A 57214-nucleotide genomic window follows, 5' to 3' on the forward strand; every position below is an offset into this window, starting at 1 on the left:
TTTTTTGAAATCACATCAACAACAAGTGCTCACACAGATTGTTTGATTAAATTGTTAAAGAGCGTGCCTTGCGGCTAGGCGGCGTATATTACGCGCCTTTCGAACATTGTCAACGTTTTAATTTAACTTGATTTCGAAGCGAACTACGAAGCGTTAATACGTTAAAAACTATTCTCAAACTCGGTGGGTAACTTGCGTTCCGCCCCGTGTCTGTGGATGCGCATTATAGGGATCTTGGAAAGGTAAGCAAGCGTTTTATTGCAATTAAATCATTATTTTTAGTATTTAAAAAAATATGTTCAAATAACAAACAAACGCAGACTTTTTTGCTTAAATATCACTCACACCAGCGCTTACTTGCTTGGTGTTGTATCTTCAAATGATCCATTACTCTCGCGACCATAAAGTCCTGTAGCTCTTCAATCGTTGTTGGTTGATGATAAAAACCAGGCGCTAAAGGCATAACAGTGGCTCCTAGTTCAGAAAGAGTGAGCATATTTTTCAAATGTAAGGTAGAAAAAGGTGTTTCTCTCGGCATTACAATTAACTGCCCCCTCTCTTTAAATACAACATCCGCTGCACGTTCTATTAAATTATTTGATAAACCTTGTGAAATTGAAGCAAGTGTTCCGCAACTACATGGACAAACGACCATTTTTTTAGGCGCAGACGATCCTGACGCTACAGGTGAAAACCAGTCTTTTGACGTTAACGCTGTAATTTGTCCTTGTTTACTATCAAAGCGAGTTATTAAAAATTCATTCAACGCTACAATATCGACTGGCCAATCTTCATCAACTTCTGTTTTTAATACTATTTGTGCCGCTTCAGATAAAATTAAATATACTTTGACGTTTGCATTCACCATTGATTGTAATAAACGCAAAAAATACCCACTGCCTGAAGCCCCAGTTACACCTAAAGTCACGGTATCGTTATATTGCATAGTCATCTATATGTTCATCCTATAATTTATCTAATAATTTTTGGTGAATATTCGCAAAACTACCATTACTCATGATCAAGATATGATCACTAGGTTTAGCGTATTTAACTAATTGTTCCACTAAGTCATCTATATCCGTTTCTACATTCACTGCTTTGCCTTGTTCTGCAAACAACTCTTTCATAGACCATTGAATACTTTTATCTTCAAAACAATAAATACTATCTGCCAAAGCCAATGAGTTAACTAATGCTTCTTTATGTATTCCTAATTTCATTGTATTTGAACGTGGCTCTAACACAGCAATAATTCTTTCATTTCCGACCTTTGCACGTAGACCTGCTAGCGTCGTTTTTACTGCGGTAGGATGATGAGCGAAATCGTCATACACTGTAATATTGTTAACTTTGCCTTTAATTTCCATGCGACGTTTAATACTTTTAAATTCAGCCAATGCTTGAATTGATATTTCAGGAGTCACGCCAACATGCCTCGCAGCCGCAATCGCAGCTAATGCGTTATCAACATTATGGTCGCCCATTAAATTCCAATTAACTTGACCTTTTTTATCTCCGTTTAGGTTTACTTCGAACTGCGTACCATCTTCTTTAACCTTTTGTGCAGACCAATTTTCACCTAAATACTCTACCTCACTCCAACATCCCATATGTTTGACAGACATTAACGCTTCATCTTTATTTGGGATGAAAACACGGCCAGTACTTGGAACTGTTCTCAATAAATGATGGAATTGTTTTTTAATCGCATTTAAATCTTCAAAGATATCTGCATGATCAAACTCTAAGTTATTCAGCACTAAGGTTCTTGGGTGATAATGCACAAACTTAGAACGTTTATCAAAAAAAGCACTATCATATTCATCAGCTTCAATCACAAAAAATGGTGTTTCCCCTAAACGGGCAGATAAACCAAAATTCTCTGGCACACCACCGATGAGGAAACCCGGTTGCATATTGGCATACTCTAAAATCCAAGCGAGCATACTAGAAGTTGATGTTTTGCCATGCGTTCCTGCAACCGCTAATACCCAACGGTCTTTCAAAACATGTTCCAACAACCACTGCGGGCCTGAAATATAAGGTATTTGTTTATCTAGTACGGCTTCTACGCAAGGATTTCCACGGCTCATTGCATTACCAATCACCACAAGATCAGGTTTACAATCTAATTGGCTTGGATCAAAGCCTTGAATAAGTTCAATCCCTTGCTCTTCTAACTGTGTACTCATCGGCGGATAGACATTTTTATCTGAACCTGTGACTTTATAGCCTAAGGATTTAGCAAGAATTGCAACACCGCCCATGAACGTGCCGCAAATACCAAGAATATGAATATGCATGTAACCTCAATATTAGAAATAGGGATAATATAAGGGATGTTATCAAATATTAAACTTAAGTGGTTGTAAGAAAATTAAAAATTGGCAATAAAAAAGGCGAGCCTCATCATAAAGCTCGCCCTTCAGCATTATTTTTAAGAAAGTTTAAACTATATGTTTAACCTTCAAATGCAGCTTGTAAAAAAGGAATAATTTGTTTTTTACGGCTTACAACACCTGGCAATTCAAACGTATGATCAACCACTGTACTGTTTAAAGCTGTTGCGACTTTGTTCGCATCTTTAGAGATAATTAATGCAGTCGTATCTAGTTTATTGATATCAGTTAATAACACTATTGTAGAATGATAGCCTTTATCTGCTTGTAGTTGTCCCATTTCTATCAGCATATCGCCTTTCTTAGAAAAAGCAGTCTCTAAAGATGTTAATTCGAGTTGTCCAATAGCTAGTTTCTCACCCGCCATTTCAAATACTTTTTGGTCACGTAAAATAAGCTCAGCAGCCGAAACAGATTTAATATCTGATTTAGCTTCAAATTGAGCTGTTGCAAATGCTTGAATATCGTCAACACCAGCAATTGCTGCTAATTCGTTTGCAGCAACCACATCCATCTCTGTACAAGTAGGACCTTGGAAGTTAACCGTATCAGATATGATCGCACCCATCATCATTTTTGCTACTGGTGCATCAGGTGTGTGATTATTAAATTTGTACATATTATAAACAATCGTAGCACTACAACCAACAGGCCAGATCCAACATTCCAGAGGAGTAGAAGTAGTGATATCGCCTAATTTATGATGATCAACAATCCCTAAGATCGTTGCTTTCTTCATATCAGCAGTACCTTGTCCCCAATCTGAATAATCTACGATAAAGATTTCTTCACCCGCGACTTCAGTACGGATTTCAGGTTGTGGTAAGCCAGATTGTTCTAATAAGAATAACGCTTCAGGGTTGGGCTCGCCTTGTAGAGCAGGGGTTGCTGTTTTGCCCATTTTATTAAATAAACTTGCAAGGCCGATAGCACTACATAAGCTATCACAATCTGGGTTTTGGTGTCCTAATACAATCATCGATTTATCCAATATGTTATGAGTTAATTTATAGATAGAATACCTTATCCTGCCGGTTATTTTAAGTATAATTCTTTATCTAATTTAACGTTAATAAAGTTTTTAGTTTTCAGATTGCGTTAATTGTCTATATTTATACCTTGTCTCGAGCTCATAACCTGTCTAAAACAAACTCTGAGCAGATCTAAAAAATTAAATCGTTATTTCAAATCACTCACAACCGACCAAAGAATGTTATCTATCCAAAGCTGATTTTTTATTGGTTTTTGTTGCCCTAGATTCATCTGCTTTTTTTCAAAAGGTCAGAACGCATGGGTTAGGATCTTTAACTATTGTTAATTATCCTTCTTTCATAGAAAGTACATTGAACATTAATAACACTATTGTGAATGAAAGCAATTGGTGTGCTCACATTTGAAAAAAACACCAATTAATAGTATTAGATTGAAGCCATATTATAAGATAGTAGCTGATCGCCAGATGATTAATATTAAAACAACTAGAGTGTGTTGTAGCAAAGCCTACAAACAATAAAAAAATAGATATAAAATTCAAATACCATCAGCTAGCTCAGTAGCTTTTGTGGAGCACTACGTGGTAAACAATGTCATTTAAAGTTTTGCGATTCATTTATTAAGAAAGCTAAATGAATAAAACCGTTAGCTATAACGCGATAGGAACCAGAAGCCAGAGAGTTGAAATAATTCGGTCACTCTGGCTTCTGGTATTAGGGTGCAAAGTAAATTAAATCGATTGTTTACTTATTTGACCATTAACTTGTCTCCAGATACCTTTGGAGTTGTCATCACGCAATACATCAGGTAGTAATGCTTGTGGGAAATTTTGATATGAAACAGGACGTAACCAACGATAAATTGCACCTGATCCTACCGAAGTACTATTACTCATTGTTGCTGCAGGGTAAGCTCCCCCATGTACCATGCTGTGGCATACCTCAACCCCCGTTGGCCATCCATTTAATAAGACGCGCCCAACCTTATTATTCAAAATAGTGGTTAAACGTTCAGCTTGGTCAAAATCTTCTTCATTACAATGAATCGTTGCGGTTAAATGCCCTCTTAATTTTTCACTTAACTCTTGTAACTGTTCATTATCTTTACAGCTAATAATAAGTGCTTGAGGGCCAAATATTTCTTCCTCAAAATCTGGATTGTTTAACCAATCTTGAGCTGAAATTTGATACAGCTTAGCTAATACTTTGCCATCTTCAGCGCGATTGGTAACTTTAGTTATGTTGAGCTCCAACTCCCTCTTCTTACACGATGCAAGATAACTCTGTTTAATACCTTGGGTTAGAAGAGTATATGGTTGTTGCGAGGCAAGTAGCAACTGTGACTGTTTAACGAATGTGTCAAGTCCTAGCCCTTCAATTGCAAAAATCAATCCAGGCTTGGTACAAAACTGCCCTGCTCCCATTGTCATCGATAGCACAAACTGTTCAGCTAGTTGTGCTGCATTTTTTTCTAATTGATTTTTAAGTAAATAAACGGGATTAGCTGAACCAAGCTCGCCATAAAACGGAATCGGCTCTGGGCGAGAAGTTGCAATATCCATTAACAGTCGTCCAACGGTGGTAGATCCAGTGAAGCCAACAGCTTTAATATTAGGATGCCGAACTAATTCGCTCCCCAGTTCATTCGTTGTGCCTTGTAACAAAGTGAAAACGCCAGCAGGAAGATGACAAGTAGACAACGCCTTGTTGATGCACTTTTCAACAAGTTCACTAGTACCAGGGTGTGCAGGATGGCCTTTCATTATGACAGGACAACCTGCAGCTAATGCAGAAGCTGTATCACCACCAGCAGTTGAGAAAGCTAGCGGAAAGTTGGACGCACCAAAAACAGCCACAGGCCCGATAGCAACATTATGTGAACGAATATCTGGTTTAGCTACAGGTTGACGACCTGAATCTGCCGTATCTATTACTGCTTGCTGCCAACCTTCATTCAGTAAGTTATTTGCAAACAAGTTTAGCTGACCAATTGTACGACCTAACTCACCGTTCAGACGGGCTTCTGGTAGGCCCGATTCAAGTTGTGCTCTACTTACAATTACAGCTCGATTATCCTCTAGCTGCTGAGCAATCGTTTGTAAAAAAGTAGCGCGCTGTTGACTAGTTGTAGACTTATATTCTAAGAAGCAATCTTGCGCGACTTGTGCAGCATGATTGATGTTAAGCAAAGAATCTTGCTTAAAATCGCCAACCAGTTTAGTGCCATCAACAGGATTAACGGCTTGAAAAGTATCTGTAACACGGTTGTTCGCTTTATTTACATCTATGGTAGAGCTCGACATAACTATTCCTTAACTATATGAATTACTAATTATTGTATTTATTTCACTTCAAAACCAAATGCATACGGATCATCTTCATCTACCCAAATGGTATTGTGACCATACACTTTTGCCCAACCCTCGATACTTGGATTGATCCCTTGATATGAACCAACTTGAGTGGAGGACTCCACTCGGCCTTTAAACATACTTCCAATAATGCTTTCATGAATAAATTCCTCACCAACTTTTAACTTACCTTTGGCATACCACTGTGCCATTCTTGCACTGGTTCCTGTGCCACATGGAGATCTATCAATCGCGCGATCGCCATAAAATACAGCGTTACGAGCTACTGCTTCCGGCTGAGTTGGTTCACCTGTCCATAAAACGTGGCTAACACCATTAACGGTAGGATCTTCTGGGTGAACACATTTAACTGCTTTATCAACGGCTTCACGCACTAATGGGCTAAGTTGTAGAATTTGATCAGGACTGAAATGCTCTAAGCCTTTATAGTTTTTTTGTGGATCGACAATGGCGTAGAAATTACCACCATAGGAGACATCAACGATCAGTTCTCCAAGAGTTGGAATATTTATAACTACATCGGTGTGCGCTAAATAGGAGGAGATATTGTAGATTCTGACCGACTCAACTTTGCCATTGACTTGTTGATATTCGATCCTTATTTGCCCAGCAGGTACATCAAGAATGAGTTGGCCTGGTACTTTTGGAGTAATAATGGCATTTTCTATCGCAGAAGTAACAGTACCAATAGTGCCGTGACCGCACATTGGTAAACAGCCGCTGGTTTCTATAAATAAAATAGAAGCATCAGCATTACTTGAACAAGGAGGTAGCACTATTGATCCTGACATCATAGAGTGACCTCTTGGTTCAAACATCAACGCTTGCCTTATCCAGTCAAACTCTTTTAGAAAATACTGTCTTTTCTCACTCATATTGTTACCAATAAGTGTTGGGTAGCCCCCAGCAACTAATCTAACAGGGTTACCACATGTGTGAGCATCAATACAAAAAAATGTTCCCTTTCTCATTTTTACTTTCTCCTTTAAATCACACCTTTCAAAATGTTAAAGCAATGTTAATATATACTATCGTATATTTTATACAATTATATTTTAGGATAAATGTGATGAAAAATAATACAGAATTAGACATTATTATTATTGGCGGTGGCGTGGTCGGTTTATGTTGCGCATACCGTTTACAAAAGAGTGGTTTGAAAACTCGTATTATCGAGAGTAAAGGTATTGCAGAAGGCTGTTCAAAAGGTAATGCCGGACACTTCGCCACTGAACAAATATTCCCATTATCTTCACCTTCACTGCTTCCTCAATTACCAAAAATGCTATTTGATCCTCAGAGCCCTGTATCAATTCGTTGGCGAGATATTCTACAAACCATCCCTTGGATGTTTCATTTTTTGTTCAATGCGAGGACGGAACAATTTAATAAAGGAACCTCTGCATTAATAGAGCTCAATAAATATTCACTTAATGCATGGCAAGATCTGCTTACGGAAATTGATCAACTCCATATGCTCAAAGATGAAGGTTCTATGTTGGTATTTGAAACAGAGGAAGCCTTTAAAAGTTATCGCCCTGTTCTGGACAAACTACTGCTAAACAAAGTTGATGCGATTGTTATTGACGGTAACGAAGCGCGCCGAAAAGAACCCAATTTAAGTAGTAATGTCAAACACGCGATTCTTTTTCCAAATACAGGGCACACTATTGAACCTCTTGATTTATGCCTTTTAATATCTGAGTCTTACAAAAAAATTGGAGGGGAAATAATCATTGATAAAGTTGAGGACATCTCGGCTTCAGAGTCCGGTTGTAGCATGAAAACATTACGTTTAGGGGAGATAAAATCAAACAAAGTGGTACTTGCAGCAGGAGTATGGTCTGCAAAGTTTGCCAAACAACTCACTAATATTAATCCGCCTCTACTTGCGGAACGAGGTTATCACTTAATGATACCTAAACCGCAACATTCAATATCAATGGCCATAAGCTCAGCAGAAAGAAAGTTTATTATGACACCAATGAATGGTGGATTGCGTTTAGCAGGAACCATTGAATATGCCCATGTTGACGCAGCTGAAAATCCGCACCGCTCCAATATGTTACAGCAACATGCCAACGCGCTTATCCCAAACTTATCAAAACAAAAAGGAACTGCATGGATGGGTTCCAGACCATCATTACCCGACTCATTACCGGTGATCGATTCAGTGTGTGATGGACGAGTGTTGATGGCATTTGGGCATCAACATTTAGGATTAACTCAAGCAGCTTTCACCGCTGATTTAATTTTGTCATTAGAGCAAACGCAACCGACAAAAATAGATCTTAAGCCCTATTCCATTTCACGCTTCATTTAAAAACTCGCCATTTTATATTGTATACAATATAAAATACTGCTAGGTTTGTTATGAGTTTGTTAACGGACGTTAATAAGTCGAAGGAAAAATACGCTTAAATCCTCTTATAAATAAGCGTAAATCAAACAAAATGGAGAAGCTCAATGTTAAATAGTATCAATCTAAAACCTTACATATTACTTCCTATATTTTTAGGTATCTCACTTAACGCCTGCAGTGCGGATAAGTTAACCGTTGTATCTTGGGGCGGCTCATTTACCAAAAGCCAGGTAGAGGCGTACCACAAACCATATATCAAAGAGACGGGGGTTGAGATCGTTTCTGAAGATTTTAATGGTGGATTGGCTGAAATTAAAGCACAAGTAGAATCAGGCAATGTGACGTGGGATCTTGTCTCTTTAGATAAACCAGACATTGTAAGAGGTTGTGCTGAAGGGTTATTAGAGACATTTGACCCATCAATTTTACCAGCAGGTGATGACGGTACTCCGGCTAAAGATGATTTTATTGAAGGTGCAATTCATAAATGTGCCATTAACTCCATTGTTGTTTCGACTATTTTAGCCATAAATGAGAATCAATTTAAAGGTAAAGCAACGCCAACTAAGATGACCGACCTTTTTGATCTTAAAACATTCCCTGGCCGTCGTGGCTTACAAAAAATCCCACAAGGTAACATGGAGTGGGCTCTGTTAGCAGATGGTGTCTCTGCTGAAGATGTCTATGCACAGTTAGAAACACGCGAAGGTCGTGATCGTGCATTTAACAAGCTAAATACGATTAAAGAACACGTGTTTTGGTGGACTACTGGCGCTCAAGCACCGCAGATGTTAGCGGATGGTGAAGTGGTTATTTCGTCTGCATTTAATGGGCGTATTTCGAATGCTAAACGAGATGAAAACCAACCCTTTAAAATTATTTGGGATCGTCAGATGGGTTACATGAACGGTTGGGCTATTCCTAAAGGTAGTAAGAACTTAGAGCGCGCAATTGAGTTTGTTGTGTTCTCTTCTAAAACTAAACCTTTGGCAAAGCAAGCCGCATATGTTTCCTATGGTCCGACGCGTAAGTCATCGACCATTAATATGGATAAAGCGCTGTTAGACACACTTCCGACTGCACCACAAAACTTTGAAACGGCTTTCTTAGTAAATGATGAATGGTGGGGTGATTACGCCGATGAATTGAACGAAGAGTTTAATACTTGGTTAGCTAAGTAATAAAAATAAATTGGTGCGGCTTAGTTCATTTTGAATTACCGCACCTATTTTTTTAGACAATATTTTATATCAAAAAAGGGGTTAACATGAAAGTTAACTGGAAAGACGTATACCCTGCTGTTAGTACACAGTTTAATGCCGACCAATCACTGAACATTAAAGCAAATCAACAAGTGATTGATAATCAAATAAATGATGGTATTGATGGGATTATCTGCCTAGATACTGAGGGTGAAAATTGCTCATTATCACCAGAAGAAAAAAGATTAATTTTAACGGCAACTCAAGAAGTCGTGGCAATTTTTGGTCTTGCATCGCAAGGCCTATACGCTGAAGCATTACAGCTATATCGTTGGTTCCTTCCACTATTGAAACTGGACACGATTCCTACTTTGGTTCAATGCATCAAGTTAGCAGAGCATCTCTGCGGTCGGGGTTCTGAAGTATTTAGCGCCCCTCGTTTGCCATTAGAAGGTGCTGAACGTGAGCTATTATCCAATTAGTTGAAAAATCTATAGCAACACGCCCTGATCTTAATATGTACCGCTAACACTTGGGTGCTATCTGAATGAAATGAGTAAGGCTAAAGGCTACACATTTTATTTTAATAATTTGGAGACAGTAATGAATAGTCAATATGTTAGTTTTAAGAAAGTTCAAAAGACTTATGATGGTGAACAACTGGTAGTAAAAAACTTTAATCTTGATATCGCTGAGGGAGAGTTTGTCACAATGCTTGGGCCGTCAGGTTCAGGTAAAACAACCTGCTTAATGATGTTAGCTGGTTTTGAAACTGCCACTAATGGTGATATCTATATTGACCAAGTAGCAGTAAATAATTTAGCCCCCCATAAACGAGATATAGGCATGGTGTTTCAAAATTATGCACTGTTTCCACATATGACTATTGCAGAAAATTTAGCATTTCCTCTGAAGGCACGAAAAATGCCGACTGATATGATTGAGAAAAAAGTAAAGAATATTTTAGATATGGTCGAGTTAGGCCATGTTGCAACCCGTCGACCAGGCCAACTTTCTGGCGGGCAACAACAACGCATTGCGCTTGCTCGAGCCTTAGTGTTTGAACCAAAATTAGTACTAATGGATGAACCCTTAGGGGCGTTAGACAAACAACTTCGTGAACAGATGCAATATGAAATTAAGCGTCTTCATCAAAAACTGGGTATTACCATATTATATGTCACTCACGATCAGACGGAAGCACTTACGATGTCTGACAGAATTGCAGTTTTTAATGAAGGTGTCGTTCAGCAACTAGCAAGCCCAACCGATCTATATGAAAACCCAGAAAATACCTTTGTAGCACAATTTATTGGTGAAAATAATCAGCTACAAGGATCTGTTGAGGAATTTAACAGTGATCATTGTGTCATTAATATTGGCAAAGAGAAAGTCAAAGCAAGAGCTGTAAAAGTCACTAATATTGGAGAGAATAGCACATTATCTATAAGACCCGAAAATGTGGTATTAGACCCAGAGATTGGAAAATTCGATAATATATTCCAAGCAAAAACCCAAGAAGTTATCTACCACGGAGACCATTTAAGGTTGGTTGTAGAGCTGCTAGGCAATCGTAATTTTGTGGTAAAAGTTCCAAGCACTTCAAGCCATAATTTAATGATTGGCGAAACAATTTCACTCGGGTGGTCAAGTCATGACTGTCACGCATTGAATGCTGTAGCAAGTTAATTTGATTTACCTAATTCAACAGGAAGCAAGGAGATAAGTATGCATCTGGAGCTGACGAGTTTGCCCTCTGTAGTGGATATGCAAGATCCGTTAAATGAAGATCAAGCCAAACTAAAACAAAACTTACAAAAAGCCGAGCGCAAAAAGCGTTTACGTTCTTTAATGTTAACCCTACCATTGCTCGCATTTATTATGATTACTTTTGTAGTGCCGATTGCAGAAATGTTATATCGCAGTATCGATAATCCATTGATTGCAAAAAACCTGCCTAATACGGTGAAATCACTTTCTCAGTGGGAGCAACAAGGCCTTCCTGACAAAGAGGCTTATAATGCACTGGCGGAGGAGCTTATTCGGTTATACCAAAGCAAGTCTTTACCACCATTAGCAAGTCGCTTAAATATTGAAGTCGCAGGGATGCGTAGCTTGATGATGAAAACAGGTAGGAAACTGAGTACTTTTGAGCAAATTAATGACTACAAAACGGCGATGATAAAAATAGATAAACGCTGGAATAATATCGAATATTGGGGTGCTATTAAAAATTTAAGCTCTAAATTTACTATTAGTTACTACTTGGCTGCATTAGATTTTCGTCAAAATGCGCAAGGAGATATTGTTGCTCAACCAGAACACAGACAAGTGTACCTAAACCTTTTTGTGAAAACATTGGGGTTATCAGCACTAATTACAGGTTTATGCTTATTACTAGGTTATCCTTTGGCATATTTGCTAGCAACATTACCAGATAGTAAATCTAACTTATTGCTAATTTTAGTTCTTCTACCCTTTTGGACCTCACTTCTTGTAAGAACAACATCCTGGATTGTTTTGTTACAAATGCAAGGTGTTGTAAATGATCTACTACTTTATGTCGGAGTGATTTCAGAGCGAATACAGTTGGTTCATAATACGTTTGGCACGGTTGTCGCGATGGTACATATACTATTGCCCTTCATGATTTTACCTATTTATAGTGTGATGAAAGGCATCTCACCAGATTATTTCCGTGCCGCTCGTTCACTCGGCGCAACCCCAACCATCGCCTTTATCAAAGCTTACATGCCACTGACTATGTCGGGTGTAGGGGCTGGTGTTTTGTTAACGTTTATCTTGTCTATTGGTTTTTATATTACACCTGCATTAGTTGGTGGTAGAAGTGGGCAGATGATTTCTAATTTCATTGCTTATCATATGCAAAGCTCTCTGAACTGGGGAATGGCCTCGGCTTTAGGTGGGATATTACTATTGACGGTATTAATTATGTTTTATTTGTTTAATCGAATTGTTGGTATCAATAATATTAAGGTGGGTAATTAAGATGGCATTACCAAAATATTGTACTCCGATGGAGAGAGTCGGCTTTGTTGGCTTTAAGGTCTACTGCACTGCCGTACTCTTTTTTCTAGTGGCTCCAATTATAATTATTGTGCCACTCTCATTTAATGCAACACCCTATTTTTCGTTTACTGAAGGTATGCTAACCCTTGATCCTTCGGCCTATTCGTTAAGATGGTATCAAGATATGATTGATAACCCACAATGGTTTAATGCACTGAAAAATAGTGCTTATATTGCGATAGCGGCCACGATTATTTCAACTATATTAGGCACCATTGCAGCGCTAGGTCTGGCCAACAGAAAAATGCCATTTCGTAATGCAGTTATGGCATTATTGATATCTCCAATGATTGTTCCAGTGATTATATCAGCAGCAGGAATGTATTTTTTCTATACACGCTTTGGTTTATCGCAAACGTACCTTGGTATTATCTTGGCACATGCGGCTTTAGGAACTCCGTTTGTGGTGATCACGGTGACCGCAACATTATCCGGTTTTGATCATAGTTTGGTTAGGGCTGGCGCTAGTCTAGGTGCGACACCTGTATATACATTTTTTAACGTGACCCTTCCCCTGATAAGACCCGGTGTTATTTCTGGAGGGCTTTTTGCCTTTGGCACTTCATTTGATGAAGTGGTGGTAGCACTCTTCATTACAGGTGCTGAGCAAAGGACCGTACCTCGACAGATGTGGTCTGGTATACGCGAACAGATCAGCCCTACTATTTTAGCCGTTGCAAGCATTTTGATTCTGATGTCAGTGATGTTACTGCTCACCTTAGAGTTATTAAGACGTCGCAATGCAAAACTAAGAGGCTTGAGCTAATAGAGATTTATTGAGGCTGCATGAGAAACTCATGCAGCTTTAAGATAATAATGCTCTCAGACACTATCTTATCTTTAAGTATTAATGAGTTATCGTCATTAATAATAGAATAATGTTAAGCATGGAAGCCATATTTATCAGGTTAAAAAACTTACAATCATTAGCTCTGTCAGAGTAGAATATTAATATTAACCACAATATGGCCAATATTAATATTTTATAAGATTATTTTTTGTTTGACTCATTTTGTTCAATGAGTAAATTTCTAATCGCGTGGCCAGCTTCAATAATGTGCTTTCTTAATAATGCTTTTGCGCCTTCAACATCACGTTGCTGACATAGCTCAAACAACCCATTATGTTCACTTTCCGCTTTTTTAACACCGGTAGTAAAAAGTAACTGCATACGAATATAGCGATCACTTTTAGTATTTAAGCTGTAGACAATATCCATCGATTCAGGAAGATTAGCTGGTCCATAAAGGGCTTTGTGAAAGTCGTAATTATAAATACTCCACTCTTCTATATTTGTCCCACTTTCAACTGCTTGTTCGAAGTTTAATTTTACTGTTTTTATATGTTCTAAATCGGCATCTGTCATATTAACAATGGCACGCTCTAGTACGTAACATTCAATAAGTGCTCTTAATGCAAATAACTCATCAATTTTTTCTGGAGAGAGCTCTGTAACAGTTGCTCCTTTGTGAGATTCAAATTGAACTAACCCCTGCACCTCAAGTTGCATTAACGCTTCTCTTACCGGTATTCTACTTACATTTAATTCTTTTGCTAAAGCATCTTGTCTTAGTGGCTGTCCCGCTTTATAAACTCCAGAGAGAATTTTATTGCGAATGGATTCTTCGACGATTTGGGTTCGAGTTTTGAAAACTTGTTCTTGCTTTGATGCCATAAAACAGCTCCTTTTATTTTTATATTATATGCAATTCATTATCTATCCATAATAGTAATTGTAAAGCATTTATAAGAGAAACATTAAAACGCATAGCTAGTAAATATTTTTCTTTCTTTTAAAGACTTACTCAATGAGATAATGCCAGTCGGCTAAGTACTAGCCGGTGTAAAACTTTTAAGCTAGCATTTATAGCTTCGCAGTGGGTCCAATCGTGAATTTGGCTTGATTATCAGCAACAAACTTAACTTCCTTAACTAACTCACAGAGTATATCTTCGGGATAAGCTAAGTCATATTTAACGGCTTAAAAATACCGTAAAAAGCGCTTCCTTTATAGTTATCATCACCTGAACTTATTTCTTTCTAAATGCCATAGGCCAGGCCTTTAGAGAAGGCTTCCAGAAAATTATTGATTAACACGTTTCGATGAGTGTAAAGACTACCATATCCGTTATACAAACCATTCGAATTTGTGGGTAAGATGCTTCATTAGATTTATTCGTGGAGCGATAATAGGCGCAGTTTGCTTTTATTGTCAGGTGTAGGCCAAATACCCTCAACTACACCATACAAATTTAGGCGCTCCATTGACAGCGCTCGGCGTAAAAACCTTATGATAAAGGGTATCTTTATTGACATGACAGCCTAGCCTTTTTAGGGCCTTATGTTACAGTATTTATTGACAAATAATGGAATTATTGAGGTAAAAAAATGGAGTTAGTTGATAAGGTAAGGAACAGGTTCTTTGCTAAAAAATAACATGCAGACGACGGCTGAGACCATGTCAAATATGGGGTGTTTTCTTAACCTAATGGCGTTAGATTATAGGTAAAATCAATATCTGGGCTTAAGCTATCTGATAAAGAAGAAAATTCACTAAAACGATTAATCGAAGTGCGAGAGCTCCTCAAAGTTCCATTACAAATCTCACGATCTTTTAGGTGATCGATTTTTACCTCACTTCAGCTAAAGAGCAACTTGTTTTTCTTAACTGAACGCCCTTAAAGCGAAAGTTAGGTTGGTACAATCTCAATCAAAACAAGTTTTAGATGATATCAAAAATCAATATTTACCTAAATCGCTGCTTGGTAACAAAAAAGAATTAAAAAATATATAAAAGTATTTTTCAAATATGGCAGCAAATCCAATTATTAATAAAAGCATTATATCAAAAATTTCATCTCTTTTTTTTCACCACCTTAGGTGCTATATTAAAACATCGCCTACAACATGAACCTAGGCATTCATTAACTTCAATCAATGTAATGAGATAACAAAATTCAGTAAAGTCTGACCTAAAATAGTTATCACCTTGTTAAATGCTCAAAAAGCAATTGCTATTGTTTGATGTGTTATTGAACGAACGTTGAGACCTAAAATATGAAATTATTTTCCAACGATTCACCATTAGAAAACACCAGCTTTCGTGCCATTATTTTTGCCGAAATAATGGCAATCATCCTTCATTTTGTTTTTATTATTGTTTTTTACATCAATGATATAACACCGCTTTATTACTATAATTTTTTCAGTATTGCTTTGTATTTATCAACGATCTATATTGCATTAAACTATTATCACTACCTCCCCTATACAATAATTGCCATTGTATTTGAAGTATTAAGTCACCAATTCCTTGCTATCTATTTACTCGGCTGGGATTATGGTTTTCAATACTTTTTTATTGCTATTGCGGCCTACTTTGCCATTGGCGGTTATGTCAAATTTGCGATTCCGTTAATACTCACTGTAATAAGCTTTATCTGCTTAATAGCAACCTACTTACTCAGTAATTACACCGTTGCAGCCTACAGTATGAGCGTTCAAGCACAAGAGTCGTTTTATTTATTAAATATGATTGTGACTTTTTTGATAACATCAACCACCCCACTGATTTATTCATTTTCAGTAAAACAATATCAATCAATATTATTGTATGAATCTAATACTGATACCTTGACCAAACTAAATAATCGAAAACGAGCAATGGAGTTAATTGAGGAAGAATTTAGTCGCAATAATCGTGAACAATCGGAGTTTGTTTTATCAATTGCAGATATCGATAATTTTAAAAAAATTAATGATACCTATGGCCATGATATTGGCGATACCGTCCTTGTAGAAATTGCCAATGTTCTTCAAAAAGAACTGCGTCAACATGACATTAAAGCAAGGTGGGGAGGGGAAGAGTTTTTATTTATGTTACCTGACACAAATATTGACAATGGGATCATAACGCTGAATAAACTGCGACAAAGCATTTCAAAAATTAAAGTTCCTTTAGCGCAAAGGGAGTTAATGGTCACAATGACATTCGGTATCGCCAGCTCTACATCCTCGCATGCTCCAGAGAATATTATAAAGTATGCAGATAATGCTCTTTATAAAGGAAAAAGAAACGGTAAAGATCAAGTTGTTCAAGCACTTAATGATTTGGCTTAGGCAATAATCGATACGTTGTAACCTATTTATCAACAACAAAAGAAACTCAATCACATTTACTACTACCATTGACAACGTTGGTTCAAGTAATAAAACTTAGCAGAATGGCAACCCATTTCACAAATTAATCGTATTACAACACTTAACAACACTCTGATGGTTTATTATTAATGACTTTACTATAATAGGAGTTTTATATGCCGCGCCTTATTTTCCCCCTTTTATTATGTTCTTTTCTATTTGCCTGTACAGCTACCCCGGTGTCTGACTATGCTCTAGGCCATGACTTCTCACAATATAAAACGTTTACTTTTGTTATCCCACCTGAAAGCGCCGTAGTAAGTATTGATAGCAAGCGAATAGAAGATGAAACCGCTGCACAACTGAAAGTCAAAGGGCTTAGCCAAACACAGCTACAAAGTGCTGACTTACAAATAAACTATCATCTAGAAATGACCACAGAGCTCGAATCTAATGGTGGCACTTTCGGTTTTGGTATTGGTTTAGGTCGAGCAGGCATTGGCATGAGTACCCCCTCTAGTTACAATAAAAACCATTATAATAAGCTAGTACTTGAGTTTATAAACCCTGCTAGTAAATCGATAATATGGCGGTCTATTTCTCAGAATAAGCTAACTGATACAATGTCAGCCCAGCAACGAAATGATTTTATTGCTAAAGAAATTGCGCTTATGCTCAGCGATTATCCACCGCAAACCAAGCAACCTTAGTTCAGGAGAGTTAAAACAATCTCCTATCCAACTTTTTAGGCAGTATTGCGAGTTACCGCAACAACAATACAGTGCAGTCAAATCCCTCAAGCAAAGGTTTAACCTTTAAGAAGTAAGAGAAATTTATACCTAGGTGGTAAGCATAAAACAGGAGGTATAAGTAGCATATTAATATGGGTCCTATAATAAAAAAGAAAACAACCTAACGCGTATCAATTTAAACTTTAAATGAATTGATGCGATCGACATAAAGGAAGTTATTATGGATATTCCAAACTCTATTCACCAATCTAGATATGGCATGCCCGCCGCTGATCAAATATTAGTAAATCGACATTACATCATTGGATATTCATATTATTTTAGGCAAGCAAAATGGGCGCTTGAAATCATCAGCCCTAATAACCCAAGTATCACACGTGTCGATAATTTTCGTCCTGACTTTCGAATTCCGACAATATTCCGCACCGATCTCATTGACTATCGAGGGTCTGGTTATGACCGGGGACACCTCGTTGCAAGTATGAATCAAAAGGACGATGAGCTGCAAAACAGTGAGACTTTCCTATTATCAAATATGTCTCCACAGGTACAACAATTCAATAGAGGGATTTGGAAAAACTTAGAGTCAGATGTACGAAGGCTTAATGAAAAAGCAAAAATTTTTGAAACCTATGTCATTTGTGGCCCCATTTTCTATTTCGACCAACCCGTTCAAAGTATCGGGACCAATGACGACAACAATGTATCGATTCCTATCCCCAATGCTTATTTTAAATCAGTATTAGTTGAAACCAATCGAGGGAGTTTAAATATGTGGTCATTCATAATACCAAACATAGCAACAGATCAACCAACAGACACTTTCAGAGTGCCAACTAGTAAAGTTGAACAATACACTGGCATCAAACTATGGAGTGAGTTGCAAGGACGCAATATTGAAAGGGAAAAGGAAAGAGTACGTAAGATGTGGTAACGATTTATCTCAGCAAAAGGCAGTAGAAACATCCTCGTTGTTTTAAAGACTCGGATTTTCCGATTTTTGCATCTTGAATAATAAAGAGTATAGCGATTTAAGGAAAAGTTAAAAGCAATCAGAAAAGTGCTCTTTGAATAGTTTCTGCATATTACGTTTTTGTTTATAGGATTGAGCGACTTGTTTCACCATCTGATTAAAGGTCTTCAGCTCTGCATTATTTGCTATTAACATTCGCTTTAATTTTAGCAACAAATCCGTGGCTTCTTGATAAGCAGAATTATTAGTTTGCTTAATAATTGAGCCGACAACACGTTGGTATAGACTAATACAATCATTCGGATGTGACGCAATCATTAAATTGGCAATTGTAAGCAGACTATTTGTATTAGCTTGATGTGCTAATGCCCAAGTCCGAGCTTTTTCTACCTCGTTCCTATCTATATAGAAATCTAACAGCGCATCAGCATTCGCCGTGAAACCAGAGCCCATTTCAACATAACAATCTGCAAGTATTTGCTCTACTTTATCAACAAACTGCACATCGATCACACCAGTTTGGTGCTGTAGCTCTTCTAAATTTTTATACCTTATAAAACTGGGCTGACAGCTAAATAACTGCCACGCTAATTGCCATGCTTTTTCATATTCAGCTAATGCAACCCGTACCTTAACCTCGTAGGCTTGGCATTCCCCTTTTTCGCTGGGTGTTTGCACTACCTTATAAGCTTGCTGCAACCAGTACTTTGCCTTTAACGCCTCACTATTATCTAAACAGACATCAGCAATGGCTAAATAATCAGAGAGTCTTATCGCCGTTATTTTCATAAGTTGACATTGCAATTCCCAATCACCAGTATGCTTTGCATCATCGATGAGTGGTGCGGTTAATCGTTGAAGCGACCACCTATGCTCCCAGTCATTAAGATCACCCAATGGTGCTTTCTGTTTAGCCATATTCAGGCATTGTGCTAAAAAAATCTGTTTAACCTCAGGGCTTAAGTCGAAATCTTTAGGCACGCTTGGGAACACATCATATTTATATTCCTCAGTATGGCTAAATATCCACAGCGCTTTCTTTTCATCAGACCAAGGCAGTTGATTAAACAGTGTGACTAACCGTTGATTAAGCTCATCCTCGATATAAAAACGAAAGCCACCTGAGTCATCAATCCGCTCTAACACTTTATTTAAGCGTTGATTAGCCTTCAAGGTTAGTTTCCATTGTTCGGTTACTGTTACTTTATCAATCAACTTAAAAATAATCGTAAACTTCTCATCTGCATGAGTAAAATATTCACTTACTTTATTCCACTCCCACATCTCTTTTGCAGGTAATGCTTTGGTAATCAATTTACTTAGCTCGCTTGCTGTTACATTATTTTCTTCACTACGCATAATTAATTGCCACTTATCTAGTTCATTGATTGAGTCATCAATATAAGTCATTAGGATATCAATGAGTTCATCAACGGGCTTCTGCTTAAACCAGTTTTTCAATTGACTTTGCTTAGCCTCATCATTAACGTGCTCTTTCTCTTGCGGATTTTCAACCAACAAAGCAACGGCAACCGCATGTTTACAAATATCTTGGTATGCACTAGCAGGACAAGTACAGCGAACCTGTAGCGTTTTGCCCTGGATTGAATCGCCTTTTTGTAGAGAGGTATAATAGTCGTCACTTCCTGAGACAATGGCAGTCGCACTATTTTCAGTTACCGATAAACGACTGACCTTACCAGAAGCATACAATATTTGCCCTAATTGATAAGAACGACTGTTAGTGCGCTGTTTTATTTCACTGAGTTCAAACTGTAGTGATACAAACATGATGGGTTAACCTTGGTATTATCAGGTGAAATGTAAAAGCAAATTTATGTAACTATCTAGCGATGAAATTGAATGTACTTTCAATTTAATTTATGTGCTTGACAGAATAAATATTAACAGATGATTTAAAAGATCGACACTAGTGAATATTCGAAGTTATCTTTTCATTTATTATTAATGTCCAAATAATTGATCTGTATATTTATCTCCATTACATAAGTAAGCGCGGCTAACGCAACGAGACATACAATTATAATAAGGGTTATCAGCAAGCGACACTTGCGATTGTCGATATTAGATCATAACAAAAAAATCACCTCCGAACCTATAAAACAGCATAACTAAAAGATTATTTCACTATTAATAACAATTACTTAAATAGTCAACAACACCTATAATAAATAGGAAAATGGCCTTGAATCGATTTATGATTCAATTTGAAGACCGTTTAAAAGGTGTTATTTAAAGCAGATGGTTACAGGAGCTAGTAATCTTAGATCAAACGAGAACTAGTCCACCTAAATACAACCTAGTTTTAACGATTTCCCCCCCGAAATAACAATATCAATTAGATCTTTTATTAGTTGGTGATTTTCTGCTGTAGAACGCCATGTTTTTCTGACGTACCAATCTCTATAATAAGAATATCAAACCACTTGAAGATTTTTATCGGCTGTTTCTAAACAATTATTTTGTGTTATTTCGTCGCCGTACCACTGACCTTCACCACCTTTAGCTTTTATCCTGTTTTTTATAGTTTCAGCACCAGCTTTAACAAAGACAATTACTTCTGGGAGAAGAATCTTTTCGGCAATGTTAAGCGTATCAAAGATACTTTTGACGATATCTTCACCAACCATAATGGCCTGGTATGCCAAGGTTGAAAAGAGATACCTGTCTAGTATCAGCTCTCAAGACTTTAATGTATTCGTTACTCTTCAAAAAATTAAACCCTGCTAGTAAATCGATAATATGGCGGTCTATTTCTCAGAATAAGCTAACTGATACAATGTCAGCCCAGCAACGAAATGATTTTATTGTTAAAGAAATTGCGCTTATGCTCAGCGATTATCCACCGCAAACCAAGCAACCTTAGCTCAGGAAAGTTAAAACAATCTCCTATCAAATTTTTTAGGCAGTATTGCAAGTTACTGTAACAACAATACAGCCCCTCCAAATTTCTTGACCAAAGGTTTTAGGGCTTAAGGTTCAATAAGTAATAGCAACTTTCTCCCACTTATCCGTTTAAATAAGACATTAAGTTTCCTATAACATCATTTCTATTCATCATTTGGTTTAATCAACGATTTAAAAATAAGTTAACCGTTAATATTGCAATTAGTAGTAATTATCATTACCATTTGTTTTTTTGTAAAAGAACGACAATTGATAAAATTAAAGACGGCATCGATCAACACGACACTTAGCAGAAATAACTAACAAGTATTTCGCTGCAGATTGAACACAATTTAAATGCCAAAGATCAGCAGTCTCAATCAGTCAATGAATAAACAGTGAGTGGACGTTTTGGTAGATAATACGCATTTCACAAGAATAGAGCGCATTCTTGACTATATACATAATAATATCGACTCTCCTTTAAGCGTTGAATCTCTCGCTAAAAAAAGTTGTTGGTCTCGCTGGCAGCTACAACGTATTTTCCTTCAAGAAACAAATCAAACCGTCGCACAATATGTACGAGAGATAAAGTTAAGTCGCGCAGCTGAACAACTTCTTTTAAATACCAATAGAATTATGGATATTGCCTTAAATTGTGGGTTTAACTCTGAAATAAGCTTCAACCGATCATTTAAACAACTTTTCCAGTGCAGCCCAAGTGCCTATAGAAAACGTGGTCAGCACATCGGATTAAAAACACCTTTAATATCGTCAATGCCTAATCATCAGGCTTATGAAGTCAAAAAAAGATTATTACAAATACGCTTTGATTACCAAGCTGACTTTTACTTCTATGGTGTTAGCGGTCTAATCCAAGGAATTTTTGCTAAGCAACCTAATTATAGCAAGACAATACCGCTTATTTGGCAAAAAATGGTCGACACAACCGGCATTAAGCCACCTTTTAAGAAACCAGTGATGGGTGTGATTGATACAAGAGAAAACCAAGATCATGCATCAAGCACTTATTGGGCAGGGTATAAAGTAAACAACAAAGAAACCAGCAATTTAGCGTCTGAACATTTATTACATGTCCCAGCACAAACCTATGCGGTCATTCCACATACAGGTTTAGTTAAACACCTGGATTTAACGATACAGTGGTTTCTTTCTACTTGGTTACCTCAATCAGACTATCAATCAGTTGAAGGCTTTGACTTGGAAATTTATCAAGAAGGTTTTGATATTCACAGTAACGAATCAACCATGGAATGCTTTATTCCTATTCAACTTAAACCTTGTTAAGCACCGCTTATTTTTATAAAAACCACTTTATTGAAATAAATATCAATCATGCCCCAAATTGTTAAGTTTATTGTTAAGTAGTGCTTTAGAATCAAAACATGATAATGATTCCCATTTAGAAATGGATTTATGAACAACTTGAGGTACTCATGAACAAGCAACATACACGGTCAATTCTTGCACTTTCAGTCGCGGCAGCGCTTGCAGCACCCTATACTGCAATGGCAGATGAAGCAGACAAACAAGGAACCTATTTTGATACCATGACAGTCATGGGAAAAACTTATCGAAACACTGCAACAAAAACAGTATTAGAACCAGAAGAAACGCCGCAGGCGATAAATATAATTGATAATGAGCAGTTAGAAATCCGTAGTGTTAAAACATTAGGGGAAACCTTAAAGTACACACCAGGCATCACCTCAAATAATTATGGTTCAGAAGCCACTTTCCTAGATGTATTTAATATTCGTGGCTTTAATGTTAGCCAAAGTTATTATAATGGTGTCTCACTTCAAACCTTATCGGGCTGGAACTTACAACCACAAATTGATCCGATTGCACTTCAACAGGTAGAAATATTTAAAGGGCCAACCTCTGTTTTATACGGCGCAATGCCTCCTGGAGGAATGGTCAATTTAATCGGTAAAGCACCACAAGCGGAAAATAATACAACCATTGGAGCTTCTATCGGCACTGATGATTTAAAAGAATTTTCAATTGATTCTGCAGGACAAATTGGTGACAGTGATTTTAACTATCGTTTTGTAGGGTTAACCCGCCAGTACGATACACAAACATCACTTTCAGGCAATGAACGTTATGTTATTGCTCCTTCTATTGATTGGAATATCAGTGATAAAACGCTATTAAATGTAAACCTTTATTATCAGAAAGATCCTCAGGTAGGTAATAACACGGCGATGCCAGAGTCAATACTGGTCAATAATGATAGTGATTATTCTGTCGGAGATAAAAATTGGAATGATACAGAGCGTGAATTTTTATTAGCAGGTTATAAATTCCAACATGAATTTGAGAACCAAATAACCTTCATGCAAAATTTTCGTTACATGAAAGGAGAGTTTGAACAAAAAAACTCATACACCTACAGTTATGATGCCACAACAGGTGATTTAGGCAGAGCCTTATATTCAACTCAAGAAACTTCTGAAGGCTTTGTATTTGATAACCAACTTTCTGCTAACGTAACAACCGGCGATGTTGACCACAACCTCTTAATTGGAGCTGATTTTCAAAAACTAGATGGCGATGCTGAATATGCAACACATGGTGTATCAACCTTCAACACATTTACACCAAACAATAATATGATTGATGCCAGCAAACTCACAAAAACAGTCTATTCCGACGATGATATTCACAGTAAACAAGTGGGGATATATGCACAAGATCAACTGCAATGGGGTAGCTTGATTGTTATCGCTGGTTTACGCTTTGATCAATATAATGCCGATGGGACATCCTACGGAACAACCTATAAAACCGATGAATCAAATCTATCCTACCGTGTAGGTGCATTATATGAGCTTGATAACGGTATTTCGCCTTTTGTTAGTTATGCGACTAGCTTTGAACCATTAAATACCTCTGGTTACGAACCTGAAACAGGCGAACAAATTGAACTTGGCTTGAAATACATGTCCTATGACGAATCTATTTCCGGTTCCGTTGCATTGTTTAATATTGTGAAATCAAATGTTGTTACCGTAGATCCTACAACTGTGGGTTCAGGTTCATACAGCTATGTCCAAATAGGCGAAGTCACCTCACAAGGTGTGGAGCTTGATACTAAATTCCAGTTAACAGACTCATTCGATCTTGCAGTAAATTACACCTACTTAGATGTTGAAGTGACTAAAGATACTTTATATGAAGGCACAACCCCGCTTTATAACCCAGAACACTCTGCAAGTTTATGGGCCAACTACCAAACAGATCAAGGTCTGCTTCGTGGCAGTCGGTTAAGCGCAGGTGTTCGTTATGTCGGTGAAATGCAAAAAAATACAGCCAATACCCAAGGCATGGTACCAGACTACACTATTGTAGACTTATCAGTTGGTTATGAACTAGGCAACGTCTCATCTTCATTAGATGGGGCAACGGCAAATGTGATTGTTAGTAACTTATTTGATACTGATTCATATGCTTGTTATGACCAAGATAACTGTTGGAATAACGCAGATCGCAGTGTTGAGCTAAAAGTAAATTATAGCTTTTAATGCAGTGGGCGGTGCAAGCCGCCCTTTACCATGATAATTGAAAAGACAAGCACAATTAAAAATACACATACAACCAAAAATGCAGATGCCCTTACTTCCATGTTAGATTTATGCAGACAGGTAATCCCCTACCTAAATGGAAAATTTGAAGCTCCTCAGCAACAGCAAATACTCAAAAATAATAATGAATGGCTTACCGGACAAGCGCAAGATTACCAAACTATTCAAGCGCTAAAAGCTGATTTACAAAAGCAAAACCCAGATGCAGGCAGTGCTTATTATCAAGCTCGACTATGGCATCTACTTTGTTGGCAACCTATCTATATCACTTTCATTAGTGTTTATGGTTTAAAACAACTGCCTGATTTTACTGGCTTCAAACAACAACGCCAACATAATGCAATTATCGGTTTTGTTTTTCAAAGTAATAACGTCAGCACAGGCGAAATAGATCAATTAATCACACAGGCAGCAAAGCAATTAAAACCACTCATTGAACACTATCGAATACAGTTAAATTCATTACAACGCTGCCCGTCTGGTTATGCAGGACGTTTTATCGCCGACTCAATAATGAGCAACTTACTTAGGGTCCGCGAGTTCGATGCAGACTTCAATGATCAAACCATACTAAACCATGCAAAACGATGGCTTAATGCTTTCGCACTGCCAGAGAAACTAGTTAACTCTTTACAAACCAATACAGAGAAACCTATTAAACTAATTAGGACAAGCTGCTGCCTTGCGGACAGGATTAATGAAAAACTTTGTGCCGATTGCCCTAAAGCTAACAAACTTAGATTCAAATAATAAGATACCTAAACGAATGACAATTAATAAAAAAATATCACATTCCACTTTAACCGCTAAAAATTTAGTCGTTGGTTACACTACCCCTGTTGTAAAAGGTATCGACCTTGAAATACAACCGGGCAAAATGAACATTTTAATTGGCTCAAATGGTTGTGGGAAATCAACTCTCTTAAAATGTTTAGCCCGTGTCCTCATCCCAATCAGTGGTGAAGTTTTACTTAACCATCAGAATATTCATTCTCAGCCAGCCAAACAAGTCGCTAAAATAATGGCCTTATTGCCACAAGGACCTATTGCACCGGAAGGTTTATCGGTTAAAGAACTGGTTGCTCAAGGTCGATACCCACATCAAAGCTTTTTAAAACAATGGAGCATTGAGGACGAAGCCGCAGTGATGCAGGCAATGCAACAAGCAAATATTACTGAGTTGGCAGATAGTGCGATCGCCGAGTTATCAGGCGGACAAAGGCAACGTTGCTGGATTGCGATGGTACTTGCTCAGCAGACGGACATTATTTTACTCGATGAACCGACCACCTATCTCGACCTAAAAGTACAAGTAGACCTATTGGAGCTATTAACTGAGATGGCCCACCAGCATCAACGGACATTAGTCATTGTTTTACACGAATTAAACATTGCAGCCGCATATGCAGACCATTTAATTATGATGAAAGAAGGCAAAATTTATACGCAAGGGACAGCGCAAGATGTGTTTAATGCTGAAAATCTAGCCAGTGTATTTGGTTTAAATACAAAGGTTATAACTGATTTAGAATCGAATACGTTAATTTGTATACCTATAAAAAAACGTGGTCATAAGGAAAGCTTATGAAGCGCCAGCAATGGTTAGGAGCGACAGGTATATCGCTGATGTGTTTACTACTTATTGTGGCGTTAGTCATTCACTTATCAATTGGTACTAAAGTCATCTTTATTTCTGATATTTTGCACTCTTTCTACACATACAATGAAGATAACTTTGACCATTTGATCATACAAGAATTACGCCTGCCACGCGCGATGATCGCTATTTGCGTCGGAGCCTGTTTAGCGGTTGCAGGCGCTTTAATGCAAGGTGTCACGCGCAATCCACTCGCGGATCCAAGTTTGTTAGGCATGATGACGGGAGGCGCTTTAGCGGTAGTTTATTGGTCTACCTTTGTCACTAATGCATCATTAATATGGTTACCTGTTGTAGCAGCCGTTGGTGCACTCATTAGTGCGATCATTGTTTGGAATATTGCCGCTCGAACTCATAGCGGTATTACGCCACTTAGCCTGATTTTATCAGGGGCCGCATTTACGGCTTTTTCGGGTGCTTTACTTGCCATCCACCATCTATTAGATGAACAAACCTTTGAAGAAATGAGAACGTGGTTAGTTGGTTCATTATTAGCCAGTAATATTGAGACACTATATTGGTGCATTCCCTGGATAGTAGTCGGTTTAATCGGGGCAATCGTCTTAGCTCCTAGTGTGACGGCCTTATCCATGGGCGAAGAGATCGCAACGGGTTTAGGTATCAACGTCCGCCGCCGTAAATGGCAACTTCTAGTGTGTATCGTCATCTTAACTTCAGCGGCTATCGCTCTCGCGGGCCCCTTGGGGTTTATCGGTTTAGTGATCCCGCACGTAGTGCGTTTTATAGTGGGTGCGGATTATCGGTGGATCATTCCCTACTCAATACTACTTGGTGCAGTTTATTTGTTATCTATTGATAGCCTTGCAAGATGGTTAATACAACCACAAGAGATCGCAACAGGTTTGATTACTATATTAATGGGTGCGCCTTTGTTTATTTGGTTAGTCAAAGTGAAGGTACGCTAATGACCATGTCAATTCGATTATGTAAACAAAAAATATCATTTCAAGTAACTAAAATCGCAGCAATCTACACAACCTGTTTATTACTCGCTTTAATTGCTGTTTTTATGTTTAGCCTGATAAGTGGCAGTTACCAACTTTCCTTAGTAGACAGCTTTTTCAGTCTAATACAACAACAGCCATGGATCAGCGACTCACAGGCTACGTTGATTATTTGGGAGTTTCGCTTACCCAGAAGTTTAGTGGCGATTTTTAGCGGTGCTTTGTTTGCCCTGTCAGGCACATTATTACAAAATATGACGCGGAACCCCTTGGCTGATCCAAGTCTAGTAGGCATTAGCCAAGGAGCAGCATTGGCCGTGGTAACGCTAACTATTTTGTTCCCTGATTATATTGATGGCTGGCGAGAAATATCAGCTTTTATAGGTGCGATTGCAGTTGCAGGTATTATCCAATTATTACGCGGCAAAGGTAACTCACTAAAGTTTATTTTATTAGGGGTAGGAGTCGCTGCTTTCATCAGTGCGCTTATTTCTACTCTATTAACATACGGAAAATTACAATCTGCCATGTCGGCACTCTCATGGTTAGCAGGCAGCACCAATACAAGCAACTGGCATGATGTAAACGCTTTAGGCTTGGCTTGTATTGTTTTAATGCTACTAGCGATAAGCCAAGCCAGAACAATGATAGTGATTAGTTTAGGTGATGAGGTCGCTGTTGGTTTAGGTGTTAATTTAAGGAAAACCATGTTGTTACAGCTTGCTACCTCCGTAGCTGCAGCTGCGATTGCAACTGCGATTGTAGGACCGCTGGGCTTTATCGGTTTATTAGCCCCACATTTGGCAAGAAAAATCCCCCACAACGGTCCGGCCAACCACTTACTATTGAGCACATTGGTAGGGGCAATATTAGTATTATCAGCCGATATTATAGGCAGAACTCTTTTTGCTCCGACACAGATAGCCGCAGGTTTGGTGACCTCATTAGTTGGTGCCCCCTTATTTGCTTATTTATTAATAAAAAAACAATTTTAAAAAAGGAATAGATATGAAATGGATAATTGGCTTAATGAGTTTATGCTTTAGCCTCTCAGTGCTAGCTTTTCCAACCACTCTAGCGCATAAATACGGCACCATCGAGATCGACAGACAACCAAGTCGCGTTGTGATTGTTGGTCATCTTGACCAAGATGATGTTTTATCTTTTGCTGTCAAACCATTAGCAATACGTGATTGGTATGGCAACCAACCCTTTGCGGTTTGGCCTTGGGCACAAACCTTATTAGGCGACAGCAACCCCGTCATATTGGATGCTAGAATACTCGATTACGAAGCTATTGCCGCATTAAAACCAGATATCATTATCGGTGTATCTTCGGCAATGAATGAAAAAGAATATTTAAAATTAAATGCAATTGCTCCCACTTTAGCACCACCAGCTGGATATGAGGATTGGACAATTCCATGGAATATCAGGCATTTAATAATAGGTAAAGCATTGGGGTATCAAGCACTTGCAGAACAACATATTCAATCTTTACAACAAAAATTAACACAAGCCAAAAGCGCTCATCCCGAATTTAAAAATAAAACCGCTAGCGTTGCATTTTATTACAATAAACAACCCGGCGCGTATGCAACTAAAGACTTACGTTCTGGTTTTTTAATGGATCTAGGTTTTGTTATTCCTCCTGAAATTGATCAAATAGCAGGAGATGCTTTTTATGCGTCATTCAGTGAAGAGCGTTTGGATATTTTAGATAATGATATTGTAGTGTGGTTGGCTTCCCAAGAAACCATTGAAAGTGCAAGTACCAGTGTTTTTCGTAAACGTCTGCCCTTTTATAAAAATAAAAAAGAATACTTTACCGGTGACCTAGTTGGCGGTGCTTTTTCATTCTTTAGTTACTTATCGATTCAATATTTATTAGATGAAATGCTGCCAGAGATGTCCAAAATAACCAAATAAGGAACAAACTCTAATGTCATGACAGTTAGAATTAGATGCAACTTAATTCAGAACGTATGCGTTCTAAATTAAATGCATCAGCAACAATAGCTTGAAGAAAGGGCTACGATTTTTGAACACTACCAAAAGCAATCAGAAAAATACTCTTTGAATAGTTTCAGCATATTAGGTTTTTGTTTATACATTTGGCCAGTTTTCGCAACCGTCTGATTAAAAGTCTCAGCTCAGTATTATTTGCAGTTAAGGTTCGTTTTAATTTGAGCAGTAAATCCGTGGTTTCTTGGCAAGCGGAATGATTGGTTTGTTCAATGAACGAGCCGACAACACGTTGATATAGAACAATACAATCATTGTTCAGCCATAACAGCCGATAATTTTAGACCAGAAGTTTAAATAAAAAAGTCTTTGAACCGTATCCGGACTTCGCCCCCCTACTTAAGTAGGGGCTTGTTGGGTTTTATTTTCAAAAACAACAAATAAAACGGCTATTTACCAAGTTTGGAAAGCATTTCAGGTTTCATGAATTTATGAATAATTACCATAAATAAAATAGAAGGAGCAAGTAAAATCAATGCGGTAATAGATGCAATTTGATAATTCCCCTCCATGCTCGCGGTATACAGTAAAAGTGGCAAAGTATTAATGTTTGGAGAGCCTACAAAAAAGGTCCCTGTAAACTCATCTAATGACTCCAAGAATACAAAAATACAGCTGGCAACAAGTCCAGGAGCAGCCTGAGGCAAAACAATATGAAAAAATGTATAGATAGGTCCTGCACCTAAATTACGAGAGGCGCGTTCCAACATTGGATCTGTGGAGCTAAATGCAGCCACACTGATCCAAATAGAAAACATCAAACCATGCACACTGTGCACTAAAACCACTCCTAGCAACGTACCATTTAGGCCGAAGTCATAAAAAAGTCGAGCAATATTCATATACACGGTCAGGTTTGGAAAAGCCTGTGGGATCAAAAAAAGTAACATCCAAAACACACGAAATGGCATACTATTTTTAGAAAGTGCGTACCCTGCTGGCACAGAAACTAACAGGCAAACAACCACTGTTAATATTGCAATTAACAGGCTAGTCAGCAATGAACCAGATACATCACTGTAAGGATTGAACACTTGTAGCCAGTATTTAACCCCCCATTGCGAAGGTAGCGAGTTTGGAAAATACCAACTTTCTGTTACTGTCCAAATGAGTAGGTTTACAATAGGACCGAACATCGCCAAAGCGAGCAGTAATATGAACAGACTTTGTAACCAAAAACTGAAACGTACACTGTAGATACTAATTCCACTAAAATAATACTGTTTTTGTGTAGCAATCATGAAATAGCTCCTTTGTCTTTCAAATTCTGGCGTAAGTAAAAGTAAGCCAATCCACCACATATACAGTACGAAACTAGGCCAAGTGCATTTGCAACATGATAATCGCCATAAGAATTAACTCGAAATGCCATATCGGCAGTCATCATCGTAGGCGTACCTGTACCTATCATTAGTGGAACTGAAAGCACTGACATAATAGTTACCGTCGATAACACCATAGCAATCCCTATACTTGCAGTAATTTGAGGTAATATTATTTGAACTAAAACTCGAAACCTAGATGCACCTAAATTACGTGCGGCTTGGATTTGAGAGTCGTCTAAAGCGGCCATTGCGCCAGATATTAATAACGTAGAAAATGCCATTTGTTTCCAAACAAATGTAATAATGATCCCTCCCCAACCTAGAAAAGAGATTGTTTCCATAGGAGTTAACAATCCAGATTCGATAAATGCATTATTCATTAATCCATTCTTTGCCAAAAATGTACGCATCATTTGTGCCGTTACAATAAAAGGAATAAACAACGGTAAACGATAAAGAAAAGCCAGTAAGCCCACTAAAGAACGAAAAGGCGATAAAGTGATAAGTGCTGCAATAGTCACTGATAAACTTGCTAAAATAGACACTGAAACGAATACAATAAAAATAGTAAATAACATGTCTTTTGAATATAGATCAAAAGCTTTATACAAATGTGTCAATGTGAAACCTCCACCATCTAATGTAACGGCGGAATAAAGTGAGAAGCAAAGTGGATATAAAAAGAAGATGCCAACCATCAAAGCGGCAGGAGCGACTAACCAAAGATTGTGTGATTGCATTTGACGCATATTTTGTCCCGGTAACGTTCATAAGTTTAAATAGCTCTGAGTGATAAACTTCAGAGCATTAATCAAGTAACAGCACTCTAAGGCTTAGTTAGATACTTTTCGTTCGTAACCTTCTTTTATGTCATCAAAATAAGGTCCAATTGGAAAGCTTTTTCCATACTTTGCTAAGTCATTTGGTGTAATTTCAGCAAAAAGTTTTTCCCATGTTGCATTGTCTAACTTGTTTTTAACATGCTCAGCATCAATACCTGGATACCAGTTAAAGCGTTTCACAATACCTTCAGCCTGTATTTCAGGACTAGTTGCTAACTCAATGAATTCACGTGCAAGTTTTGGATGTGATGCTTTTGTTGGCGTAACATAATACATAGGCTGCCCTGGCATACCGGGTGCTATCAAAGACAGTTTCAATGAAGGAGGGATTTTACCTTGTGCTTTCCAGCTGTAGAACATATCAACCCATACAGGCCCCATGAATATTTCCCCACGATTCAGCATATCTAATGTCCCAGCATTACCTGGCGTAAAGGTAATGTTTTTATTAAACTCTTTAAGGTTTGCAAAAGCACTATCCCACGATCCCGCAATTTCTTTTTCATAGGGAGCCGTTGATAACTTGTCAGCATTGCTACCATAGGCGTAAATCCAGCCAGTAACAAAACTCACGCCAGACATACCATTTTTAATCCCGTTGTAACCAAAGGCTTTAGGATTTTTTTGCGTCCATGTTATTAATTCATCGTAAGATTTTGGTGGATTGGAAACAAATTCACTGTTATATGCAATCGCTGTTTGGCTATGAAACATAGGCATAACATAACCATCCACATTGACACCAAGTGCATTTTTAGCACTGTCTCGCGTAGCCAGATTACCAGTACTAATGTCTGCTCTATACTTTGAAAGCAGGCCATCCTTCACCAGCTCCCCACCTATTTTTTGGTGGACAACAGCAACATCAATATCCCAAGTAGCAAGCCCACTACTATTTTGTGCTGAAAGTTTCTCCATGATCTTATGAGAGCCTGCATCTCCTGGTCCAGTTCCAACGACCTTTACTTTCACACCAGGGTGCATCGCCTCAAATTTTGGAGCTAAATAAGACTTAACGTAATCCACCATATGTTGGTTACCTGCAGAAACCACATTCAAAGTAGTTTGTGCATTTGCAAAACTTGAAAATTGGGTAAGACCAATAGTGGCAATTGCTACCAGTTTAGTTTTATGAAACATAATTCATCCTTATTAATTTGATAGAAATGGTTTAGTTTTTTTCGAGTACTGAACTTTTTACGTCTGCTGCGTATATATGCAGTGCTTCGGGTAATATATGTAGAGTCACGGGAGTTTTCCCAGGCAGGTGCTTATAATGTTCTGCCTGTATTATGTGCTTCCCGCTGCGCACACTAATTCTGTAGCTATTGCCAAAAAAAACACTTTGCTCGACAGTGCCATTAATGATTAACCCCTCATTTTGTTGCTGATTTAACTCATTATTAATAGTTGCTTGCAATGATATTGAAACGTTTTCACTGCGAAAATATATACTCAGATCATCGGGAGGCAGGTTGATATTTAAACTAAAACCAGGGTCCTGAATTGGCCATACAATGTGATTATCTGCCCCCATAAAATCAGCAACAAAAGCCGTACTTGGATGATGGTAAATCTCTTCCGGCGTACCAATTTGTTCAATTTGTCCTTTATTTAATACCGCAATACGATCAGCCATTACCAACGCTTCCTCTTGATCATGAGTCACGATCAGAGAGGTAAAACCAAGTTTCTTTTGTAATGCTTTAATTTCATGGCGCACACTCAACCTAACTTTGGCATCAAGGTTCGAAAGAGGCTCATCTAATACCAAGACATCGGGCCGAATAGCTAATGCTCGCGCTAATGCGACTCGCTGTCTTTGACCTCCTGATAGTGCAGTGACTTTTTCTGCTTCTAAACCAGCCAATTTCACTACATTCAACAATTCTGCAACTCGAGTTTCGATATCTGCACGTTTTACTTTTTTAACTTTTAGCCCGTATGCAACATTTTGTTCGACAGTCATATGAGGCCAAAGCGCATAACTTTGAAACACCATGGTGATATTCCTTTGCTCTGCGGGCAATTGAGAAATAACACGTTTATCTGAAAGTATTTCTCCATGACTCAAAGGAATAAAACCACATAACGCATTTAATAAGGTCGTTTTTCCACATCCAGAAGGACCAAGTAAAGCAATCATTTCCCCTTGCCTAACTTCTAAGTTGATATTATTCAAAATCAACTTTTTTCCATAACCTGCCTGTAGGTCTTTTATATGTAAATGCGTCATGCATTGCTCCAGTGTGATAAAAAGGTTATCGGAGGTTTTTAAATTTTTTCAAAAAATGAACACGTGTTCATAAATTTGTAAAAAAAATGTAACCTTTAACCGACATTATGGGGACCTACTTTGTCGGAACTTTATGACAATTCTATGAAACTAAAAAAAAATTATGAGGCAATATGAAAATTGATGTGATTGGTTGTGGTAGCGCGTTCTCAAAACACAGTAATACATCTTCAATTAGAATTATCGATTCGCAGGAAAATCAATGGCTCGTTGACTGTGGACCAACTGTACCTAGAGCTATTTGGCAACGAGATATTGGAGTAAACGAAATACAGGTTATTTATTTTACTCATATCCACCCTGATCATTGCTCAGGATTAGCGGCTTTAATAAACCAATGGAAAAGTTTTAAAAGAACTGAACCGTTAACCATTTTTTGCCAGACAGAACAAAAAGAACCGCTTGAAGCGTTAGTCGCATTATCAATTTGGCCAGAGAAAGTGATATGTTTCGAGATCCATTGGCAGGAAATCAGTGATTCTTTTGAGTGGAGACACTGGAAAATTGACACAGCTAATACGCAACATGAAATAAGCAACCGTGCGCTTCGTATTACAGCGGAGCAACAAACTTTATTTTTCAGTGGAGATGGTCGCCCCACTGTAGCAAGCAAAAAATTGATGAATAAGGCTGATATTGCATTTCAAGAATGTGCCTCTTTTACACCTTTACCACACAACTCTTCTCATGGTGATTTACCAGATTGTGAACGATTATTAGTAGAAACAGATGTAAAAATCTTAGGGCTCTACCACCTATTTGATGAAGTCATCCCAAAAGTCTCTGAGGTCGTTCAATGCATACCTAGGCTATTTTTAAGTAAAGATGGATTATTCATTGATTTAGAAGACGAAAATTACATTCAAAAAATACAAACTTCTACGCTCTTGCAGTAAGGATAAAATCGTGAAAAAGACTCAAAACAGTAGATCTGTGACAGCTGAAGACGTCGCTCAACTTGCAGGTGTTTCAAGAGCGGCCGTTTCTCGAACGTTCAGTAATAACGGTAGTGTTGCCCCAAAAACGAGAGTCAAAATAATACAAGCGGCCAGTGAACTTGGTTACCAAATAAATTTTTTAGCGCAGGGATTAAATCGAAAACGTAGTCAGTTAATTGGTGTAATCGTCGCGCGATTAAGTGATCCTTTTCGTAGTAGCTTATTAGAAGCACTACTAAGTGAAATTCAAAGAAAAGGATACCAGGCGCTAGTAACAGAAGTACAAGGTGCTGACGAATTAGAAATGACTATCCGCCGTTTTACACAATTTAGAGTCTCTGGCGTAATTGTAACATCAGGCCAACCCCCTGCAGATCTAGTAAAAGAATGTGTTCAACACAATATTCCAGTCGTTGGTATCAACCGTCATATGGACATTCCCAATGTCGATTTTGTCTGTTCTAACAATAACATGGCGGCATTACTCGTTTCAAAGCAATTCATAAATTCAGGCTGCACTTCTGTTGGTTGGCTGAATTATAAAGGCTCTACTTGGTCTGGCATAAACCGAGGAGACACATTTCGCCAGGTAATTATCAATAAAAATATTTTTAATGAATCAGACTTTCTCGAAATAATAACCGAACTAGATGGCTATGAAGGCGGAAGGCGAGCCGCACATGATTATTGTAAACAAATAAAAAAGGTTGATGGTATTTATTGCGCCAATGCCCAACTGGCTTGTGGATTTTTGGATGGTATGCGTGAAAATGGCTTTGATGCTCCCATTAATTTTCAGATTATTGGTTTCGACAATACCCTTCAAACATCACAATACAGTTATCGTTTAACAACTATCCACCAAGATGTGTCCACCACAGCACAACGGGTTCTAACTTGTCTAGAAACAAGAGGACAAAATCCTCATATCATTCAACGTTTCGAAGAAATACCCGTTAAATTAATCATTAGAAACACCTCTCCACATACAGATAATATAAGGACATAATAAAATGCAAGAGCAATACAAGATATTAGAAACAGCAATCAAAAAAGCCGGAAAATATGCACAAGAAATTCGTCGTTCAGGGATATCCGTGACAATAAAAGGCAAGCAAGATTTTGTTTCAGAAGCAGACTTAAGTATTGAAAGTGAGCTAAAAAAAATTATTAAAACCTTATTTCCTGGAGATGGATTTTTAGGAGAGGAAAGTGGCTTGACTAAAGGTGTCAATAAAGATGGCATTTGGGTGATAGATCCCATCGATGGAACAACTAACTACCTTCAAGGAATGGATTACTGGTGTATTTCTGTCGCTTATGTTGTAAAAGAAAAAATTGAAATTGGTTTCGTATATGCCCCTGATAGAAATGAGCTGTTCTTTGCTGAGCGAGGTAATGGATCTTATTTAAATGGCACTCCATTGATAATGAGAGAACCAGAAGAGGGACAAGCAATTATTGGTATAGGTCGCTCTAACCGCCGTCCTTTGTATGAATACTTGGAATTGCTCACTGATCTAGATACAAAAAATATTGAACACCGTCGTTTTGGTGCAGGTGCATTAATGCTTGCCCATGTTTCCTCTGGATTGGTCCATGGTTATTACGAATCTCATCTTAACAGTTGGGATGCTTTAGCCGGACTATTATTGATCGAGGAAGCAGGTGGAAAAACATCTGCTTTTCTGGAATGTGACGGTTTGTTGAACGGAAACCCAGTATGGGCGGCATGCCCACAGTTATGGCATAAGTTGAAAGAGTGACACTGTTAAGAGGAGACGGTAATAAATACTGTGTAACTACCCTTTAAAGTCAATAGACTGATTAGCGCCTAGTTACTTATTGTACGGGAGCGGGTTAAAATCAATGAAGACAGCGAAGAGGCAACGACCGCAAGCCGTTGATTTTTATTTCTTTTTCATTAGCGTCTGGTATAAAAAGGGTAGGAAATATCGTAGAATAACACAGCTTTCCAAACACCCGTTGTCGCTACAACCAACCTTATAGTTGTATTATGCCAATTTATGGTTGCAGCGACACCCGGGGCTTTGTAACCGATATGCCGTCGATACTAGCTACCAATTGCTTTTTTTACATAAACATCAAAACGGTTTTTCTTTGTCTTAATACTCATTGATGGTTTTTTATCATTTAAAAAAGGCGCGTAATCAGGTCGCTTCACCACCACTCTATATTTAGCTGCTGCTAAGGCAACGTCTAATAGATCATCGGCATCTAAATCAGCACCAACAACCCCCTGAAAAACTCGCATCTCTTTTTTAACTAATGCTGACTTTTTCTTATGCGGAAACATCGGGTCTAGGTACACGACATCAGCTTGATGTTGCTGTAAATACTCGTAGCCACTGGCATGGGTTAAGCGCATACGTTGTTGCATCCACTCTCCAATTTCAGCATCTAAATAAGCCCGCTCTAAGCCGTCTTCCAACAAAGCAGCAGCCACTGGCGAACGCTCTACCATATCCACATCACAGCCCAGTGAAGCAAGTACAAAGGCATCTCGTCCTAGCCCTGCTGTTGCATCTATCACATGTAATGTCACACCTGGTTTCATACCAATGGCTTTAGCAATAGACTGCCCTTTTCCGCCACCAAATTTCCTACGATGCGCCACAGCACCAGACGCGAAGTCAACAAAGACTAAGCCTTGTTTGTTATCATCCAACTGCTCAAGCGCTAAATATTCCGGCAACAATCGTAGTTGAAATAATTCACTTCGAAGTGCGGTAAATCCCCACTTCTCACGTAGCTTCTTTGCTTTAGGTGCAAGAATATTTTCATTACAGACTAATGCAATATCCATTAAAAACCATCCTCATACAATGACTCTGATAATAATACCATCATATCAATAGGCACAGGCTTACCTAAGTGGTACCCCTGTGCATAATCGACACCAATTTCATTTAATTTTTCGATAATCTCTTCACTCTCTACATATTCTGCAATGGTTTTTTTACCAAACAAATGACTCAATTCATGGATCGTTTTAACAATACCAAAATCCTGAGCATCATTTGCCATGTCTTTAACAAACACTCCATCTATTTTCAGGTAATCAACATTCAACCGTTTAAGATAACCGAATGACGATAAACCAGTACCAAAGTCATCTAATGCTAACTTACAACCTAATTTTTTTAATGAATTAATTAATTTAGCAGCATTACTAAAATTGCCTATGGCGACGGTTTCTGTGATTTCAAAACAAAGTTTTTCCAGCGGTAGTGATGAGTGACTTAGCAGACTCACAAGATCTTCAATAAACTTTGGATCACCGAGTGACTGACCAGATAAATTAATAGAACACATGTTTAATTTAAACACATGCTCAGGATGATTTTTTAACCAGTTAATGGTTTTAGTGATAATAATCATATCGATTTTATCAGCTAGGTTGTAACTCTCCGCAATCGGGATAAATTTTGCAGGCGGTGCAAGCTCACCATTTTCATCAATCATTCGAGTTAATATCTCATAATGTAGGTAATCATCACTACCATTAACAGGTTTGATCAACTGTGCATACAGACAAAATCGAGATTCATCTCGTAATGCATCTTGTACTTTATTGACCCACACCACCTCTTCACGGCGAAGCTCTTCCTGTTTATCTTCTTCGTAGATATGGATCCTATTTCGTCCAGATTGTTTTGCGGTATAACATGCGCTATCAACACAACTTAATGCATGTACACCACCACGACCAAGTTCTGTAAACTCAGCAAGCCCGATACTGACCCCCAATGAGAAATGATTGCCTTCCCATAAAAAATAATGTTTGCCGATTGCTGAGATTATCTTTTCTGCCGTTTTGTTAGCAATGTCAAGTTCGGTTTGAGGAAAAATAATAGCAAACTCATCGCCGCCTAATCGGGCAACCATTGCGTTAATAGGAACACTTTCAGTGAGAATAGTAGCAATTTGTCGTAATACTTCATCACCGGCATGATGTCCGCAGGTGTCGTTAATGATTTTGAATTTATCCATATCCAAATACATCAAACAACAAGGCGATTTATGCGAGTCTATTTTATCTAAGTTTTTGTCTAATTGACTTTCAAAAAATAATCGATTTTTTAATCCGGTTAAATAGTCATGTGATGCACGGTAATTTAACTCTTTAGACAGTTCACAGCGCTCAGTGATATTTTCACATACTAAAAAGTATTGATCATGATCATCGATTTTCCGTACGCGTTCATTGATCCAAACTTTACGGCCATTCTTTGTCGAATAAGATACTTCTCGAGATAACAACATGCCCTCTTGATCGACGCATTCTGCTAGATAATCTTTTAAATCGGTGAGGTTGACTAATTCTGAATACAGAGTGACCAGATTACGACCAATTAGTTCGCCATCATAATAACCTAACAAATTACAGCCAAATTTATTACAGGATAAAATTAACCCTTGAGCATTTAGCATTAACAACATAGAAGGGCTTTCATCTAATAGTAAGTTAGAACGCTTATTGGCTTTTTCAACCTCCTCTTCAACCGCTTTAATATCACTAATGTCCCTAGCTTCGACAATAATTGAGGTTGTTTCGTTGCCCTGTAATGCTGCATTTTTTACCGGTTGAATGAATACATCAAACGCATGCTTCAATTTATTTTTGTCAATTAAAGCACATTCAAAACGCGCTGTTTTACCAACCCTTGCTTGTCCCATGGCAGACTTTAATTTCTTCTTACTCTTGGCATCATTTTGCCACCAAGGAGTGTCCCATAATATACGCCCAGCCACTTCCCCTTCTTGCATTTGTACAAAGTCTAAAGCGGTTTGATTGACCATTTTAATTTCACCAACCAAATCAAGCATAAAAATAAAATCGTAAGAGATATTAAAGATATTGATGACGCGATCGTGTTTATTTTCAACTAAAGCAGTATCCTGTACCAACCTTGAATATTTACGCCAGCCCCAAAAGAATAAACAAAGAAAACTAAGGACAATAAGTAAGAGGGTTAATAAACTACAATCTGTTTTATACTTATCCTCTTTTTTATTAATAACACGGTAGCCAATCGGGATATCACTTTCGTGCAAGCCCCAACGTAACAATTCTGGATATTGAATAATATACTTATTACTCAAACTAACTTCGACGGGTAAATCTTCTATCTTAGCACCAAGTGTTATCTGTAAGACTTTATCTGCAGCTGCTTGCCCTTGTGCGAAACCACTGGTGACGACACCTCCAATGACTCCTTCCATCAAATCATGTTGATTAATAACAAATAATGGCACTCTTGCAGTCGCTGTTATTGCTTTTAAAATTTCAGTGCGGTTAACAAAAAAACCGCCTTTATCACGGGAAAAATCATCAAATATAATCACTGAATCCTTAGCAACTTTGTTAATTTTATTTAATAAGGATGCCTCACTCTCGTTGTTCAGTATGTTCAATGTAGGTTTTAATCGTAGTGATAATTGCTGAATAGCTTGTTCAGAGATTTGTCGGGTAAGCGGACGACCAGTAATAATGTAGATATTCGTTGTTAACGGAAATAATTGTGTAGATAAGCGCATTGTCTCAAAAATATTTTCTGACTCTACAATCGCAGATATTTTATGTGTAAAGGCGGGGAGTGACGTGTCGCTACTTTTAATACCAGTAAAAACAATGGGCGTGTTAACAAATAACCTTTCACCATATTGTTGTACTAGTTTTAATGCATTTTCGCCACTGACGATAATGGCATCAAAATATCGAGTATCGAACTTTCTAGATAAAAAATCGACATGCTCTATTAGTGCCCGCTCTCCCATGGCTTGGTTGCTATCAAGATATGAGACATACAAAGAAATATTGCTATCTTTAAATTTATCTTCAATACCCTTTTGAATTTCACGGGTTTGTTCATTGCCTTGATAACCTGAATGTAGGACTAAAACTTCATCAGAAATCGCATTGTTAGCATAAACACATGCGCATAACAAAACGCCCAAAAACGTGATTTTATCAAGGATAGCTTTAAAGAACGTCAATATAATTTCCAAATCAAATTAGATGCTTATTGAATGTATTATTTTACTTAAACACCAAATTAGCCTGATAAATTAAAGTAGTCTATAAATCACCAACAATCCACTTAAAACCCTATTACTTGCTGTTTTTATTACACTAATTTGAGTAAATATAGATTATTAAGACAAAAAAAAACCAGTCAAATGACTGGTTTTTTTAACAAAGTAACTTTATAGCGGGGTAATTATGTATAACAAATCACCGCTTGATACTTGCTGTCCATTTGCATTAATAATGCGTTCGACACGGAACTTAGTTTTTGCATCATAAAGCACTGCATCTTTACGGTTAAAGCTTGCTAGTGTTACAGGCGAGAACATTTTCATTGCTTCCATTAGACCTAATGTTTGTTCAACATTAACAATGTCACCTTCTAATACAAAATCAGGCTCAGCTGGTGAAGAAGCGCGATAGAAAATACCTGCACTTTGTGCAATTACTTTTAGCTCATTACTGCCATCAACTTGGATAGATTCAGCAACACCATCAAGACCAGAGGCTGCCGATGCTTCCATTTCATCGATCATCACTTGTTGATCAAGTTTTGCCATGAATTTAGGTAAGTAAGTTGTATCGTATTCACCGTTTATGAAGGTTTCATCTTTTAGGATACGTTTCAATAATGGGATATTAGTCGCGATCCCTTTAATGCTTACTTTATCTAAAAACTCAAGTAACTTAGCAATGGTATCGTTACGATCTTTACCATGACAAATAAATTGTGCCACTAAACTATCGTAGTATGGAGAAACCTCTTTGCCAGTAGCAATCATCGACATTACTTCAACATCGTCTTGCTCAGGAATGATACATTCAGCAACTTTACCAGGGTATGGCAATAGCTGCATGATACCATCAGAATCCAAACCTGCTTTCTCAGCCGTTACACGCACTTCAATTGCATAGCCTTTCTTCTGTGGCGTCAGTTCAGAAATATCACAACCAGAAGCAATATCGTACTGTGCTTTTACAATATCAATACATGATGTTGCTTCAGTAACCGGATGCTCAACTTGTAAACGAGTGTTCATTTCCATAAAGTAGATATCATTTGCATCTAAATCGTAAATAAACTCAACCGTACCCGCGCCCATGTAATCTACTGCGTCAGCAAGTGCAGCAGTATGCTTAAGCGCTTCTTTTTCTAATTTTTCAGGCAACATCGTTGAAGCAGACTCTTCAACCACTTTTTGGTTATTACGTTGCACTGAACAATCACGAATACCTAATACTTTAGTATTGCCAAATTTGTCACGTAATAATTGCACTTCAATATGGCGTAAAGACGTAATGTATTTCTCTAGGTATAAGTCACCGTTACCAAATGCACTTCGTGCTTCAGCAGAAACTTGGTTAAAGCCAGCAAACATATCTTCAGCTTTTTCAATAACCAAGATACCTTTACCACCACCACCGTTTACTGCTTTCAGTAACACTGGGTAACCCATATTATTCGCAATATCTAAAGCTTGTTCTGCACCAGTCAAAATACCGTGAGAACCAGGTACTACAGGTACACCATTTTCTTGTGCAGTTTTAATTGCGTTTGATTTATTACCCATCGTTAGCATGCTGTTCATGCTTGGACCAACAAAGTTGATATCATGGCTGATACATAAGTCAGCAAAATGCGGGCTTTCAGATAAGAAACCAATACCTGGATGTAATGCGTCAACTTGTTCGTATTCGGCTACTTTTATTACTGAACTTGCATTTAAGTAACTTTCATCTGAAGTGTTACCACCTAAACAAACTAGTTTATCGCCTTCACCTAACATATCTGCAGGAACAGAATTCATATCAGGGTCAGAAGCTACTAAAACAACATTGATGTTGTTCGCTTTAGCAATACGAATTAATTTAACAGCAGTACAGCCACGCGCATGTATTAATACTTTTTTAACTGGATGCATTAACTGACGTGGATCAGATTTAGAGAATCTCTCTTCTTCGATATCACAAACAGGTATAAAACCAGACAATGCACGGTTAATTGTTTCTTCAACAGTGATAACAGGCATCGGCATGTTTTCATCAATATCACGTAACTTATCATTCAAGTCATCAGAGAATGGATTGATAACTAAACCATCCATTGCACCAGGAACACGTGACAAGTAGTTCGACAATGTAGACGTAGATGGTAAGTACGCAGGTACAACCATTTGACCAGCGAACGGCATGTTAGTACCAGAAAGGTAATAAGTTTGTGCCATTGGATGAGTTACAAAACTTGCTTGTGCTCCACCAGTACAATCTCCATAACCAAACATAACAATTGGTAAGTCGTTATCACGAATAAAACGTGTAATACGGTCATTAACGACTGACATAGAGAATAGTGCTGCAGCACCTTCTTTAGTTTGCATACCACCAGAACTAATGAAAGCCACTACTGGTAAATGTTGTTTTGCACATTTAACCAATAGTGCACAGAATTTCTCTGCACTGGCCATATCAAAAGCACCCGCTTGGAAAGATAAATTAGAAACAGCAACACCTACACGCTGTGTTTCGCCACTTTCCAATTTAAACTCACCCGTTCCTGTGATTAATCCACATGGTTTGATATTTTTGTCTAGCGCATCTTCCACTGATAGACGGAAACCTGGAAACTCTAATAGGTTAGCTGTCATTAAGTCTGCACGAGATTCTTTGAAGTTAGTAAAGAATTTTTGAATAATCGCTTCATGAGAATTATTCTTTTTATTTTTTTCTGAACGTAATACAGCTTGAATCAACAGATCTTGATAACCCATTGTTAAACGATTCCAGAAATCTTTACGACGTCCGATTCTTACTGGATTAATTGCACCATTGTAAGAACTTTCGTCATCACGACTGTTGTAGTATTCAGGTAATAGTTTTTCGAACAAGTAGGTCAAAATAACAAATAAACTAGAGTTCATTTGTGGAGCACCAATACTCTTCCATTCTTCTACTTTGGCCAGAATTTCGCCACGCTCAGACTGTTCAGTGAAGTATTGTAACCAAGCATTAAAAGTCACTTTTAATTGCTCGTAATCATCATCGCTGACTTTGTTTAATGCTGTTTTTAATGAACTACGCACTAATGATGAAACCGACTGACGAGAAAGTTCTTTGGTCGCCATAGCTTCTTTAGCAATCGATGCTAAGTTACCCATTGTATTGTCATAAAGTGCGTTAAACACCAGCATATGACGACAATGTATAATGAAGCACTCACGCGTTTCAGTGTGTGAAACAACATCAATGATATCAAGCTCTGCTAACTCAGGAAATGAATCCGTCATTGGCATTGTTTTTTCATCTTCTAAATGTTTGATTAGAGAATGAAAGTTATTTTCAGCACTGGTTTTCCAACGGTTATACAATGACCAAGTTAGGTTGATCATTAATGTACTACGTGCGTTATCATAGTTTGCTTTTGGCTCACCTAAGATAAGCTTAGTAAGTACATTACGCTCAACGCCTTTATCTTCACGTTTTTGTAGGAATGTTTTCCAGTTTTTATTCAGTCTATCATCGTAAATTAGCTTATCTGGGTTTTCTAACCAGTTTAAGAATACTTGCTTACGATCTGCTTCAATACGCGCTTTCAAATCACCTTCTGGTACCGTTAATTTAGATAAACGGCCATATTCGTTCTTTTGAATCGCTTTAATACGAGAGCGTAACGTCAAGTAACGCATGTAACGGTAAGTGGTACCGAATGCATTATTATGTGACGTTGGATTTTTAGCTAATAGCTGCGCATCCGTTGCATTCTCTATCGCCAGTAATTTGCTTGAAGGCTCAAGATAACGCGAAAGACTACGATTATAATGTTCTAAAATATCAGGATGTTTACGTACAAATTGAACTGATTTTGACTCAATCGATAAAATACCAGAAATAATCGCTTTCTGAAGGTTGTGTTGACGCTCATCTTGGTCAACAGGCGAGTAATCAACAATACCGTCGATACAACCCATCGCATACAACTCTTCTGGCGATACACCTACAGACTGCGCACATTCTTGCCAAGACAAGTTATATTTACGCGCAATACTTTGTAAGCCTTTAGGTTGAATAGTATTAAAAATACCATCACGTACCGATAACAAGATATTAGCTGTTGCTAGTGGAATCGCACCACCAGAATAACCAACGCCAACAACTATACCGATAGTAGGAACGTCAACGTTGGCACTTTCAGTAATCATTTGTGAAATACTGTGTGCTTGGTTTTGACTATTCGCCGCTTCGCCAGCGTCAGCTCCCGGTGTGTCAATTAAGTACACAATCGGCAATGACATATCAGCAAATTTACGGATAGCTTTGCTTGCTGCTAGATGGTGTTCAGGCATCCAAGCACCATTATTTGAGCTACGCTCCTGTGCAATTAGACCAATACGACGGCTGTAACCACCAAAATCCAATTCCATTTCCGCAGAATAGAAAGCACCGTTTAGTTGTTCGGTAATGATTTTACCGTTAAACCCTTCAATTATACTTTTTGAACCAGGTCGCTTATTACTCTCAGCCGGCGTTACCGTACGTGCAATATAAGCATCAACATCCAATTTTTTGATAGTAGCCAGGTTTGATTTAATACGCAGCTTGTCAATAAGACCTTCTACACCATCTGTATTTGACGGTAATGAATTATCTGGAAATAGAGAAAAGTCTTTTGCGATTTGCTCAGCATGAATAAATAGCGGATCTGCAATATTATTCACTTCAAACTGAGAAGATGAAGGTTTTCCTGTCATATAATTACCCTTACAAGAAAGTGATGGAAAAAATAAATGTCGTAATTTACAACTTATTAGCGTTTGATTCCACTATTGAACTCTAATCAATATAAATCATTTGCGAATAAGTTGCATATTGTGAAGCTTGAGCTAGATATTAGCCTGAATATATAACTATTCTCTTCTATTGGGTGTAAAAAAACAACAAAATAGGAATCGTTATGTCAAGTTGTGAAGTCAAGCTTAAAGCATATAATCTTCAGGAAGTTCAATTTGTGCGACACCCGTTGCAATAGCAGCACGTGCAACAGCACCTGCGACACTTTTCAATAAACGAGGATCCATAGGTTTAGGAATAATATAATTTTTACCAAAATCGAGAGATTCATAACCACTTGCTTTAAGAACAGACTCTGGCACTGGCAGTTTTGCAATCGCACGAATTGCATTAACAGCAGCTACTTTCATTTCATCATTGATGTCCGTTGCACGAACATCTAAAGCACCACGGAAGATGAACGGGAAACAAAGTACATTATTAACTTGGTTAGGGTAATCACTGCGTCCTGTCGCCATAATCAAATCATCGCGTACTGAGTGTGCTAATTCAGGGTTAATTTCAGGATCTGGGTTTGAGCAAGCAAAAATAACTGGATTCGGAGCCATTAGTTTAACATCGTCAGCACCTAATACATTCGGGCCAGATACCCCCACAAATACGTCTGCACCACAAATAACATCTTGCAAAGTGCGTTGGTCAGTATTATTGGCAAAACGTTGTTTATATTCATTGATATCGTCACGACGAGTATGAATTACCCCTTTACGGTCCAACATGTAAATCTTTTCACGCAACGCGCCACATTTAATCAATAATTCCATACAAGCAATGGCTGCTGCACCAGCGCCCATACAGACAATTTTAGACTCTTCAATTTTTTTACCTTGAATATCTAACGCATTGATCATTGCCGCTGCGGTTACAATTGCAGTGCCGTGCTGGTCATCGTGGAAAACCGGAATATTACAGCGTTGCTTTAGCTCTTTTTCAATTTCAAAACATTCAGGTGCTTTAATATCTTCAAGATTAATACCACCAAAGGTATCTGCTATATTAGCCACAGTATTAATAAACTCTTCTGGTGTACGATGCTTTACTTCAATATCGACCGCATCAAGGTTTGCAAAGCGTTTAAATAATAATGCTTTACCTTCCATTACAGGCTTAGAAGCTAACGGGCCTAAATTACCTAGCCCTAAAATAGCCGTACCATTAGTGATCACAGCAACTAAATTACCTTTCGCGGTATATTTATAAACATCATCAGGGTTAGCGGCAATCTCTCTAACCGGCTCAGCAACACCTGGACTATATGCTAATGATAAATCTTCAGCTGTTTCAGCTGAAGTTGTAAGCTCAACGCTTATTTTTCCTGGTTTAGGAAAAGCGTGGTAATCAAGGGCTTGTTGGCGAAAATCTGACATCTATAAATTCCATTCGAATAGGCTAAATTGCTTAAAAAAATAAGCATAAAAATAAAAGTGTGATGATAATCAAGTTTTAACCAAAATCACAGGGCTAATTTGCAGTATTGTAACAGCTCAAACAAGCTAGGGTTGTAATGGAAGGCAATATTTAGAAAAAAAGTAAATTTCAGGTTTACAGATACAAAAAAAGCACCCTAAGGTGCTTTTTAAAAACGTGGTAGTTATCTTATTTAGAAGATAAAGCACCGAAACGTTTTTTGAACTTGTCAATACGACCGCCAGTATCAACAACACGTTGAGTACCAGTGTAGAATGGGTGACAAGCTGAACAAATATCTAAAGTTAACTCTTCTTTACCAAGAGTAGAACCAACTTTGATTACATTACCACATGAACAAGTAGCAGTAACTAATTTGTATTCTGGATGAATATCATTTTTCATAGGGAAAACCTCTTTTAGGCCGTATCGCTGCTCAGCTTGAATGAATTATTTCACTCAACAAAGTACCACACGTATTTTTCATTAAATTTCAGGTTGCGGATTGTATAGTAATGGGCAATAAAAGTACAACTTAAAATAACCAAAAATAACAACTTTATTTTCAGTATTAAAAAAACTTAATGGTCTTCACTATTTTATTATTATTATCATACAGATACAAAATCAACAAGCCCTTAAGAGGCATGGATGGTAAGTCTAGTTGAGAGGTATCAATGAGAGGCATAAAATGAAATACAGATAAGTATAAATTGATTAATTTAGCAGACTTAAACAGAACCCTTTCCATAAACAGGTTACAATGTTTAATCCTAATGATGTATTAACTTAAAACAGATCTTCTATGACTCAATTAATAATTTGCAGAGTGGCACTGGCGATTCCTTTACATAAGCAATTTGATTACTTGCTTCCAGCCTACCTCCATCCAGAAGACCTAAACTCATTAATTGGCAGTCGTGTGCTCGTCCCTTTTGGCGGTGGCCACCGAAAACAAGTCGGGGTGATCACTGCGACACCAGCGCAATCTGACTATGCCATCGAAAAATTAAAATCAATTTCACAATTGTTGGATCAACAAGCATTATTAAGTCATAGCTTATATAAGTTATTAAACTGGGCAGCGATCTATTATCAGCATCCTTTTGGTGATGTCTTTCAACAAGCTATCCCTACTTTGTTGCGCAAAGGAAAACCCGCCACCTTTAAAGCTCAAGAATATTGGAAATTGAAACAAGCTGATAGTGATATAAGCCAGTTAACAAGGGCGAAAAAGCAATATCAAGCAGCACAACTATTACAAGTATCAGCACTCAGTTATGATCAATTAAAAGAGAACAATGTCAGCCGAGCGACATTAAATAGCCTGCAAGAAAAACAACTGGTCACACGGTATGAAGAAATCCCAGCTAGCAATCTAGAGTGGGCAGAATCCTTACAAGAGCTGCAGCAAAAACCTCAATTGAGCACAGAACAAGCGCTTGCTATAACCAGTGTGACGCAGCAATTAAATAAATTTAAATGTTACTTGTTGGAAGGGATCACTGGCAGTGGTAAAACAGAAGTTTACCTTAATATATTGAAAGCGGTCTTAGAAAAAGGTCAACAAGCATTAATTATCGTACCAGAAATTGGGTTAACGCCACAGACCATTAAGCGCTTCAAAGCACGCTTTAGTGTGCCCATCTATTTAAAACATTCTGCATTAAACGAACAGCAACAACTGGAAACTTGGTTGCACGCTAAACAAGGTAGTGCTGCGATTGTGATTGGGACTCGAAGTGCCATTTTTAGTGATTTTAAAAACCTTGGGTTAATTATTTTAGATGAAGAGCATGATGCATCTTTTAAACAACAAGACAGCTTTCGTTATCATGCACGTGATTTTGCGATTAAACGCGCCTCTCAAGAAAACATTCCTATTTTACTAGGATCTGCGACGCCTGCTTTTGAATCACTTAATAATGCATTATCAGGTCGTTACCAGCATCTATTTTTGACACATCGAGCGGGCAATGCGACTCCCCCTAGAAATGACTTAATTAATCTGACGGGATTACCGCTTAAGTCAGGATTATCACCACAATTAATCGAACTGATGCAACAACATCTTGATAAAAACAATCAGGTTATTTTATTTTTAAATCGCCGTGGTTACGCCCCCGTTTTAATGTGTCATGAATGTGGATGGCTGGCAAAATGTCAGCGTTGTGATGCTTTTTACACTTACCATAAAAGTGCAAACTATCTACATTGTCATCACTGTATGGCGACACATCCGGTACCAGAACAATGTCATGATTGTGGTTCTACCAACTTGCACTCTACCGGTGTAGGGACAGAGCAACTGGAAGAAACATTAACGCAGTTATTCCCAGATCATAAAACGGTGAGAATTGATCGAGACAATACGCGTAAAAAAGATAGTTTTAACGAATATCTCAACGATATTAACAGCGGTAAATATAAAATATTACTGGGTACTCAAATGCTAGCCAAAGGACATCATTTTCCAGATGTTACGTTAGTGGCTTTGGTTGATGTTGATGGAGCCCTGTTTAGTAATGATTTTAGAGCGAGTGAAAGGTTGGGCCAATTATTCACGCAAGTAGCAGGTCGAGCAGGCCGAGCAGAAAAGAAAGGACAAGTGGTTCTACAAACTTTCCACCCCGAGCATAACCTATTACAAGAGTTAGTTAATAATGGTTATGGTGATTTTTCTCGCAGTGCTTTACAGGAACGAAAAATGGCTCAATTACCGCCATTTTCTTATCAAGCTTTAATTAGAGCGGAATCATTGAATGCAACACAGGCAGAAAACTTCCTGACTCTGTGCAAACAAACATTAAACCAAATAGCACAAAATAATAAAGTCAGTGATCGTCTACTGATACTAGGCCCAATTGCCGCATCAATGGAAAGGCGTGCAGGAAAATATCGTTTTCAATTACTGATACAAAGTGAACAGAGAGTTTTAGTCACTAAAACATTAAATATTGCGTTAACACATTTTGAAAAAATACCAGAGGGGAGAAAGGTACGTTGGTCAATTGATGTTGACCCGATTGATTTTATTTAATGCCAACTACTATTGGATAGCAAGTGCAGTAGTTCACTGATGACTCATTGAGCTACTGAACTGCTGAGCTATTGAACTATTGAGCTGCTAAGCTATTGAGCTGCTGAACTATTGAACTACTGAACTACTGAACTATTGAGCTATTGAACTGCTGAACTGCTGAACTGCTGAACTATTGAGCTATTAAACAAAGCATAAAGCCACTTATTTCTGTTGAAATAAGTGGCTTTATTTATAAACAGACTTTATCTATTTATAGATCGCTTAGCTTACAACCGATGCGCGTCAGATACATCTTTAAGCTGTTTTAGCTTCACTAATAATTTATTAATCTCTTTATTGTTTTGAACCTCTAAGGATAGATCAATAATGGCCGTTAATGTTTTAGTGTTCGTTTGACTGTGTACGCCCAATAAATTTACCTTTTCATTGGATAATACCGTGGTGATATCCTTTAACAATCCGCTTCTATCATCTGCAATTAAGCGAAGCGTTAATGTATAACCCGATGATTGCGAATCCCCCCAATTAGCACTAATAATACGTTCAGGGTGGGCTTCTTCTAGGTCAGCTAATTGCTCACAGTTACTTTTGTGAATAGAAATACCACGCCCTTGAGTTATATAACCGACAATTTCCTCACCAGGTACTGGTTGGCAACACCTTGCAATGTTATGCATTAAGTTACCCACGCCATCAATAATGATATCTTTGCCTGTATTTTTAGGCGTAATTTGTGTCTTGCGGTTTTGTAACTCTAATAACGCGGCAGCATCTTGTTGTTCTAGGGTTTTTTGATGATAAAACCCATCTAAAAAGTGTACCAATTGATTAATACGTAAATCACCATTACCAATTCCTGCATAAATATCATCAGCACTGCCCACGTTAAAGCGCGAGATCGCAGGTGTTATATCGGCAAGCTTTAAATTAATCTTAACCAATTCAACTTCTAACAACTCACGTCCTGCAATGATATTTTTGTCTCGATCCTGTTTTCTAAACCAAGTCGCGACTTTATGACGAGCACGCGGAGCATTAATATAACCGAGCTGTGGATTTAACCAATCTCTGCTTGGGTTAGCTTCTTTTTGAGTAAGAATTTCAACTTGGTCACCGGTTTTTAACTGATAAGTAAATGGAACGATGTGATTGGCAATTTTTGCACCGATACAACGATGTCCAATTTGACTATGAATATAATAAGCGAAATCGAGTGGCGTCGACCCCGCTGGCATATCAATCACTTCTCCCTTTGGTGTAAATACATACACACGGTCATCAAAGACCTGGCTTCGAATCTCCTCAACTAAATCATCACCGTCACTCATATCCTCTTGCCATGCTAAGAGTTTACGCAACCAGGCTATTTTTTCTTCGTAATTACTCGCTGACTTTCCACCAGCACTGCCTTCTTTGTATTTCCAATGCGCAGCAACCCCCATTTCAGAGTCTTCATGCATTTGTTGGGTACGTATTTGTACTTCAACAGGCTTACCGCTATCGCCTAAAACAACCGTATGAATAGATTGATAACCGTTAGGTTTAGGGTTAGCAATATAATCATCAAATTCACGAGGAATATGTCGCCATTTAGTATGAATAGCGCCTAATGCGGCATAACAATCCTGCAGTTTTTCAACCACAACACGTACTGCCCTTACATCATATAATTCATCAAATTTAAGGTCTTTTTTCTGCATTTTTCTATAAATGCTGTAGATATGCTTAGGTCGCCCATAAGCAGTCCCCGTTATGTTCATCTCATTTAATGATGATTTAACGGTTTCAACAAAATTTTGAATATAATTTTCACGATCGATACGCTTTTCATCAAGCTGTTTAGCAATATTTTTATAGGTTTCAGCTTGTAGGTAACGAAAAGACAGATCTTCAAGCTCCCACTTCAACTGCCCTATTCCTAAACGATTTGCTAAAGGAGCGTAAATGGTTGATATTTCATGAGCAAGTTGCACTTTTGTATCTTCGTCGGCAATTTTAACCTGGCGTAAATAACAAATACGTTCAGCAAGTTTAATCACCACTGCACGAACATCTTCTACCATCGCTAATAACATGTGGCGTAAATTATCAACTTGAGACGCAGTACTTTTTTTACCGCCTCTATCTTGTAAAGCGCGAATACCTTCCATTTCCATCGCGCCTTTGGCTAATTTAGCAATGCGCTTTGGCCACAACTCATCAATTTTTTCAGCGCTTAAAACATCTTGAGCTAGTAAAGGAAAGATTAGTGCTGCATTTAAAGTATCCATGTCCATGTTTAGAGTGACCAGTATTTCAACCATTTCACATCCAAGCTTCAATGCAACGATCTGCTGTTCGGAGTCACATAATTCACTGACTTTATTGTAATTATCAAATAAATTATTTTGATCTTGTTTACTTAAGCCAAAGGTTGTCACCCATTTCTCAGGGTCATTTAATGCACTTTGGTAAAAGTGTGTATCACGAACTGAAACCATCTAATACTCCAAAAAATCAACTGAATCTTTTCGATTACAAGCAAACAATGAATACTAAAGCACTGTTAACATGCTCCTTTAAAACTGAGACTTTAAAGACGAATTTTAATGCAGCCTCAGCAGATCCTAATAATACTAAAAAACACCCAATGATAAACAGATTGGATATTTTGTTCTCATTTGAATTAAAACTTTATTACGCTATAAATATTACTTATTTTTGACAAATAATGCCATCGATTCCACATGCGCAGTTTGTGGGAACATATCGACTAAGCCTAATTTATCAAGTTTATAGCCCTGCTCTAAAAGCAACTGGCTATCCCTCGCTAAAGTCACAGGATCACAAGAAACATAGACAATATGCGTTGGTTTTTTATTGGCGACAAACGCCATACATTCAGCAGCACCAGCACGCGCAGGATCTAATAATATTTTGTTATATTCTTGCTTTGACCATTGTGCATTTAATGCGTTCAGATCACTTAAGTCAGCTTGGTAAAATTGCGCATTATTTATTTGGCAATGTTTGGCATTCTCTGTGGCACGGTCGACCATTTTTTGAATACCTTCCACTCCAACCACTTGTTTAGCAATTTTTGCGATAGGTAACGTAAAGTTACCCAGTCCACAAAATAAGTCCAATACTTGGTCAGTTTCGTTTAATGCGAGCCAATTCATTGCTTGCATGACCATTTTTTCGTTAACCACAGCATTTACTTGAAGAAAATCATCAACGTTAAATCCAAACTGGCAATCTTGCTCTGGTAAGGAGTAAGATAATTGATGCTCTGTCGTTAAACATGTGATGGTGGTTGGGTTGCTTTGTGCATAAAACTGTAATTGATGTTGTTCAGAAAAAGCGATAATCAACTGTACATCTTGTTCAGAAAGCGGTTTGAGATGACGCAATAAAACTGCCACCGTATTTTCAGCTTCAACTAACTCAATATGGCCAAGTGCCGCTTTACCTTGCAGTTGGTTTAATAAGGCTTTAATTGGTAAAATTAACTGCGATAACGCAGGTTTTAATACCGGACAAATTTGTTGATTAATTAGTTCGCTACTTTTGGAGCGACGAAACCCCATCTGTACTTTTTTAGTCTTTTTATCATAGAGCACACCAAAACGTGCACAACGACGATAGGCCCAAGCATCAGATTGCAAAGTGGCTTCTAAGTATTCAGGCTTATATTTAGCAAACCGTTCAAATAAACTTAATACACCTTGCTGTTTTATCTCAATTTGAGCACTTTGCTCAATGTGCTGTAAGTGGCAACCACCACATTCTTGATAGTGCTGACAATGCGGGGTTATACGTAATTCACTGGCTTTATGTATTTTGATAATAGACGCTTTTTTATAACGTTTTTTATCTTCCTCAATGGAAACATCCAATACTTCCCCGATCAATCCACCTTCTACAAACAATGGTTTGTTTTGATGAAATAACATGCCACGAGCTTGATGATCGAGTTTATCAATCTGACAATGTTTAATTACTTTGTTATTTTGCTTGTTTGTGCGCGATGCTTTGAAGAACTGAGCCATAAATATTTCACAGGTGAAGTAAGCTATGCCATGATAGCGATTACGTTTATCGGTACACTATTGTCACATAAAACATGCAAGCATTCATTACTCCATTGAAATTAGACTTTATCCTATGACTAAATACGGCCTACGCGCACAAGTTATTGCTTATACCATCCTTCCTACTGTATTGATTGGTGGGTTATTAGCCGGTTACTTTTCATTTCATCGCTTTCAACAAGCCGATGAGTTCTTAATTAATCGCGCTCTTAATGTTGCTGATGCATTATCGATTGCCAGTGAATATGGCATGCAAGATGAAACAAGAACTATTTTACGCCGTTTAATTGGTGCGACACACCGTAAAAATAGCCCCATGATCAAAAGTATTGCGATTTTTACCGCTGACAATGAATTATTTGTGATCAGTAATTATCACCGGGATTATAAACAACTGAGATTAGCGGTCGATGAACCCATTCCAGATTTACCGCAGATCAGCACTATTGGTAACAATATTATTATCCATAGTCCCATTATTGATGAAACCAACTTTTTAGAGTATCAATTAACCTTTGATCAACCCCGTAAAGTGGTCGGCTATGTCGCATTAGAGATAAATCGCGACCAAGTTGAGTTATTACTATATCGCGATGCTGCAATCTCCTTGCTGGTCGTCTTAATGGGCATACTAGGCAGTGTTTATTTAGCTTTCAGACAGGCAAAGCGCATTACAGCCCCTATTTCAGAAATGGCCTCGGTAGTTGAGAAAATCAGTCTTGGACGTTTAAACTCACGTGTAGAAGGTGAGTACACTGGCGAAATTAGCCTATTGCAGCACGGTATCAATGAAATGGCCGTGGCCATGTCTAAACATCATGAAGAGATGCAAGAGAGTATTGATTTAGCGACTAGTGAGTTGCGAGAAACACTAGATCAAATGGAAGTACAAAATATTGAATTAGATATTACCCGTAAAGAAGCGCAACAAGCGGCGTCAGTAAAATCTGAATTCTTGGCCAATATGAGTCATGAATTACGTACTCCACTTAATGGAGTGATTGGATTTGCAAGGCAATTACTGAAAACACAACTGACTAATAACCAAGTTGATTACTTACAAACGATTGAACGCTCTGCAGGTAATCTGCTTAATATCATTAATGACATTTTAGACTTCTCTAAACTTGAAGCAGGTAAATTAGACCTAGAAAATATTCCCTTCGATATTCGTGATTGCATTAATGAAACGATGCATCTCTTGGCGCAAAGTGCGCATGAAAAAAATATTGAACTCAGTATGTATATTGATAGCAATGTACCGCAAGAGTTGATCGGCGACGCAATGCGTTTACAACAAGTGTTAACTAATTTAATAGGTAATGCAGTCAAGTTTACCGAACAAGGTAATATTGAAGTTAATATTCAACGCATTGAAGAAGACTGCAGTAAAGAGAACAATATCAAGCTTAAATTTGTTATCTCGGATACGGGTATCGGTATTTCTAAAGAGCAACAAGTACAACTCTTTAAAGCCTTTGGACAGGCAGATAGTAGTATCACTCGTCAATATGGTGGTACCGGTCTAGGACTCGTGATCACACAAAAACTAGTGCGCCAAATGAAAGGCCATATCGATTTAACATCGGCACCTGATCAAGGTTCTGTTTTCTGGTTTGTTATTGAAATAGAAAAAAATACAAGAACGTCATTGGAATCTTTACCGCTTACAAGGCTATCAAGTCGAAGCGTTTTAGCCTATGAATCGAACGAATATGCAGCAAGGGCGTGCACGCAGCTATTAACGCAATGGAAAACAAACGCCACGCTTACTGAAACAGATCTACAATGGAAAAAAGCACTCAACAAATGCTATGACAGTATTGTCATCGGACACAGCAATAACCAAGATATACGTCCATTATTAAACCATATAGAGCAAGCGAAGCAGTATACTGACAATATCATTGTATTAATCAACTCCAGTGATCCAAGCGTGTATGAACAATTAATGAATACCGGTATCACGCATTGCTTAAGTAAACCGATTAATCATAAAAACTTTGCCAATGCTTTAGTCTCTAATGAAACGACACCCACCACACTACAAGTGTCAGCGCCATTGCTACGTAAAGACATCAATGTGATGGCCGTTGATGACAACCGAGCTAATTTAAAACTCATTTCAGCGATGCTTAGCGATCGCGTTAATCGAGTGACGACTTGTCGTAATGGGCGAGAAGCCGTAGAGCAAGCACAGAAAATACCTTTTGACATTATCTTCATGGATATCCAAATGCCAGTTTTAGATGGTGTTAGTGCCTGTGCTGAAATAAAAAAGAACTCTTTAAATCAAGAAAGCCCGGTGATTGCCGTGACTGCACATGTTTTGCCAGGTGAAAAAGAGCAGCTTCTACAAAAAGGGATGGATGATTGCTTAGCTAAACCAATTGATGAGTTGGCTTTACAGGCAATTATTAATAAGTGGGCGCCGAATGCAAAAGTGATTGATCCTTTGTCGGCTCAAGAAACATCATCAACGCCAGCCCCGACATTGCCTACTGTAGAAAAAAAATCATTTGACTGGGCACTTGCATTACAACAATCTGCAGGAAAAACTGACTTAGCAAAAGAGATGTTAAGTATGTTATTAGATGAGTTTGCAGATATCAGAAGTGTCGTAAATCGAGTGATTGAAGAAGACGGTGACCATGAGCAGTTTGTTACTATCATTCATAAATTTCATGGTGGTTGTAGCTATAGCGGCGTGCCTAAATTAAAGAATATTGCCGGCTTAATCGAAAAAGAGCTGAAGCAAGGGGTTAAAGCACATCATTTAGAGCCTGAGTTATTAGAGCTATTAGACGAACTTGATAACGTTGAAAAAGAAGCACAGACCTATTTAAAATAACATGCTTATGCATTTAACTCAGGTTGTTTTAATTGGAGCATGAAAAATTGCTAAATTTAACAACCTATTAGGTATTTCTTTTTCTACAAACC

40 protein-coding genes are annotated in these 57214 nt (G+C 37.9%); 21 read left to right on the forward strand and 19 right to left on the reverse strand.

The annotated features are described in order from the left end of the window. Positions 1 to 337 precede the first annotated feature (337 nt). From H592_RS0106625 to H592_RS0106650, 5 genes are all read right to left on the reverse strand, one after another. On the reverse strand, positions 338 to 952 hold the full coding sequence (locus H592_RS0106625) for a flavin prenyltransferase UbiX (protein ID WP_028868078.1): 615 nt from the start codon (positions 950 to 952) through the stop codon (positions 338 to 340). Positions 953 to 965: 13 nt separating this feature from the next. Continuing rightward, entirely contained in the window at positions 966 to 2306 is a 1341-nt protein-coding gene (gene mpl / locus H592_RS0106630) for a UDP-N-acetylmuramate:L-alanyl-gamma-D-glutamyl-meso-diaminopimelate ligase (protein ID WP_028868079.1), read from the reverse strand. 157 nt (positions 2307 to 2463) lie between these two features. Further along, the gene (locus tag H592_RS0106640; protein ID WP_028868080.1) at positions 2464 to 3381 is read right to left on the reverse strand and encodes a manganese-dependent inorganic pyrophosphatase; all 918 of its coding nucleotides are present in this window, start codon (positions 3379 to 3381) and stop codon (positions 2464 to 2466) included. 744 nt (positions 3382 to 4125) lie between these two features. Then, positions 4126 to 5697: an aldehyde dehydrogenase (NADP(+)) gene (locus H592_RS0106645; RefSeq protein WP_051369049.1), complete on the reverse strand. Its 1572-nt coding sequence runs from the start codon at positions 5695 to 5697 to the stop codon at positions 4126 to 4128. A 38-nt stretch (positions 5698 to 5735) separates the two neighbouring features. Continuing rightward, positions 5736 to 6737, reverse strand: a complete 1002-nt coding sequence (locus H592_RS0106650; protein WP_028868082.1) for a 4-hydroxyproline epimerase — start codon at positions 6735 to 6737, stop codon at positions 5736 to 5738. A 98-nt stretch (positions 6738 to 6835) separates the two neighbouring features. Here H592_RS0106650 and H592_RS0106655 point away from each other — a divergent pair, with 98 nt between their 5' ends. From H592_RS0106655 to H592_RS0106680, 6 genes are all read left to right on the forward strand, one after another. Beyond that, positions 6836 to 8089 carry an NAD(P)/FAD-dependent oxidoreductase gene (locus H592_RS0106655; RefSeq protein ID WP_028868083.1) on the forward strand — a complete coding sequence of 418 codons (1254 nt, stop codon included), beginning with the start codon at positions 6836 to 6838 and terminating at the stop codon, positions 8087 to 8089. Positions 8090 to 8232: 143 nt separating this feature from the next. Beyond that, the gene (locus H592_RS0106660; protein WP_037071174.1) at positions 8233 to 9309 is read left to right on the forward strand and encodes an ABC transporter substrate-binding protein; all 1077 of its coding nucleotides are present in this window, start codon (positions 8233 to 8235) and stop codon (positions 9307 to 9309) included. A gap of 86 nt (positions 9310 to 9395) precedes the next feature. After that, the gene (locus H592_RS0106665) at positions 9396 to 9812 is read left to right on the forward strand and encodes a dihydrodipicolinate synthase family protein (protein ID WP_028868085.1); all 417 of its coding nucleotides are present in this window, start codon (positions 9396 to 9398) and stop codon (positions 9810 to 9812) included. A 121-nt stretch (positions 9813 to 9933) separates the two neighbouring features. Next, positions 9934 to 11019, forward strand: a complete 1086-nt coding sequence (locus H592_RS0106670; protein ID WP_028868086.1) for an ABC transporter ATP-binding protein — start codon at positions 9934 to 9936, stop codon at positions 11017 to 11019. A gap of 39 nt (positions 11020 to 11058) precedes the next feature. Then, on the forward strand, positions 11059 to 12339 hold the full coding sequence (locus H592_RS0106675; protein WP_028868087.1) for an ABC transporter permease: 1281 nt from the start codon (positions 11059 to 11061) through the stop codon (positions 12337 to 12339). 1 nt (position 12340) lies between these two features. Then, complete coding sequence (locus H592_RS0106680; RefSeq protein WP_028868088.1) at positions 12341 to 13186, forward strand: ABC transporter permease; 846 nt, start codon at positions 12341 to 12343, stop codon at positions 13184 to 13186. A gap of 225 nt (positions 13187 to 13411) precedes the next feature. Here the strand turns inward: H592_RS0106680 and H592_RS0106685 are convergent, their stop codons facing one another. After that, positions 13412 to 14095: a GntR family transcriptional regulator gene (locus H592_RS0106685; RefSeq protein ID WP_028868089.1), complete on the reverse strand. Its 684-nt coding sequence runs from the start codon at positions 14093 to 14095 to the stop codon at positions 13412 to 13414. A gap of 1382 nt (positions 14096 to 15477) precedes the next feature. Here H592_RS0106685 and H592_RS23215 point away from each other — a divergent pair. From H592_RS23215 to H592_RS0106700, 3 genes are all read left to right on the forward strand, one after another. Next, positions 15478 to 16539, forward strand: a complete 1062-nt coding sequence (locus H592_RS23215; RefSeq protein ID WP_051369050.1) for a GGDEF domain-containing protein — start codon at positions 15478 to 15480, stop codon at positions 16537 to 16539. A gap of 197 nt (positions 16540 to 16736) precedes the next feature. Next, on the forward strand, positions 16737 to 17270 hold the full coding sequence (locus tag H592_RS0106695; RefSeq protein ID WP_028868090.1) for a DUF4136 domain-containing protein: 534 nt from the start codon (positions 16737 to 16739) through the stop codon (positions 17268 to 17270). 262 nt (positions 17271 to 17532) lie between these two features. Next, the gene (locus H592_RS0106700) at positions 17533 to 18246 is read left to right on the forward strand and encodes a DNA/RNA non-specific endonuclease (protein ID WP_028868091.1); all 714 of its coding nucleotides are present in this window, start codon (positions 17533 to 17535) and stop codon (positions 18244 to 18246) included. Between the two features lie 108 nt (positions 18247 to 18354). Here H592_RS0106700 and H592_RS0106705 read toward each other — a convergent pair whose 3' ends face one another. Beyond that, positions 18355 to 20076 (reverse strand): SWIM zinc finger family protein, encoded by a 1722-nt coding sequence (locus tag H592_RS0106705; protein ID WP_028868092.1) that lies wholly within the window; start codon positions 20074 to 20076, stop codon positions 18355 to 18357. A 647-nt stretch (positions 20077 to 20723) separates the two neighbouring features. Then, a complete protein-coding gene (locus tag H592_RS24385; protein ID WP_342665416.1) occupies positions 20724 to 20984 on the reverse strand; it encodes a nucleoside/nucleotide kinase family protein in 261 nt (86 codons plus the stop codon). Between the two features lie 619 nt (positions 20985 to 21603). Here H592_RS24385 and H592_RS0106720 point away from each other — a divergent pair. From H592_RS0106720 to H592_RS21680, 7 genes are all read left to right on the forward strand, one after another. Further along, entirely contained in the window at positions 21604 to 22500 is an 897-nt protein-coding gene (locus H592_RS0106720) for an AraC family transcriptional regulator (RefSeq protein WP_211235633.1), read from the forward strand. 149 nt (positions 22501 to 22649) lie between these two features. After that, the gene (locus H592_RS0106725; protein ID WP_028868095.1) at positions 22650 to 24743 is read left to right on the forward strand and encodes a TonB-dependent siderophore receptor; all 2094 of its coding nucleotides are present in this window, start codon (positions 22650 to 22652) and stop codon (positions 24741 to 24743) included. A gap of 30 nt (positions 24744 to 24773) precedes the next feature. Continuing rightward, complete coding sequence (locus H592_RS21675; RefSeq protein ID WP_051369051.1) at positions 24774 to 25553, forward strand: siderophore ferric iron reductase; 780 nt, start codon at positions 24774 to 24776, stop codon at positions 25551 to 25553. 16 nt (positions 25554 to 25569) lie between these two features. Further along, positions 25570 to 26391 carry an ABC transporter ATP-binding protein gene (locus tag H592_RS0106735; RefSeq protein ID WP_037071190.1) on the forward strand — a complete coding sequence of 274 codons (822 nt, stop codon included), beginning with the start codon at positions 25570 to 25572 and terminating at the stop codon, positions 26389 to 26391. Continuing rightward, positions 26388 to 27386 carry a FecCD family ABC transporter permease gene (locus H592_RS0106740; protein ID WP_028868097.1) on the forward strand — a complete coding sequence of 333 codons (999 nt, stop codon included), beginning with the start codon at positions 26388 to 26390 and terminating at the stop codon, positions 27384 to 27386. Before H592_RS0106735 ends, H592_RS0106740 begins: the two co-directional genes overlap by 4 nt. Then, positions 27386 to 28420 carry a FecCD family ABC transporter permease gene (locus H592_RS0106745; RefSeq protein WP_028868098.1) on the forward strand — a complete coding sequence of 345 codons (1035 nt, stop codon included), beginning with the start codon at positions 27386 to 27388 and terminating at the stop codon, positions 28418 to 28420. Before H592_RS0106740 ends, H592_RS0106745 begins: the two co-directional genes overlap by 1 nt. A gap of 13 nt (positions 28421 to 28433) precedes the next feature. Beyond that, positions 28434 to 29354, forward strand: coding sequence for an ABC transporter substrate-binding protein (locus H592_RS21680; RefSeq protein ID WP_051369052.1), 921 nt, complete (start codon positions 28434 to 28436; stop codon positions 29352 to 29354). 485 nt (positions 29355 to 29839) lie between these two features. Here the strand turns inward: H592_RS21680 and H592_RS0106755 are convergent, their stop codons facing one another. The 4 genes from H592_RS0106755 to H592_RS0106770 form a co-directional block, all read right to left on the reverse strand. Then, positions 29840 to 30691, reverse strand: coding sequence for an ABC transporter permease (locus H592_RS0106755; RefSeq protein WP_051369053.1), 852 nt, complete (start codon positions 30689 to 30691; stop codon positions 29840 to 29842). Next, positions 30688 to 31524, reverse strand: a complete 837-nt coding sequence (locus H592_RS0106760) for an ABC transporter permease (RefSeq protein ID WP_156916080.1) — start codon at positions 31522 to 31524, stop codon at positions 30688 to 30690. The genes H592_RS0106755 and H592_RS0106760 overlap by 4 nt, the downstream gene beginning before the upstream one ends. An 84-nt stretch (positions 31525 to 31608) precedes the next feature. After that, the gene (locus tag H592_RS0106765) at positions 31609 to 32757 is read right to left on the reverse strand and encodes an extracellular solute-binding protein (RefSeq protein WP_028868101.1); all 1149 of its coding nucleotides are present in this window, start codon (positions 32755 to 32757) and stop codon (positions 31609 to 31611) included. Between the two features lie 31 nt (positions 32758 to 32788). After that, complete coding sequence (locus tag H592_RS0106770; protein WP_037071177.1) at positions 32789 to 33853, reverse strand: ABC transporter ATP-binding protein; 1065 nt, start codon at positions 33851 to 33853, stop codon at positions 32789 to 32791. A gap of 173 nt (positions 33854 to 34026) precedes the next feature. Here H592_RS0106770 and H592_RS0106775 point away from each other — a divergent pair, with 173 nt between their 5' ends. Genes H592_RS0106775 through H592_RS0106785 form a run of 3 tightly spaced genes read left to right on the forward strand, consistent with a single transcriptional unit; the run spans position 34027 to position 36617 of the window. Further along, a complete protein-coding gene (locus tag H592_RS0106775) occupies positions 34027 to 34809 on the forward strand; it encodes an MBL fold metallo-hydrolase (protein ID WP_028868103.1) in 783 nt (260 codons plus the stop codon). Between the two features lie 10 nt (positions 34810 to 34819). Beyond that, positions 34820 to 35860 (forward strand): LacI family DNA-binding transcriptional regulator, encoded by a 1041-nt coding sequence (locus H592_RS0106780; protein ID WP_028868104.1) that lies wholly within the window; start codon positions 34820 to 34822, stop codon positions 35858 to 35860. A 4-nt stretch (positions 35861 to 35864) separates the two neighbouring features. Then, a complete protein-coding gene (locus H592_RS0106785; RefSeq protein ID WP_028868105.1) occupies positions 35865 to 36617 on the forward strand; it encodes an inositol monophosphatase family protein in 753 nt (250 codons plus the stop codon). Between the two features lie 308 nt (positions 36618 to 36925). Here the strand turns inward: H592_RS0106785 and H592_RS0106790 are convergent, their stop codons facing one another. From H592_RS0106790 to rpmE, 5 genes are all read right to left on the reverse strand, one after another. Continuing rightward, positions 36926 to 37678 (reverse strand): class I SAM-dependent methyltransferase, encoded by a 753-nt coding sequence (locus tag H592_RS0106790; RefSeq protein WP_028868106.1) that lies wholly within the window; start codon positions 37676 to 37678, stop codon positions 36926 to 36928. Then, positions 37678 to 40872 (reverse strand): ABC transporter substrate binding protein, encoded by a 3195-nt coding sequence (locus H592_RS0106795; protein ID WP_028868107.1) that lies wholly within the window; start codon positions 40870 to 40872, stop codon positions 37678 to 37680. Before H592_RS0106795 ends, H592_RS0106790 begins: the two co-directional genes overlap by 1 nt. A 210-nt stretch (positions 40873 to 41082) precedes the next feature. Continuing rightward, positions 41083 to 45648 (reverse strand): ATP-binding protein, encoded by a 4566-nt coding sequence (locus H592_RS0106800; RefSeq protein ID WP_051369054.1) that lies wholly within the window; start codon positions 45646 to 45648, stop codon positions 41083 to 41085. A 225-nt stretch (positions 45649 to 45873) separates the two neighbouring features. Then, positions 45874 to 47115 carry a malic enzyme-like NAD(P)-binding protein gene (locus H592_RS0106805; protein ID WP_028868109.1) on the reverse strand — a complete coding sequence of 414 codons (1242 nt, stop codon included), beginning with the start codon at positions 47113 to 47115 and terminating at the stop codon, positions 45874 to 45876. Positions 47116 to 47344: 229 nt separating this feature from the next. After that, positions 47345 to 47560 carry a 50S ribosomal protein L31 gene (gene rpmE, locus H592_RS0106810; protein ID WP_028868110.1) on the reverse strand — a complete coding sequence of 72 codons (216 nt, stop codon included), beginning with the start codon at positions 47558 to 47560 and terminating at the stop codon, positions 47345 to 47347. A 400-nt stretch (positions 47561 to 47960) separates the two neighbouring features. On the opposite strand from rpmE, the gene priA reads away from it, so the two are divergent. After that, entirely contained in the window at positions 47961 to 50195 is a 2235-nt protein-coding gene (gene priA, locus H592_RS0106815; RefSeq protein WP_028868111.1) for a primosomal protein N', read from the forward strand. 269 nt (positions 50196 to 50464) lie between these two features. Here priA and relA read toward each other — a convergent pair whose 3' ends face one another. Continuing rightward, positions 50465 to 52678 (reverse strand): GTP diphosphokinase, encoded by a 2214-nt coding sequence (relA, locus tag H592_RS0106820; RefSeq protein ID WP_028868112.1) that lies wholly within the window; start codon positions 52676 to 52678, stop codon positions 50465 to 50467. A 210-nt stretch (positions 52679 to 52888) separates the two neighbouring features. Further along, positions 52889 to 54229 carry a 23S rRNA (uracil(1939)-C(5))-methyltransferase RlmD gene (gene rlmD / locus H592_RS0106830; RefSeq protein WP_028868114.1) on the reverse strand — a complete coding sequence of 447 codons (1341 nt, stop codon included), beginning with the start codon at positions 54227 to 54229 and terminating at the stop codon, positions 52889 to 52891. Between the two features lie 115 nt (positions 54230 to 54344). Between rlmD and barA the strand changes: the two genes are divergently transcribed. Further along, complete coding sequence (gene barA / locus H592_RS0106835) at positions 54345 to 57122, forward strand: two-component sensor histidine kinase BarA (protein ID WP_028868115.1); 2778 nt, start codon at positions 54345 to 54347, stop codon at positions 57120 to 57122. The last annotated feature ends 92 nt before the right edge of the window (positions 57123 to 57214 follow it).

This window comes from Psychromonas arctica DSM 14288 (assembly GCF_000482725.1).
Taxonomy (GTDB): domain Bacteria; phylum Pseudomonadota; class Gammaproteobacteria; order Enterobacterales; family Psychromonadaceae; genus Psychromonas; species Psychromonas arctica.

Excerpts from the sequence above, each read along its gene's own strand:
- H592_RS0106760 (WP_156916080.1), bottom strand. The coding sequence starts at position 31,524 with ATGCGTCAAATGCAATCACACAATCTTTGGTTAGTCGCTCCTGCCGCT.
- H592_RS0106745 (WP_028868098.1), top strand. The coding sequence starts at position 27,386 with ATGACCATGTCAATTCGATTATGTAAACAAAAAATATCATTTCAAGTA.
- H592_RS0106765 (WP_028868101.1), bottom strand. The coding sequence starts at position 32,757 with ATGTTTCATAAAACTAAACTGGTAGCAATTGCCACTATTGGTCTTACC.
- H592_RS0106770 (WP_037071177.1), bottom strand. The coding sequence starts at position 33,853 with ATGACGCATTTACATATAAAAGACCTACAGGCAGGTTATGGAAAAAAG.
- rpmE (WP_028868110.1), bottom strand. The coding sequence starts at position 47,560 with ATGAAAAATGATATTCATCCAGAATACAAATTAGTTACTGCTACTTGT.
- H592_RS0106650 (WP_028868082.1), bottom strand. The coding sequence starts at position 6,737 with ATGAGAAAGGGAACATTTTTTTGTATTGATGCTCACACATGTGGTAAC.
- H592_RS0106740 (WP_028868097.1), top strand. The coding sequence starts at position 26,388 with ATGAAGCGCCAGCAATGGTTAGGAGCGACAGGTATATCGCTGATGTGT.
- H592_RS0106655 (WP_028868083.1), top strand. The coding sequence starts at position 6,836 with ATGAAAAATAATACAGAATTAGACATTATTATTATTGGCGGTGGCGTG.
- H592_RS0106755 (WP_051369053.1), bottom strand. The coding sequence starts at position 30,691 with ATGATTGCTACACAAAAACAGTATTATTTTAGTGGAATTAGTATCTAC.
- priA (WP_028868111.1), top strand. The coding sequence starts at position 47,961 with ATGACTCAATTAATAATTTGCAGAGTGGCACTGGCGATTCCTTTACAT.
- H592_RS0106645 (WP_051369049.1), bottom strand. The coding sequence starts at position 5,697 with ATGTCGAGCTCTACCATAGATGTAAATAAAGCGAACAACCGTGTTACA.
- H592_RS0106660 (WP_037071174.1), top strand. The coding sequence starts at position 8,233 with ATGTTAAATAGTATCAATCTAAAACCTTACATATTACTTCCTATATTT.
- H592_RS0106680 (WP_028868088.1), top strand. The coding sequence starts at position 12,341 with ATGGCATTACCAAAATATTGTACTCCGATGGAGAGAGTCGGCTTTGTT.
- rlmD (WP_028868114.1), bottom strand. The coding sequence starts at position 54,229 with ATGGCTCAGTTCTTCAAAGCATCGCGCACAAACAAGCAAAATAACAAA.
- H592_RS0106625 (WP_028868078.1), bottom strand. The coding sequence starts at position 952 with ATGACTATGCAATATAACGATACCGTGACTTTAGGTGTAACTGGGGCT.
- H592_RS21675 (WP_051369051.1), top strand. The coding sequence starts at position 24,774 with ATGATAATTGAAAAGACAAGCACAATTAAAAATACACATACAACCAAA.
- H592_RS0106705 (WP_028868092.1), bottom strand. The coding sequence starts at position 20,076 with ATGTTTGTATCACTACAGTTTGAACTCAGTGAAATAAAACAGCGCACT.
- H592_RS0106695 (WP_028868090.1), top strand. The coding sequence starts at position 16,737 with ATGCCGCGCCTTATTTTCCCCCTTTTATTATGTTCTTTTCTATTTGCC.
- H592_RS23215 (WP_051369050.1), top strand. The coding sequence starts at position 15,478 with ATGAAATTATTTTCCAACGATTCACCATTAGAAAACACCAGCTTTCGT.
- H592_RS0106790 (WP_028868106.1), bottom strand. The coding sequence starts at position 37,678 with ATGGATATTGCATTAGTCTGTAATGAAAATATTCTTGCACCTAAAGCA.
- barA (WP_028868115.1), top strand. The coding sequence starts at position 54,345 with ATGACTAAATACGGCCTACGCGCACAAGTTATTGCTTATACCATCCTT.
- H592_RS0106785 (WP_028868105.1), top strand. The coding sequence starts at position 35,865 with ATGCAAGAGCAATACAAGATATTAGAAACAGCAATCAAAAAAGCCGGA.
- H592_RS0106640 (WP_028868080.1), bottom strand. The coding sequence starts at position 3,381 with ATGATTGTATTAGGACACCAAAACCCAGATTGTGATAGCTTATGTAGT.
- relA (WP_028868112.1), bottom strand. The coding sequence starts at position 52,678 with ATGGTTTCAGTTCGTGATACACACTTTTACCAAAGTGCATTAAATGAC.
- H592_RS0106805 (WP_028868109.1), bottom strand. The coding sequence starts at position 47,115 with ATGTCAGATTTTCGCCAACAAGCCCTTGATTACCACGCTTTTCCTAAA.
- H592_RS0106670 (WP_028868086.1), top strand. The coding sequence starts at position 9,934 with ATGAATAGTCAATATGTTAGTTTTAAGAAAGTTCAAAAGACTTATGAT.
- H592_RS21680 (WP_051369052.1), top strand. The coding sequence starts at position 28,434 with ATGAAATGGATAATTGGCTTAATGAGTTTATGCTTTAGCCTCTCAGTG.
- H592_RS0106775 (WP_028868103.1), top strand. The coding sequence starts at position 34,027 with ATGAAAATTGATGTGATTGGTTGTGGTAGCGCGTTCTCAAAACACAGT.
- H592_RS0106800 (WP_051369054.1), bottom strand. The coding sequence starts at position 45,648 with ATGACAGGAAAACCTTCATCTTCTCAGTTTGAAGTGAATAATATTGCA.
- H592_RS0106700 (WP_028868091.1), top strand. The coding sequence starts at position 17,533 with ATGGATATTCCAAACTCTATTCACCAATCTAGATATGGCATGCCCGCC.
- H592_RS0106675 (WP_028868087.1), top strand. The coding sequence starts at position 11,059 with ATGCATCTGGAGCTGACGAGTTTGCCCTCTGTAGTGGATATGCAAGAT.
- H592_RS0106735 (WP_037071190.1), top strand. The coding sequence starts at position 25,570 with ATGACAATTAATAAAAAAATATCACATTCCACTTTAACCGCTAAAAAT.
- mpl (WP_028868079.1), bottom strand. The coding sequence starts at position 2,306 with ATGCATATTCATATTCTTGGTATTTGCGGCACGTTCATGGGCGGTGTT.
- H592_RS0106665 (WP_028868085.1), top strand. The coding sequence starts at position 9,396 with ATGAAAGTTAACTGGAAAGACGTATACCCTGCTGTTAGTACACAGTTT.
- H592_RS0106685 (WP_028868089.1), bottom strand. The coding sequence starts at position 14,095 with ATGGCATCAAAGCAAGAACAAGTTTTCAAAACTCGAACCCAAATCGTC.
- H592_RS0106725 (WP_028868095.1), top strand. The coding sequence starts at position 22,650 with ATGAACAAGCAACATACACGGTCAATTCTTGCACTTTCAGTCGCGGCA.